The organism is Halalkalibaculum roseum (genome assembly GCF_011059145.1).
GTDB classification, from domain to species: Bacteria; Bacteroidota; Rhodothermia; order Balneolales; family Balneolaceae; genus Halalkalibaculum; species Halalkalibaculum roseum.
On the sequence record NZ_JAALLT010000003.1, the window covers coordinates 1 to 57,671 of the forward strand.

Genomic DNA, 57,671 nt, shown 5'->3' on the forward strand with positions numbered 1-57,671 from the left:
CAAATACTATATCAGAGTACTGATGTGAATTATCAATGATTTTGGAAATCGTTCCTGCTTTAGGAATCACATAATAAACACCAGAAAACCCTTTTTCTATTGGTTTAAAGTTTTCTAAATTAAATTCTCCTAATGCAACTTTGACTACAGCTTTTACAAAATCCACGCCAGTTGCTAATGGCACCATGTGTGAACCTATTAACTCACCTCCCATTCGTCCTGCAATTTCTACGACCTTTACTTCACCATCTTTTGTCAATAACACTTCAGAATGACTTGCACCATTCACTAGGTTTAAGCATTTAAGGCTTTTCTGAACTTCTGCAATTATTTTTTCTTTGATTTGATCTGATATAGCAGCAGGCTGGTGATGTTCAATTTCAACAAAATAAGGGGCACCCGTTGTAACTTTATCAGTAATAGCTAAAAATTCATGCTCCCCTTTAAATGAAATAAATTCCACGGAGAATTCACGCCCCTCAATAAACTCTTCGACTATAGCTCGCCCATTAATAGAGTTTTTTAATGCTTTAGATATTGCTTCATTAACGTTTTCAGGATTTTGAACTTTTGTAACACCTCGGGAACCTGATCTATCTGTAGGTTTTACTATGACCGGGAATTTGTAATACTCTTTTTCATTAAAAGTCGGCTCAGTGTAAAGCTTAAATTTAGGACAAGATACCCCACAATTTATTAAGGCTTTTCTCATTTCAAATTTATCAGTAGAAATAGTCGTAGCAGCAATACTATTACCAACTAAATTTAATTTTTCTGCAATATAATTTACTGTTGGCATCGCAATATCTGATGCAATAGAAGTAATTCCATCAATATCAATTTCCTTACATTTAGCTAGAATTTCTTCTTTTTCTAAAATACTGATTGGATAATAGTAGTCTGAGATATCATCTACTTCATTACCTTCTCGCCATGCAAAGACGTGTGTTTCTAAACCCATCTCTTTGGCTTTCTCTACTAAAGGTCTTTGTAAATAACTGGCTCCAATTATTGCTAATTTTTTTTTCATTCTCACTTAAACAGATTTTTTAAATATTCACCATATCCATTTTTTTTCAATTCAGTAGCCTTCTCTAATACTAAATCAGTGTCAATCCAATTGTTTCTCCAGGCAATTTCTTCAAGGCAAGCTATTTTCAATCCCTGTCGTCTCTCTATGATCTCTACAAACTGTGAAGCTTCTAACATCGCCTCATGCGTTCCGGTGTCCAGCCATGCGAATCCTCTTCTAAGAACTTTTACATTTAGCGCGTCAATATCCAAATAAGCTTTATTAACAGAAGTAATTTCCAGTTCTCCGCGATCAGATGGTTTAACATTTTTAGCAATTTCTACTACCTGGTTGTCATAAAAATAAAGCCCGGTTACCGCCAAGTTACTTTTAGGCTTTGTCGGTTTTTCTTCAATGCTTAATGCTTTTTGGTTCTCATCAATCTCAACAACGCCAAATCGCTCCGGTTCACTTACCTGATATCCAAAGACAGTTGCACCATTTAAGTTCTGGACTGTTTCTTTCAGTTTTGGTCGTAGTCCGTGACCGTAGAAAATATTATCTCCCAAGATCAAACATACATTATCATCTCCAATAAACTCTTCACCAATAATAAAGGCCTGTGCCAGTCCGTCGGGGCTGGGCTGCACAGCATAGGAAAGCTGAATGCCCCATTCTGAGCCGTCGCCCAACAATCGTTTAAAGCTCTTGTTATCTTCGGGCGTAGTAATGATCAAGATTTCCCGAATGCCTGCAAGCATGAGCACCGAAAGCGGGTAGTAGATCATCGGTTTGTCATACACCGGCATCAGCTGTTTGCTAATAGCTTTGGTTATGGGGTATAACCGTGTTCCTGAGCCGCCTGCGAGTATTATTCCTTTCATTAAATTAATTGTCACTTAGTGTTATACTTCCTGTAGTTCAACCATTCGTCTGAATGATACACTATTATTTACGAGTTCATCATATGTCCCAACTCGCTCAATCTTACCATCTTCCATAATGACTACTCTATCTGCATTCTTGATGGTACTTAATCGGTGAGCGATGATTAAAATAGTATGTTCTCCCTGTAGTTTTTCGATATTTTTTTGAATTACCAGTTCCGTTTCAGAATCAAGGGCTGATGTCGCCTCATCCATCATCAATATATTCACGTTTTTATATAACTCTCTCGCGATTGAAATTCTCTGTCTTTGGCCTCCACTTAGACTAATACCATTATTCCCCAAACGCGATTCTTCTTTATGATCCAGTTGTTGAACAAAATCAAAAATTCCAGCTTTTTTCAAGGCCTTATTAAACCTGGCAATATTCTTCTCGCTCTTTTCGCCCCAAAATGTAACATTATTAAAAACCGTGTCATCAAAAATAACCGGTTCTTGGGTGATGTACCCTATGCTTTTCCTGTACTGGTTCATATCAATGTCATCCAATCCAGAAGAACCAATTTTGACAGTACCTTTTGATGGTTTAAGCAACCCTGCAATTACATTTACCAATGTAGTCTTTCCCGCACCACTCTCCCCAACAAACGCAACTGTTTCATTCTCTTCAATAGATAAATTTATATCTTTAAGGATATAATCCTGATTACCATTATAGCTGAAATAAAGATTCTGAATTTCAATTTCAAAGTTTTCTACTGTATTTACATGTGTCCTCTCATTTTCTTTGTTAGAGATAAGTTCATTCGTAAATGTTTTCATGTTTTGTAGTGAACCAATCGTACTTAAATAGGAATTATATGAGTCTAACAGCGACATTAAAGTTGATAAACCACGATAGAAAAATAGCAATGCAAGTATAATGGCTCCGAGTTCTCCCCCTAAATACTCTACCTGAATCAAAATAATCATCACTACCAACAGAATCATAATGGGCTCTCTACTACCCTGCATAATAGCTCTTAAAATGCCCACTCTGCGATTCTGATCCTCAAGATCATAAACCTTGTTTTTTAAATATTTAGAGAATTCTTTAACAAGCCCTGTTGCTTTCAGATATTTAAAAAAATTGACTTCTTGAATAAGCAAGCCTTGAAATGCATGATTACTTTTGACCAAATCAATACCAAGCTGCTCAGTCTTTTTATATAACTTATAAAAAATCAGGTGGCTGATAAGTCCTCCTATTATGACCAACACTGAGAACTGTGGGTTTGCTAAAAAGGCCAATCCAATGTAAGTCAAAAGGATTAGTCCCGTCCTGACCATATAAACAAACATTTGAAAGTTTTTGGCAACTTTTTGCACCTCTCCACTCATGGAGTTCTGAATATTACCGGCGTCAGCCTTCACAAATGATGTAAAGCTATAGTTTGACAAGGCATCAATATTTTGAACTCGAATAGATCGAATAAAAAGTTCAGAATAAACCGCATAAAGGTAGTTTGAGACATATACTGCAATACCTTTGAACACAAAAAAGAAAATCATAGTAACCAAAACAGAATACAGTGATATTCCAAGACCTAAAAATTCAATCGAGTCTATGATAAATTTAAGATTCCCCATTGACTCACCAGAGCTTGGCTCTCCATCGGCTGCCATTTCAAGGAGAGGAACAAACATGGCTAGCCCAAACCCATCAAGCAGGCCTACAAATAGACCAATACCCAGCAAAGGAAAAATTCGCCAACCGAGATACTCATAATAGTATCTTACATTTTCTTTAAATCTCTTTAAAATGTCTACTTTCATTTATCTTTTTACTTGACTAAACATTGGTTCAATTTATAGTGTAAAGTTATTCTCCATCACAGTTTCACACCAATCATTATTATCCAGGTACCACTGAATGGTTTTTTTGATTCCACTTTCAAAGGTTTCTTCGGGTGTCCATCCTAATTCTCTTTCAATTTTGGAGGCATCAATAGCGTAGCGGAAATCGTGTCCGGGTCGGTCGGTGACAAATGAAATTTGCCTTCTGTAACTTTCTCCTGAATCTTTTGGTACCAATTCATCCAGTATGGAGCAGATAGTGTGAACTACCTCAATGTTTTGCTTTTCGTTGTGACCACCGATATTGTAAGTCTCACCGGGTAGGCCTTCTTGTACTACCTTTAGTAATGCCCGGACGTGATCATCTACATAGAGCCAATCACGTACATTTTCGCCGGTTCCATAAACAGGAATTTCATTTCTCTGCAGGGCTTTTAAAATTACAACAGGAATTAGTTTTTCAGGAAATTGGTAGGGGCCGTAGTTGTTGGAACAGTTGGTGATCATGGTTGGTAAACCATAAGTATGATACCATGCTCTTACCAAATGGTCGGAAGAAGCTTTACTCGATGAGTAGGGTGAACGAGGATCATAAGGCGTTTCTTCGGTGAAAAAACCCTCTTTTCCCAATTCACCATATACCTCATCCGTAGAAACATGAAGGAATCGAAAGTTGTCTTTTCGCTCATCCTCTAAATCCTGCCAGTAATTCTTGACTTCCTCTAATAGCGCATGCGTCCCATTAATATTGGTTTTAATGAATTCAGCAGAACCATCAATAGAGCGATCTACATGAGATTCTGCTGCAAGATGCATAATGGCATCCGGCTGATAGTCATTGACTATCCGATTAATGATTTCACCATCACAAATATCAACCTGCTCAAATTGGTAGCGGTCAGAATCAGCGACAGATTCCAAGGATTCTAAATGTCCGGCATAAGTAAGCTTGTCAACATTCAAAACTTTATGATTCGTTTCATTGATGATCATCCGGACTAAAGCCGAACCGATAAATCCTGCCCCGCCTGTTACAATGATTTTTTGTATTTGTCCCATTTTTAGTACCTTTTCTACGCTCTACCACTTTAAATATGAATATTAATTTTTTAATTATTAGGACTAAATTTATTTTTTAAAAATAAAATAAATTTTCCTTCATGTTCCATCGCCATCCCACTAAACTGCAAGCTTGAATTTAACAAAACCGAATAGGTTCCTCTTAAATGGTTTCCCATTCTTTTATCAGGTATGACTTTTTGCAGTGGATGTATACCTTTATTTCCCTACTTCAGAAGCCTGTTCCCCATCCACTGAGAAAGTTGGATCGACGTGTTCTTTTATGAGCTTTCTCAAGGAATCTATGGTTTCCCATTCTGAATTTTCGCCGGAGTTATAGCAAAATCCGGGTTCAACCTTTTCGGCACCAAAGTGTTCAATAAAATCTTCCATTTTAAAACGGGGCGAATGAGGCAGAATTACATAATAATCACCCAGATCGTAGGTATTATAGGAATCGGAAGTTGTAATCATTTCTTCATGAATCTTTTCACCGGGCCTGATGCCAACAACCGGCTTTTCACATTTTGGACCAATGGCTTCCGCCACATCGGTAATTTTATAAGAAGAAATCTTCGGTACGAATAATTCCCCCCCCCAGGCATGTTCAAGAGCATACAAAACCATATCTACCCCACCCTGTAACGTGATATTGAATCTCGTCATTTCCGGGTCGGTAATGGGTAGCACTCCTTTTTCTCTTTTCTTTAAAAAGAAAGGTATAACCGAACCGTTTGATCCCATTACGTTTCCGTATCGCACTACTGAGAATGTAATGGGATTCCAACCTTTAATATTATTGGCAGCTATAAACAGCTTGTCTGAGGTCAACTTTGTAGCACCATATAAATTGATTGGAGCAGCTGCCTTATCCGTTGAAAGCGCGACCACTTTCTCTACGTCGGTTTCCAGGCAGGCATTAATCAGGTTTTCTGCACCAAGTACGTTGGTCTTGACACATTCCATAGGATTATATTCGGCAATCGGTACATGTTTTAAGGCCGCCGCATGAATCACATAATCAATTCCTTTCAAGGCTCTCTTCAAACGATCCGCGTCACGAACATCCCCAATAAAAAATCTGGTTTGTGGAAATTCTTCTTTGGGAAATTCCTGAGCCATTTGAAATTGTTTCTGTTCATCCCTGGAAAAAATGACGAGTCGTCTTACCGTGGGTGTAAGACTAAGAATGTGCTTGGTAAGGGCTTTACCCAGCGATCCGGTGCCTCCCGTAATTAATAAAGATTTATCTTCAAGATTCATAATGACTGTTAAGTTTAAAAAATATTTTGATGGATATGAGCTGATTAATTTTATTTAATAAAAGTATTTCTTTCAGCTTCAACCTAGGGACAAGCTGATATTTAAATGCTGTAGTTCTATTTCAATAAATTTCACTATCCTAAATCGGTCATTATAAGTGTTATAATTAATGTAGTTATTTATTAAACCCTTCATTAGATTCAACCAGATTTTTTATCGGCAACTTTATTATCTCCTTCAGAATATGTTCCAGTAATTTTAGATGTTTGACGGGTATACCAAGCGATTCAAGATCATTTTTGTGTCTGTAGTAAGCTTCAATTGATTTTCCCGAAAGAATATTTCTGGCAAATTGAACATAAAAGATGTTTATCCTTTCAGGAATTCTCTTTTCCATTTCTTCTTCAGTTAGAAAGTACGGCGCATAGTCAAGATGGGTTTTTAAATATCCGAGCATAAATCTCGAATATTTTTTTGCTTTTGTTTCTGTTACCGAATCTTTATGCCGGCGCGTATATGATAAAACCTGATGAACAAAACCAAAATCAGATTCTTTCAAGATATCCAGACAAGCAGAAACATCCCCTTGGAGTATTGTTTCATCATATACTTTTTCTCTCTTTATAATCAAATCGGACCGTATCAATAATGTGGAGGGTGCACCAAAATAGTACTCCTCATGTAACAAAAATCTTCTGCAAATTTCTTTGCCTGATATTTTATGACTAGGATAAGGTAATCCACTGGGCCCAACTATATCGTTGACCAATCGGTAAGAACTAACCAACCCCACACTCGGATATTCTTCCGAAAGTGCTACCATACGTGACACACACTCGGGGAAAAGCAGGTCATCCGCATGAATAACTTTACAATATTTACTTTCCGGCGAGATCTGTCGAAATGCATGGTTGAGATTTTTTAATACTTCCAGGTGCTGTTTATTATTATGAATCCTAATTCTATCATCCCTTTCGGCATACTTCTCTGCAATTTCAAGCGATCGGTCAGTACTGCAATTGTTTACAATTACATATTCCCAATTCTGATACGTTTGTTCAAGCACACTTTCAATGCACTGAGTAAGATATTTTTCACCATTATAAACAGGTGTCACAATACTTACAAAGGGCTCGTTTTCATTCTTTTTAGTATTCTTAAACTTCAAAATTAATTGCCGCCTGCTTTTTTTAAATTTCTAAAATCAAGAACAAATTTTATTTAGACATCTTTGATGATTAATCTGGGTTAACATAATACTAATCACATGATCAATTTTCTGCAGTAAAATGCTTCAGCATAATTTGTTTTAGATGCACATTGTACCCCTCTTAATCTTGGTAAAGACCATAACAATGAATCGTCAAACCACTGCTTTTTGAGCTGGCTTTTAAAACAGGTAACCAAAATTTCTTTTTTTTTCTCTATATACTCTTCTTTAAGAGGAACAAATAGATTGGGGTTACCAATGTCACCATCATATTTAGGGATCTCATATTCAAGTATCAGGTGATTGCGAAAGGTATTCCAGGTAAATTTATTAATAAGCTTATGATCCTGATGGAGGTCACTTCTATAATGGGTAAATATAATATCGGGGTCAAAGGAATCCTTAATACTTTCAAAAACATCCTTTACTGTATCCCATTCTGAAGGTAAATAACCGTCTTTGAAATCAAGTATTTGTGTTTCAACTTTATTTACAGCACCCATAAATTGACCCACACTGGAAAGGGCCTCCTTCTTTCGTGTTTTATTGGAAGTAAATACAACCCAATTTACTAGGTCTATCTCATATTCTTCTATAAATTTTAAAAGAGTTCCCCCACACCCAATTTCTATATCATCACAATGAGCTCCTAAACAAAGGATTTTCAGTCCCTCATTCTTAGCATCCAAAAATGTAAGACTCTGCATATATTAATCCCCGTTATCTTTCCACACTTTCCAGGGAGTTTTTCCTTCTGCATATAAATCGTCAATCAGCTGTTTATCTTTGAAAGTATCAAGAGCTGTCCAAAATCCATCATATTTGTAGCCATGTAACTGATTGGCTTTAATCAACCTTTGAAAAGGTTCGACAACTAATTCTTCCCCTTTTTTCATATAGTCAAAAATTTCTTTTTTGAAAATAAAATATCCGGTATTTACTCTTAGACCGGAATCTCCAATAGGACTGATACTGTTGACTTTCCCATCATCTCCCAAGTTAACCACATGAAAACTTTGAGTTGGTTGGTATGCCATAAAACTTCCAATTTTGTCCACATTATGAAATTCCTTTATCATTTTATTAAGTGGCAAATCTGTCAAACCATCCGTGTAATTTGCTAAAAAAACATCATCTCCATCCAGGTATGAACGCACTTTCATTAAGCGCTCACCTATGTTTGAGGTCATACCCGTATCTACAAAGGTAATATTCCAATCATCAAGGTCGCTATTGAGTAACTTGATTTTCCTGCCCCCATCATTTAATATAAAATTATTTGAGGTGTACTCATCATATTCCACGAAATAACGTTTTATATAATCTCCTTTATAACCCAAACACAGAATAAAATCCTTATGACCAAAGTGGGCGTAATACTTCATTACATTCCAAAGCAAAGGCCTATACCCCACCTTTACCATAGGTTTTGGCACTTTTTCAGAATAATCACGCATCCTAGTTCCCAGTCCGCCACAAAACAAAACTACCTTCATTAGGGTAAATATCTTGGATTTATTGATTTAGTTTGAAATAAGATTCTGAACACTACTTGAATTGACATACTCTTCCAACCAGTCTTCGTTTCTAAAATGTTTATATTGCTCGGCTCGTAATGTATCAGCTATTCGATTTTCCGGAAGTTCAACATCATCATAGGTTAAAACCTGGTCTTTCGAGATATCATTTTTCAAAATACACCCTTCCACCAGGCCTTCAGGCAGATAGCGTTGCCTGCTCATTTCATCTGTATTCACGGCTTCACCATAGGTCATATACATTCCATAATCATCCAAAGTCTCACCTTTTTTCAGATCTCTCTTAGCAACAGCACATACTTCAACCACAGGCCCTCCCAAAGGTTTTGCAATGGAATCACGAAAGATGGACACCCTGGCAATAGAATTAGGAACTTCAAAATGTACCAAATGATAGGGAACAAAAAATGGATATAAAGGACCATCACCTATTTTATACAATTTAAGATAATGCTGTTGCTTAGGATCGGTATGCTCCGCCAGGCAAAATACTTTTGTATGTGGGGTACCTACCACATAATCAATAATTCCACCTGCTTCCCTTAATTGGTCAATATCATAAATAGAACCGATATCCATGATGTCACCCTCATATTTTTTACCTCGAGACATGCCTCTTGAAGAAGTAACGAAACCGGTAGCATTTGCAACAATTGACTGTTCAAAACTTATCTTAGATCCATCGGCAAAACTGGTTACCATTGCAGGATTCTGACCCCACCTCTCAGCCCATTCCTGTTGCGTTGTAGGGTTTCTATATGGATCTTGAAGTCCTTTTATATTTCCTACTACACGTGGAGTGAGTCCCAATCCCTCCACCCATCTTACTAAATTCATCTGAACACCCGGTTCATCCCCGTCACAGGCCGATAAAATTACGTTATGCTTTTCAGCATAAACCTGTAAAATAGGGCCGATAGTCGCATCCAGTTCTGCATTCATCAATACGACATCTTTCCCATTCTTAAATGCCTCAAGAGTGACTTTTGCACCGAATTCTACAGACCCTGTTACATCCAACAGAACATCAATATATTCTGATTGTGCCAGTACAAAAGCGTCTTCGGTAACTACCGGCTTATCATTTCTAATAGCATCATTTACTTCATTGACAGTACTTGCTTCAATTATCCGGTCTCGCCCTGCATATTCATACGCTCCATAAGCTTTTTTAATATGGCGGTTAAAAATGCCTGACAATTTCATTCCGGGAACACTATTGATGATCTGGTTACTTATTCCCTGGCCCATAAAACCCGCACCTATCAGACCTACTCGTATAGGATTTCCTTCAGCTTCTCTTCGTTTCAGGGCATTATCAACTAATATCATATAGAACCAATTATTATATATTTATATATTTTTATAAAAAGCATTAAATACTCATTCTTTGAATTAACTCATCTTTGATCTTATCAAATGTTTCCCATTGGCTATCTTTCTCCGATAGCTCGGTAACCTCAATAGGCCATGAAAGATTGAATTGAGGATCGTCAAATGGAAGCCCACCTTCGGTGCTTGGGGTATAAAATTCACCTACCTGATAACTGGTTTCTGTATTATCCTCCAGAACCTGATATCCATGCGCATAACGCTCTGGTACATAAAGAGCCCGGTAGTTATCTTCCGAAAGTTCAACTGAGAAATGATCCAAGAAGGTATTGCTTTCCGGCCTTAGGTCTATGATGATATCGAGAATTTTGCCTCTGGTGCATCTTACCAGCTTAGTCTCTGCTGCGGGAGGATACTGGAAGTGCATACCTCTCATTGTTCCCTTTTTTTTGCTAAAGGCAATATTACCTTGCACTATGGTAGGACTTAATCCATGCTTTTTAAATTCATTTTGACAGAAAGCTCTTGCAAAAAAGCCTCTGTTATCTCCTTTTTTTTCAATATCGATTACATAGGAGCCTTTTAAATTTGTCTCAGTAAATTTCATAACTTCTCTTTTCTATTTTAAAAAATATCTGAACTATTCATTTCATTGTCTAGATGATCTCATAGTAACAATACCAAGCTGCTTATGAACTTAAAATATCAAGCCCAATACAAATCTTTATCCAACTGATTCGACTCTAAAAGAAATTTCAACTGTTTTAGGCGAGTGTAAGGACGTCCATTAAATGAATTTGCACTCATATTTATTTTTTCAAATATGGAATAAAGCTCTTCGGCTCCTTTTTGTGCCGTATATTCGCAGGAGAAGCCGGGCAACCGGCTGTTTATTTTATCAAATGAAACACGATAGCTTCTGTTGTCTCCCCCTTTGCTTCCAAATGTTAATCTGCAACCGGGAAATGCTTCTCCAACGATTTCAGCAATCTCCTTTACTCTAAAATTCTGATCGGTATCACCGACATTAAATATCTGGTTATGAATAATGTCTCGAGGTGATTCCAATACACATCTAATTGCTTTACTTATATCCTTGATGTGAACAAGCGGTCTCCATGGCATTCCGTCACTGGTCATTTCAATTACCCCTTTTGTCCAAGCCAGCCCGGCCAGATTGTTCAATACAATATCAAATCTCATTCTGGGAGATGCACCATAAGCCGTAGCATTTCTTAGAAAGGTGGGAGAGAAGTTATCATCAGCTAATTCTGATACATCATTTTCCACTTTAGTTTTACACTCTGCATAAGCTGTTTGAGGGTTTAAAGTTGAATCTTCCGTTTTATAATCCTCAGTCCCAACGCCATAAACACTACAAGACGAAGCATAAATAAATCTTTTTATACCTGCCTGTTTACAAAGTTTGGCAATTCGTACACTTCCTTTGTGATTTATTTTGAATGTAATTTCCGGATTAAGCTTACCTAGCGGATCATTGGAAAGTTCTGCAAGGTGTACCACTGCTTCAAATCCCTGTAAATCACTTAATTCAATATCTCTTAGATCTTTGTTGATATAAGCAGGATAGGTTCTCTCACCATTGTTGAACAACCAGCCCGATCTGTAAAATCCCGTATCGAATCCGGTTACTGCATATCCATTTTTAATGAGGTAAGGCCCCAATATAGATCCAATATAGCCGTCTGTCCCCGTAACCAAAACTTTCATCTTATACACTCTCTATTTCATTTTTTATTGTTCTTGAAATAATAATGGAAATAATGTTCTTGCTGTAATTAAAAATATTTAATTACTCCAGTAAAACCTGAATTATAGTCCACTATTGGTGTTTCAAGTGATAGATAATCTTGGAAGTTTATAATGAATCTTGTCTAAATAATTAATCTATTTTCGTTAAATTAACTTTTAATCAAATGAACTACCTGTTCCCATTGTTCCTCTATTAAAGTACTATAGCGTTGTTTCTGATACTCTAAATTTTCCTTCACATAAGTAATATTCTCGAGAGTTGCATTGAACTTCATGTACAATTCTTCTGCTGTGAATTTATTGATGTCTACATAACTGTTTTCAAAACCAACATCGTTTAATAACTCTTTTGACTTTCTGTGATAACAAATACCTAGAACAGGTTTACACATATTAAGTGGGAGAACTATTGAATGGAAACGTGTAGCAACAATTACATCCGCCGATGAGATAGTGTTAATCAAATCTTCTACCTTTTCATTACGAAAAACATAAACCTTTTCCATATCTATACTTTCAGTATTCTTAAGTCGCGCTAACATGTCATCAATTACAAGTAAGTCGGATGTATGATTGTTATATAAATAAACTCTAAATCCTTGTTCGATTACTTTATCTATAAACTTAGCTATTTGGTCAAGATAGTTTCCATATTTCTCTGGATTGCTAATAGGATAGTAGCGGCTATCATATACCGGCATTAGATTGATTGCCACTGTTTTCTGTTTATCTGAACGCAAAGTATCATCCGGCTTTGTTTTTAGCCCATGAGCAAGATCCGGATAAACCGGCCCTTCTGGGCCATTTATATATTCTTCTATTAATTTCTTGGAACCGACATCTCGATAGGATAAATAATTAGCACGAATAAGAGCTTTTTTTAACATCCAGAAACTTAAAGTATGCAAAATAGGCCCCCCACCTATACTCATAATAAGAACTTTAGCATCTGTTGATTTAGCTAGAAATATCCATTTAAATAATGTGTATGGATGCCCCCAAGGACCTCCCCGCGTATCTACACACTGGTGAGAACCACAAATGATGAGTGCATCCAAGTTTTTTAACTGCTCTCTCGCATTTCTAAGAAAGCGAATTTCAGATCCGATATTTCCTAATAAATATAAAAATCCAAATATAACCGGAGATTTTTTAATATTTTCAGGTAGAATATTTTTTATTAGACTTCGTAAATTGGAAAATATATTTGAATTATTTGGTGATTTAGGTTTTACATTTCCCGATTTTTCGGATTTAAAATAATTACTGCTATCAAATCGAATGGGAAATGATTGTATATTATGCCGATCCTGGGTGTTACAGGGTTTCAGAGAGAAACCTACTACTTCAATTTTACAGAAGCGTTCCCTAATATTTTGAATTACCGACGTAATAATAGCTTCATCACCCAAATTATTATTACCGTAATGACCGAATACTCCAACCCGGTAAGTCTTCTCTTCTTTATCCATACTATCTCCTTAGAATTAAGATTCTACTCAATTAGTGAAATTTAAGTCTGGAGATGATACTAGAAGCCAACCATTATAATGATCCTTCCCTCTGACCCTATTCTAGTTTTATGTCTAAAAAATATATCTTTGGGAGTTCAATTTTATTCAATCAAATGCTTATCTAGACTTTACTTAATATAAGTTTCAGAAACAATGGGAAAGATTACACAAAGGATAAATATTGGATCATAGTTGATATGACAGTGAAAAGCAGAAATCACACGGAAATTTTATAACCACATGACCTAATGAAAATAAATTTCAAGGGGTGTAATTCCTTTTGTAACTGTATTTATTCTTTTAATTAAAGAGGAAAAATCAAAATAAAGAGCTGTAACAATGATAATCACTTCCTGATTTCGTTGTTCATTCTGAAGTTTAAATTTGACAAGATTAGTAAATAAATAGTATGAAATGTTATTCTCTAACTTTTGGGATGATATATCACATATGCTTTCTAGTCAGTAATCCGTTTTTTATTTATTACCCATGTTGAAATAGGCCAGCTTTTCACATTTTTAGTCGCGAGCCAATGTGCAGGATGCCATTGTGAATTAGGTATAGGTTCAAAACGCAAACCTAAAAATATGAATAGCCATACGTATGGGTTTCCCCATCCGCCAACATCTAATACTTCTCCATGGTGTTTTGTTAAATGCTTTAAGCCCTCAGGGGTAAATCTCCAGAAATCTTTAGGGGCTCCATGAACTGGATTAATTAAACAGGTAGCCTGAACTGAAATACCATTAGGTTTTAAAACTCTAAACATTTCATCAATAGCTAGCTGCGGATTACCTTCCACGTGTTCCAGTACCTGGTCAGATACAACAGCATCAAACTCTGCGTCATTAAAAGGCAGATCCAGAATATTTATTTCCGGATAAGAGGCATCAGTGATTTGTTCGTCTTTAAATCCTATTATTCTCGCTAAATTTTCGGAATGACTTATTGATAATACCTTTTGATCAGCAGGTCTGGATTCTGAGAATTTTACTAAATATTTATACATATAGAAACGTGTGACATGAGGCCCCTTGTTTAATCCTGTTATAGATAAGTGGTAAAGTTTTTTTATCCCCTTATAAAGAATATTCTTTAACATTTGTGTAATATCTTATTTTATTAGCATAAAAAAGCAATAAAGCTTTTTGTTCTTTTTTAGTAGTGTGACAAAATTTAAATTTGATTCACTGTCACAAAATTTTGGTTTAATAAAAAATATAAAGTCTATCATATATTCTAAGGCTTTAAATAGTGACTTGCAGTTAGGGAAATTTAATTTGAGTAAAATCATTAATTAGCGAATCATAAGTCATCTCTATCCTCAATAAGCAAAGGTCAAGAGTTGGAGCCATTTGCCAGGAGCTTGGGAACAGCAGCGCCACCTTTTATAACTGGAAAGCAAGTATGGCCGCCTTTGTGGAAATGAGCTAGCCAGAATTAAGGAAACAGAAGCCAAAAACGCTCGTCTGAATCGCATTTATACTGACCACTTTCTAGTGCACACCGCCATGATTTATGTTGTTAAAAAAGCTCTAAGCTGTATTGTCAGGCGGGAATTTGTTACCTATATGCAACAGCGTCACAGGGTAAGCATTCGTCAGAGCTGCAAAGCCGTTGGTATTCTCCCCGCAGCGCCTATAGCTACAAGCGAAAACCAAAGTATGATCAGCCGATGATAGATGCCCTTCTTATGTTAACCAATTAATATCCGGCCATTGGTTTTGTAAATATTACTACCTCCTGCGCGTAATAGAACCACCGTTATAATCACATGAGGGTGTTATTGGGTCTATACGGCCTTAAGATTAAATATCAGACGGAAACAAAGAAGCTTCTGCTGGCCCATAACTGTTCCAATCGGAGGTGCACAATAAGGTGTAGAGACTGGATTTTATACACGAAAACCTATGAAATGGGCTTAATTTTCGCATGCTGAACTTAATCAACGATTATAACCAACAGGTGCTCTAGATTGAAACAGACATCTCACTTCCAACATTGTGGGTAATCCGTGTGCTGGATAATCCCAAATACTCTCGCGGGTTGCCTAATATTATTAGAGTAGACAACGGACCGAAGATTATCTTCCGAAAATTAGATAACTCGTGCAAGTATAACGTAACCCTAGCTTTTATCCAGCCGGTTAAGCCAACTCATAACACCTATGTAGAACGGCTGAATGACTGCATCCGAACGGAGCTGCTGAAGCCTAAGCGTCTTTAAATAAGGGCGAAATGCGAGTGAAAATAATCCATACAAATACGATTATAAACAAAATCGAACCTACTACAAATTACTTAAATAAAAAAACCAATAGAAGTGTTAATAGAATCAAAACACTCTACTTTAGAATGTTCCAAAATATAGGGAAGCTTACACATTACTTATACTAAGAACATAGAAGTTCATATTTTATCTAATGATTTGGTCATAAATAAAATAACTCGTTGTAATGGTGCCTAAAATGGGGCCGATTATACCTAAATAGTCCAGAAAACTTGGCTTCCTTTCAACTTCAACAGTTATAATTTCTTCATTGGATAAATTATACGTACGAAATTCTTTGGGTACTCTTTCTGAATAGCGGAAACTAAAGTATTTTGCCACCTCTCTTCGATTTTCGCTATCATATTTTGATAAGGTCACTTTAATTCTGGATTTAGCAAATGCTGCTCCCGCTCCACGTTGAGCACCTGTTAAACTATTAGGACCTCCTGCATAAGATATTAACTGGGCAATGGTCATATCCCTAGGTACTAAATAACGACCTGATCTTCCAATATCGCCCCAAACATTAACCGTATCTGCCAACTGACCGGGCTCAACGAGACGTATTAAAACTTCATTAATGTTATCATCTTCACCAAATTGGGCATACAAAGGTGAACTCAGAAATAGTAAAAGAAAAAGTATGAATAGTGATCGAATTGTTAATTTCAGACCCATTTTAATGGCAAATTAGATATTTAAATTTAAATTATATCTCTTATACTTTTTCATATTCATAGTATTGACTATATCTATAAGTGTGAAGACCCTTGGTTTCGTACGAATCATAACTTTTATCAGGTTTATAAGCTGTTAATACAAGACTTAAATTCGTTTCTTCATTATTATCAAGGTCATCTAAGGTATGAGAAAGTACATTAATCTTGGTTTCTCCAAACTTAGCAGCAACAATTACAGAATCTGTTAGGTTAAGTAACGATGCTACATCTGAAACCAAACCATGGGGCGGCGTATCAAATAATATAATGTCATAATTTGGGCAAACAACTTTAATCATTTCCTTAAATTTATCACTTGCAAGCAAATTAGCCGGCGACATCGGTTTTCCACCGGTAGGTAACAGGCTTAGGCCCTCTATTCCCGACTCCTTTATAGCACCCGATAACTTACTACCTTCAAAAAGTACTTCATTAATACCATCCGAGTTATCAATTGAGAAAAGTTTATGGACAGCAGGTCTTCTAAAGTCACAATCAATAATCAGGACCTTTTTGTCAATTTCAGCAAAAGCGGCTCCAAGATTTGCCGTTAATGTAGTTTTACCCTCTCCTTTACCGCTACTGGTTATTAGTATAGATTTGGGAATAGAATCTGGATTGGTATAAAGCAACTGGCTTACAATTTTACGGTAAGATTCCGCTACAGGCGTATCAATATAATGATAAAAAACTACACTCTTGGAAATACCGGTTCCTTTAACATCACTATCATTACTTGAGAACCAGCTATTTGTCTTAATTAGTGAGTGATCATAGATAACAGATAGCAATGGGTATGGAAAGTATTTCAACTGTTCTGAACTATTAATAATGGTGCTAAATCCATTTTTCAATATCAATAATCCAATTGGAAGAATAATTCCAACCATGGCTGCAAAACCAAGCCAAAGAATTTTATTTGGTTTTACCGGGCTGTACCTAGGGTTGGCACGGTCTACAATTGTACCACTGCTGTTTTGGGTTTGTTGCCATAGAGCGATTTCAGATTCCTGCGAAATCAGATTACTCAGATATTGTTTATGCCGTTCAACTTCGGCTTCAAGCCTTGCCAACTTCACTTGTTTGTCGGGATAAGAGTCTAAAAATGATTCTGCGTCTTTAATGCGTTCATTTAATACCTCAATTTGAGATTCGTATTGATTCTTGTTCAACCGTAACCCAATTAAATTTTGGCGTATGTTAGATAGTTCTTCAGCCAGGTTACCGTCACCTGTATCGGTGAACCCTTGAGTATCATTAAGTAACCCCTCACTTAATTTTTGTATCTCTTCTTCAACCTCTTTTATCTGTTGGTTTAATCTTCTAAGCTCCGGCTCAGAGTCTGGATTTTCTTTAAGCTGGGGATTTTGAGAAAGAATAACAAAACGGCGGGTTTTCAAATCAGCCAGCCTATCCTGAAAGCGTGAAATCGTTGGGCCTATGGCATTTGTAAACTGGTCTTTCAGTCCGGGCTTAATAGCTTCAACCTGTTGTTCATAATTATTAATAGAAGTGTTAATCGACTCAAGCTCAATTTCCAAAGTCTGCTTTTCAGCTTGTAGCTCTGAAAGTGAATTAACTGAATTACTGGCTTGTTCATCGATGGCAACTAATTGATTTTCATCTTTAAAATTTACGAGCCTTTCTTCTGCATCATCTAATTGAGCATTAGCCTCCAACTTTTTTTCTTGTAAAAAAGAAAGTGCACGACTAGCAGATTTTTGTTTTTGCTCAAGTGACTTTTCCTGAAATGTTTCGAGTGCCAGATTAACAACTTTTGCTGCTTCCTTAGGAGAATAACTCTGGTAACTGATTTCCAAAAGGTTCGGTTCAAAGCGTTGACCGGTAGGCTCAACTGTTTTAACAGATAACCCATTTCTTATTCTACTCGAAGCCCTGTCTAAAGAAATGATTGTAGAATCTTCAGGATATTTTAGCCATAAGGTTGTATAACCTTGGTAATTGGTTGAGTCGAATGAAGCTATTAAATCTTTTGCAACCTGATCAGATAAATCTTGTGCCCGAAATAAATAAATAGCATTTTGAACAGGATTTCCAAAGTTAGAAGTAAAGGATCGTGAAACTATATCTCCAACACCGCTTCCTACTCCTCCACGAGCCCCACCTGAACCGGGTAAGGTATTTTCATTAGTTGTAATAATAAGTGTTCCCTTACTTTGGTATACCGGTAACAAATAATTATTTACGGTATAGTAAGTCACCAGTACGCTTAATATTGTAAAAATTAAAATACTCCAGACATGTCGCTGAACCAGTGGAACTATTTTTTTTGGATCAAAAAGATCCTGACTAAATGTGGATTTCGTAGCTTTCATGTATTTATCGTCTCAACCAAGACTATCATCATTTTAATTATAACTAAAATGCGAATACTTCATATAAATTCTTAATGTGTATTCTACCCTCGCTCCGTTAATATAAAGTAAATGTACAAAATTGAATTGAAAAGAAACGCTTTCAAGATCCTTATTTGAGTTAAGATAAATTAATATGAACTAAGAAAATATGATTAATTAGCTTCAGAATATAATTATGCCTTCAATAGCTTAACGTTCTTCAATAAGACTTGTAGTTAAAAATTAAAACAGAATTCTAAATTTATTGGTAATTATTACTTTGTAAATAGATCTTAAGAGCTTAGGAATCCATCTCAAAATGTCCTGAAACTTAAATGGTGTTATCCATATTTATATTAAGAAAAGTTCAAGAATCTGTCTGTAATGTTAGTTAGATTATTTTTCTCTATTTACTCAGTGATATAGCTCAAAGCATGTCTAGTATATTGAAGCTGCTACAAAAAATTTAGAATTTAAGTTAAGCCAAACTTTTAAACAGTTTTTGTTATCAACTTACGTAATTGGTAACTAAAGTTTCAGTATTTTTCTATGTAGTCCTTTGGAGTTCATGGAATTACTGTCATAAAAAATGCACTAAGTGTTTGAGTCAAAAACTTTGAGTGCTGGGAATCGGCCAATAATGCTGTTGAACATGTACGGCTTGGTAGTATACCGAGCTAACCTTCTGAAATATGAGTCGAATCATCGGACAGTTTTAAGCCTAGCTGGTCGAATATTTTTTGCCTAGGAGTTCCAGTCTATCGACTACGTTTTATTACGACGCTCAGCCAAAAGACGAATCGCCTAAGGTACCGTTTGCTTCATATGTGTCTGTACCAACACCGTCTGGCGGGTGACAAGGTACTCTTGGCCATAGTCGAAATGGATGAGACCCTGTTCGGGGGCCGGCGTTCGGGACAACGACCGTGGGGCGCAGCGGGTTAGAGCTTGGTCTTAGTCATTTACAAACGAAAAGTGCAGTTTTGACCTTCTCGGTGAGTTCTTGGGGCACAAGAAATTGCTTTCATTGAATGGCGAGTACATCCTGGCCGGCAGCTTGTATTACACCGATAAATGGCATGCTTACGCCTCACTGACACTTTGGGAGATTAACGCTTTTGTCAGTAAGCAAAAAAGGTCGAAACCATATCAAGGGTATTTAAGGCCTTTTGAGCTAAGCATTGGCTGTTTATGTACTGAAGCGTTCAGCAAAAATTTTTTTATATATTTAAAAGAAGTCGAATGGCGGTTCAATTATAGCTACGATAATCTAATATCACTACTTAGACACCAACTAAAAAAACCATACCTGACAAACAGTTATTGAAACTCTGTGTTTGAATTACCTTAATTAAATAATCTTGCATTTTCGACGATACGCGGAAGTCACGTTTAGATAAGTCCCGAGTTGATTACTAACTCATCGACCAGCTCACGAATATCTTCTAGCTGATAACATTTCTGGATTACGTACAATTGAAATTCTTTGCTGTAGCTTCGTTTTAAATGGTCACCCATAATAGAATGTGATTAAAATTTGCAACCGACAATCTATAGCTTAACAATAAGTCTAAAATAATGGCAAATTCATTTTACTCATTGTGATATATATGAGTTTATATTTACTTTAATTAGTATTGAATTAATCATTAATTAAAATAATGGCCTATAGCTTTTTGTTGTACAATTTTAACACTTCGTTTACAATATTGTCTAAATCATGAATTTTATTTACGAAATATCTACCTTTTGAAGCAATTTTTTTTAAGTCTACTTTATTTTCAACCAAATCTTTTAACACATTATATATATTATTAGGATTGGCATCTATAATAGGTATGATATCTCCATAATCTATGTATTTGTAAAATTCTTTATTGATATGGCAAACAACCGGCCTTCCTAAAGCCATTGCTTCGATGGAAGCAGTTCCGTACCAACCGGATAATATTTGGTCTACAAATATATCACACTCTTTATACATCTCTTTTAAACGGTTATGACTCACATTTTCAACAAGCATAATTTCAATGTCATAACCTTCATCTTTGAGTTGATTAATCGCATCTATGATATATTTTGTTCCTTTATTCCCACGGTGTGTTGGTGCATGCATTATTTTAACTTTATTGTTTTGCTCCGACTTTGGGGAATAGGTAAATTCGTCTAAATCTATTCCGAGAGGAAGAACTGTAGAACTTGGAACAAACGGAGAGTAAAGGGGTGCACAAACGATTTGTAAGTCAGCATATTTTTTGTGCCATCTTAATCTTTCACTTACATAATAGTCATGCTCCTCAGCCCTTTCTTCACTAATCCTATAAACTATATTCGTGTATTTAAAATTTTCAACCGAATATTTGTATTTTTGTACGTCGAGCCCAAGATATTCAAATACTACCTTTTTGCCGAATAATCTATAAAATGGCAGTTCCCATTGCGATTTTGTAAGTGTTTTCCCCGCATAGAAATGGAATATATCATAGTAAAAGAAGCAGTGAAATAGATATAGTTTGTTCCAAACATAATTATAAAGTTTCTCTATTAAATTAGTACCACTGTGTTTTAAGGTGAGATCAGTAACACGTTCAAAAGGATCATAACTAGTTACTGAAAAAGCTTTGATACCTCTTTCCCTGAGACCACGTGCCAAAAATCCCGATTGAGTACCATAATTTACCAATCCAAAAAATACCTTCATTTGATGAATATCCATTAGAAAAATTGTTTAATCTCTCTTATAACTTCATCAGCCTGTTCCTCACTCATCCCAGGCCAAATCGGTATGCTTAGTACTTCATTTGCAAGTTGCTCTGCCACAGGAAAAGCACCTTTTTTATAATTAAGCTCTGAATAAGCTCTCTGTAGATGCGGAGGAATCGGGTAGTGAATTAGTGTCCCTATATCATGTTTTTTTAAATATTTTTGCAAACCTTCGCGTTGTCCAGTCCTAATTACATATAGATGGTACACATGAGTTGAATTAGGATGTTCTTGAGGAAGAATTAAATCACCTATTCCATTTAGTTCATCATTATACCAACCTGCAATTACCTGGCGCTGTGCGGTCCATTTTTTTAAATATTTCATTTTTATATTTAAAAATGCAGCCTGCAGCTCATCTAATCGTTTATTATAGCCAATCTCTTTATTGATGTATTTCTCTGAGGAACCATAATTTCTTAATATTCTTATTTTTTGTGCAAGCTTATTATCATCGGTAGTAACTGCACCGGCATCGCCTAATGCTCCGAGATTTTTCGTCGGGTAAAAACTTGTGGCATTCACTACTCCCCAGCTGCCGGTAGGCTTTGACAGAAATTTTGCACCATGCGCCTGTGCATTATCTTCAATTACATAAAGGTCATGATTATTTGCTACGGCCACTATGCTATCCATCTCACAGGCTTGCCCATACAGATGAACTGGTATTACAGCTCTAGTTTTCGGTGTAATAGCATTTTCTAAATTATTTGGATCCAAATTATAAGTTGCGGTATCAGGTTCAGCAAAAACTGGCTTTGCCCCAGTATAGCTTACTGCAAGGACAGTCGCTATATAGGTATTGGAAGGTACGATGACTTCATCTCCCTTTCCGATTCCCAGGCTTTTTAAAGATAAAAAGAGTGCATCCAGTCCATTACTGACACCAATAGCCTGATCAGTACTACTGAGAGTGGCATAATTACGTTCAAATTGGTTTAGATGTTCACCCAAAATAAGGGAGTTGCTATCGTATATCTCTTTAAATGTTTCTACCATCTCATCACGAATCGGAGAATGAAAAGCTTCAAAATTTAAAAATTCAATGCCCATTTACGTATTGAATATTTGTTCAATCAATGAATAATTTTTTGTTTCTACCGAATAGTGTCTTTGAACAAATCCTCTTGCTCCAAAGCCCTCTTTCCAGAAGAGCAAGCCTTCATTAAGATTCCATTCAGATTCTTCATTTACTGCCCCAAAATCAAAGTATTTCTTCTTTTTAAATACTTCATCAATCAAATATATGAAGAGATAGTCCAAAGCACCCAGATTTCTTCCCTTAACAGTAGAAGAAATATATTGAGTATGTGCAGTTGTTTGTGTTTCAAATATAGTCGTACCGCCGATAATTTCATCTTTTTGGTAAACATTAAACTGACGAATGCGACCTTCATTTTTATCATGCAGGTATTGAATTTCATCGAGGGTATGAACGGGTTTAACCCCATGTCTTTTCATAAGGTTTGGAGTTAATACATTCGTCCAGAATTCTTCAAATCTTGATGTTTCCTGAATATATACCTCATTGTTACGTGCTTTTTCTGCTCCTTTTATCCTGCTTTTTTGCCTCGGAATTTCAATATTTGATCTCAAATTAACCACACAAGTTAAATCCATTTTTTCAATCTTCCCTTTTGCCAATTTCAACCCGTATTCAATATCTTGCCTGATATTCTTGTGATAAAAGTCGGGTACCAGTTTAATGTCTAATATTTGAACTCCTTCCTGATAAAAGAACTTTAGTATCGCAGCTAAATGTCTCATGGTATCCTTCGAACATGTGCCGAACTCAACTATCAGCCCTCCATAAGTAAGGCCGGCATGGGATATTACTTTTCCCGAACTTTCATAATTTGCCGGAAATATTCCTACACATTCCCCATCCTCATAAACAAGGACAGAGGCATCTTTGAATCTATCTCTATGATAATCCATGAAGTTCCTCGAGTGTAGAAATGTACCATTTACCGCACAGGATAAAAGATTTTCCCAAGCCACTTTTCTAGATTCATCATACTTTTCGATACGTATCATTATTAAGAAGTTCGCCATTTTAGATAGCTGTCATAATCTCTTATGTAGTCACCCTCATCAAATAAGTGAGATACCAAAGCCAGACAAACGCTGCCAGAAGAAAAATTCATTTCCAAAGCCCAAATCCCTGGTGGGATATGTAATCCGTAGTAAGGCCTGTTTAACATTATCTTTTTTTCGTTCGAACCATCATCAAGTAAAACTTCGAAAGCTCCGCTCACAGCTGTTAAGAATTGATGACACGTTTTATGTGCATGTGCTCCTCGTGATACTCCTCCCGGTATATCGTAAATATAAAAGACCCTCTTAATTGCAAATGGTACTTCAATATTATTGTTAATATGAGTTATATGACCTTTCCTGTTACCCAATTGAGGCAGATCTAAGACAGAACAATCGTTTATTGAATTAATATTAGACATTATTAATCATTCCCTTATACTCCTTGAAATCCCAAATGTAATCATCTCTTGTAAATTCCATACTGGAGATATGCAATGCCATTGAATTGGTTGAAAAGTTTTCCATATGCCTCCAGGTCTTTGCAGGAAGGTATAATCCGAAATAACTACGATTTAACGAGTACTTTTGTTCGGTTCCTGAAATATCTGTTACTATGATATCCAAACTACCACTTAAAGCAATTATGATCTCCTGCTGCGTATAGTAAGCGTGTCCTCCCCTGACTTCACCCCCTGGCACATCATAGGTCCAGAATACCCGGGCAATTTCGAAAGGAATCCGATCAAAATTCTGAAGGAAAGTCAGATTGCCTCTCGGATCTTTAATTTTTGGTAATTCTAGTAACCTAACCTGTTCCATTTTGGAATATAAAATTTACCAAACATATTCATGGCTACCACCTCTTATCTATGTCCGGATAATATTTTTGTAGCAATCTAATATCTTCTTCTAAAATATCCCTCAACCAGATTAAATCCTCTTTTGATACATTACCCACCTTGTTTTTAGCAGCGAGATATAACAGTCTGAAATCAAGAACTCCCCTTCTTATCGCCTTGGCGCAAAAAGATCTTAGTCTCCCTTTCCTATCGTCGATTTTTGAAGTTGTGTTTGCTTTGATATCAACAGTAATGGTTATAGGTTTTAAGCCCAAATATTCAAAACAACCGTGCAAAGCCTTATTGGCATCATTTATTAACTCTTTCGATGTAATAACGTAAATATTTTTCCTGCCAAACTCGTTTATAAGATATTGAAGTTTCTCTCCATAAAGTGACTCTTCATAATAGGACTTAAAATGACCTCCCCAACCTGGTTTTCTAAAGTCAACCGGTGTTCTAATGTTATATTCTACTGCATTTCTAAAGCTTCTAAATTCTTCAAACAGGCTAACTTGCCAAAGATAATGGCTAACTGCCCTCATCACTGGATCGCGAAGTATAACAATGAACTTGACACCACCTAGTTCTTTTTTAATTCTTTTTAGTGCTACCCTATCTACAAAGTAGGCTGTACTGGATTCACCCCAATACCTTGCTTTTTTATTATTAAATAAATTATCGTAAAAAGTCAGTCCCTCAGCATAACGCTTGTTGAGAGTAAAATAATACGGTTCTTTTTCCCTTGACATTTCTATATCCGGATGAAGATTCAGGTACTCATGCAAGCTCGATGTGCCACTCTTCGCCGCTCCTGGAATTATTAAATTCGGTTTCATATAGATAATAGTCTACTCTATGATAGTAGTATTATTTAATTGGCATGATTGTAAACAATCTATAAGAATAGATTAAATTAATTATGTTAAATATGTAACTGGCAAAGTAATTAAGATAATTTAATTTATCTGTATTATGGTTTTGAGCTTTATAAATTAGCATGTTTATTTACACAATGAATTCAATCCATGAAAATTATTTAACAGTCCTCTACAAGCAGGTTATATAATGTCTAAAAAGATTAACGGTAAAGTAATACTGCTCTCTTGTATTTTCATTTTATCTATTCTCAATACACAAATTAAAACGGCATACGCACAAGACATTGGCATTGGTTTAAAAACCGGCCTGGATTTCAGTACTTTGCTCAATAATTTTCATTTTCAATCAGGAGATTTAAATTTAGATTTAAGTCCTAACATTACAACGGGTTATAATATTGGGTTGATTTACCGCAATCGCATTCATTCAAACTTTAGATTACAAGCTGAACCTTCCTTTTTAGAAATCGGAGCTCAATTTGATGAAGCTTTCACATTGAGAGGATTTGAATTTCAAACAAAGAGCGAAACAAAACTATCTTACCTACATCTACCTATAGTTTTAGAATTGACGACGACACCTCCGGATCTGCAAGAGTTTCCCAAACCCTGGGAAGAGACAACTTACCATGCCACAATAGGATTCTACGGCAGCTATTTACTAGAAGCCAACTTTTCTGGAACGAATACCGGGACTCCACTAGGTGTTGATTTTGAAGAGAGTTTCTCTAACGATATCACTTCACAATTTAATGAAGTTGATACCGGAATTATATTTGGAGGGGGGCTCGAATATGGCTATCAAAATAAGATTGGAATAGAAACCCGGTTGATGCTAGGTCTCATAAATTCGAATAATTCTGCTAATACAGAATTTAAACCGAATAATCTCTCAGTTTCAGTTGCTATATATTATTTGTTTTAAAAAGATACTTAAATAAGGCTATACCACAGAGGTGCGCAGAGATATTTTATAGTTCCAAAGAGTTTAAAACACTACTATTAAATCCCTTACTCCAATCTCTTTCCTTCCGTTATCCTTGCCTCAATAAAACCCTTTATTAATAAAAATTAATTATTTATTGGATTTGATAACTATTAAAATTGACTAATAGTTGGTCTAAATCAATTCTAAAATTACAGGGAGTTAAAATTATGAAAAAGAATGGAGTGTTAGCATTTGCATCTTTATTTGTTGGTTTGTTGTTCGCATTCATATCTTGTGATCAAAGTACAAGTGATGAGTTTCAGGAGTCGTTTCAAAAAGTAAAACAAGTTACACCAATTCCAGGAGCTCAAAATGAACGCATTAACCTACAACCCGGGGATAGTCAAGATAGTTTCTTTACAGTCACATTAGATGACGGAACTGTTAAGGAAGGCTGGTGTATTGAATGGAATGAAAGCTATGTTCAAGGAGAGCAAAATGGAGTAAAAATGTTCTCTACGAAAGGACAAGAAGCATGGAAAGAATTGAATTATTTTATGCACATTAAAGATAAGTTGAGAGCTCAAGATCCCGATCTTACTTTTCGTGAAATACAAGTTGTAATTTGGTCCTTAGTTGATAATCCAGAATTTGATGTTGATAATATTTCCGAATACAGTCACATTAATCCAAGAATTTATAATAATGGTGAAGTACTTTTTGATATTCAAAAAGTTAAAGATATAGTCAATCAGGTTGAAGCTCACTTTGTTAATTCAGCTAGTAAATTAGAAGCTGAATATTCCGGTACTACTATCATTGAAAATGATGGTCAGACTATTATGATGGCTGGTGAAACAGCTTTTGCTTACAACCCCAATTATTCAACTTGTTTTGATGAAGAGATAATTGCGAATACTACTTTCCCAAATTGGGGCTGGACGAATGGACCAATATCTGATGGTTTCGAAGACACTTTTGACATCTGGGCAGGGGCAGGCCAATGCGATCTGTCTAAAGGTACATTAGTTGGAGAATTGTTCGTTAGCTATTCTGGAGGTACTCTGACAGCTACGTATAATATGACAGTGACATCACCTTATACTAATAAATTATATACAATGACTACGGCTCATTTATATGCGGGAGGTGATGCATATCCTACAAATGGTGGAGAATATACAGTAGCTCCCGGGCAGTATACTGAGGTTCATGATCCTTTAAGCAACCTGACTACATATACTATTGAAATCAGTGGTTTAAGTGGTGCCATTTACTTCATTGCCCATGCCGATGTAGAAGGATTCGATCCTGATGCCTAGCATTTGCTCATAACAAACTATTAAATATAAAAAAGGGATTCAAAGGCAACTTTGAATCCCTTTTTTTATGGAACACGGATTTTACGGACAATATTGATTGAAGTCGTATAAATATACCTTACACAAATAACCTTCAGCGTAAATCCGCAGTACCCGCGGCTTCCGCGTTCTATTAATCTTCCAGGCTTTGCATAGCGCTTTTGGCAGCGCGCTGTTCGGCTTCTTTTTTGCTCTTTCCTTTGCCCTGCCCCATCTCTTGGTTGTCGACGAGTACTTTTACTTCGAAGGTTTTATCATGACCCGGACCGTATTCCTTGATGACTTCATATCGAGGTATGGCCATCTGGTTAGCCTGGGCATATTCGAGGAGCAGGCTTTTATAGTTGTCGAGCGTTTCAGATAGGCTATCTATGTCTACATGTTTTTTGATGAGCTTTTTGACAAATCGGGAGGCTGACTCGTAGCCGGAATCCAGGTAAATCGCACCGATGAGGGCCTCGAATACATCGGCCAGTACACTCTTGGAAAATTCAATGCCCTGCCCCCTGGCGCGGTCTCCGAGAACCAAGATTTCACTGAGCTTCAGGTGTCTGGCATAGTCCGCCAATGCATCCCCTTTCACGAGCTTGGCTCGTAGCTTGGTTAGGAAGCCTTCGTTTTCATCGGGATATTCATAATAGATGATCTCGGTAACAATTAGATCCAATACCGCATCACCAAGGAACTCCAAACGTTCATAGGAGTCAGTGGAAGAGAAACTGTCATCGGCCAAGATAGAACGGTGTCGAAGGGCTTTTATAAATAAAAAAGGATCATCGATTGGAGTATCGATCATCCTTTCAATTTGTTCTATCCGTTTTTGATGTTTGGAAGGAAGCTCAGAATGTTTGTTAAAATATGCCCTGAGTTTATCAAACATCAATCGGATTATGCTTCAAATTTCTTCATGATCAGGGCGGTATTGTGTCCTCCAAAGCCAAAAGCATTGTTCATGGCATAGTCGATATCACGAACTTCCGCTTCGTTTGGAGTATAGTTGAGATCACAATCGGGATCGGGATTCTCAAGATTGATCGTTGGAGGAACCATGCCGTGATAGATGGCAAGCAGTGTTGCCAACGATTCTATCGCTCCGGCTGCCCCGAGGGTGTGACCCGTCATCGACTTGGTGGAATTACAATTGATGTCATAGGCATAATCACCGAATACCTTCTTTATAGTATTGGTTTCAGCAATATCACCCAATGGTGTGGAAGTTCCATGCATATTGATGTGATCAATGTCTTCCGGCTTAATTCCCGCTGATTCAAATGCACGGTTCATTGCTAGGATCACTCCTTTTCCGTCCGGATCGGGAGCGGTAATATGGTGGGCATCAGCGGAGAAACCGTATCCGGAAATCTCACCGTATATTTGTGCACCACGATTTTTGGCATGTTCCAGTTCCTCAAGGAAGAAGATACCGGCACCCTCCCCTAATACAAATCCATCGCGTGTTTTATCAAAGGGACGCGAGGCCGTTTCGGGCGAATCGTTTCGGGTGGACATTGCTTTCATAGAGTTAAATCCAGCCAAACCTATTTCTGAGACCGGAGCTTCAGATCCTCCTGTGATAGCCATATCACACTGCCCTTGTTGAATAGAGTCATAGGCCAAGCCTATGTTGTGTGAACCTGTTGCACAGGCAGATACCGCACAAAAATTTGGGCCTTTAAATCCCCATTTAATAGAAATTTGTCCGGCCACCATATCGGGTATCATCTTTGGTATAAAGAACGGTGATACCCCGCGCGGTCCATCTTTATAAAGGGCTACAGACTGATCGTAAAAGGTAAGCATGCCACCGATTCCGGTTCCGACTATAACTCCTACACGGTCTTTATCAACCTTGTCCAAATTGATGCCGCTATCATTTAATGTTTCTTCGGCAGCAATCAGGGCATATTGACAAACTTTATCCAGGCGACGAGCTTCCTTACGGTCAAAGTAATTCAGCTCATCGTAGTCTTCGATCTGGGCGGCAAATTTGGTCGGGTAGTCTGTGGTGTCGAAATGTTCTATAGGTTGGGCACCACTTTTACCTGAGACCAATCCGTTCCAGAAATCAGGTGCCGTTTTACCCACTGGGGTAATGGCACCTATCCCGGTTACTACTACTCTACGTTTTGACATGCTTGATTAATACTATGCTATCAAATGACGAATTTAGGAAACCTTTCCTTTCAGATAATCTACGGCATTACCTACTGTGGCAATGTTTTCGGCGTCTTCATCAGGGATACTGAGGTCGAATTCTTTTTCGAATTCCATGATCAGCTCAACGGTATCCAGTGAATCTGCACCGAGGTCGTTGGTGAAATTAGCTTCGTGAGTTACTTCAGATTCGTCAACTCCTAATTTGTCAACGATAATTGATTTTACTTTTGCTTCAACGTCTTGTGACATAATATTGTGTTATCTTCGTTTTAGGTTAATTAATTAAGAAAAATGTTTTCCCTTGCTATAAATCAACATGGGCTGAAAATACAATATCTATTCGTAAAAATACACTTATTAAAGTTCGAAATCCGAATGCTCAAAATTCGAAACTATGTTAACTAAATCTACATAAATGATCGGGAGTGTTGCTGCCCCACAGCCGGCTCAGCAACTAACTAACAGCTGCTTTAGGATTTCGATCATTCGAGCATTGAAATTCATCTCTACATCGCCATACCGCCATCGACTCTTAGAACTTCACCGGTAATATAACTGCTAGAATCTGAAGCTAGAAATACAACTGCCTCTGCCACTTCATCTGCTTCACCAGCTCTTCCAAGTGGGGTTTCTTCTCTTATTCCTTCGAGCACTTTCTCATCCAATTCCCCGGTCATCTCTGTTAATATATAACCAGGTGCTACTACGTTGGATCTAATATTTCTAGAGGCCAATTCTTTAGCATAGGATTTTGTAAATCCAATAATACCGGCTTTAGATGCTGCATAGTTGCTTTGTCCTGCATTACCGCTGATGCCAACCACGGAACTGATATTGATAATTGATCCGCCCCGATTCCGCATCATCGGTTTGGCAACAGCTTTGCTATAATTAAAAATGCTTTTGAGATTCGTTTCAATAACCTCATCCCACTGCTCTTCGCTCATGCGCAGTATCAGGTTGTCTCTTGTTATTCCTGCATTATTTACCAGAATATCCAGTTTTCCCCAGTCTTCAGTGATCTCTTTAATGACATCTTCAGCTTTATCGAAATTAACTGCATCAGCCTGGAGCGCCTTGGCTTTACGCCCCATTCCTTCAATTTCCGACTTTACTTCTTCGGCAGCATCAACTGAACGAGCATAGGTGATGGCTACATCGGCACCATTTTCGGCAAGTTTGAGAGCAATGGCTTTACCAATCCCCCGACTTCCGCCGGTAACTAAAGCTGTTTTATTTTCTAAGGATATCATATTGTAAACTTTATGACTAGCCACTGACCTTCACAGATGATTCCATAAATCTGTGTACATCTGTGGCAAAATTATTCGTAACCTTCGGTTTCAACGTCTTTGAGTGTTCGTTTTACGAGACCTTGTAATACTTTTCCCGGGCCTACCTCAACAAAATGATCTGCCCCGTCGTCACTCATTTTTTGTAGGGTCTGTGTCCATCGCACCGGATTTAACAGTTGGTTCAACAGATTAGATCTGATCTCCTCCGGATCTGTTGTCGCCTCTGCCGTGTAGTTACTGTATATCGGACAATCAGGTTTTGTTATAACAAGATTATCAAGCTCTTCCTTTAGTCCGTCATAAGCAGGTTGCATCAGAGATGAGTGGAAAGCACCACTTACAGGAAGGAGACGTGCCAAACGACAACCGTTTTCTTTCGCAATTTCCACCGCTTTTTCAACTGCTTCTACATTCCCTGAGATAACAAGCTGACCGGGGCAGTTATAATTGGCAGCAATCACTTCCTTACCGGTTTCTTCAGAAGCCTGTTTGCAGAATTTTTCGACTTCTGCATCCTCCATCCCAATAATGGCAGCCATGGTACCGGGATTTTGAACACCGGCCTTTTGCATGAGTTCACCGCGACGTCGTACAATTTTGAGAGCAACCGGAAAATCCACAGCGCCACAAGCTACGAGTGCGGAAAACTCGCCTAAACTATGACCCGCAACCATATCCGGATCAGCATCAAGAGTGTTATATAAAGCAACCGAATGAAGAAAAATAGCAGGCTGAGTAAATTCTGTTTCTTTTAGGACTTCTTCCGGTCCTTCAAACATAATTTCTTTTAAATCGATGCCCAGGATATCGTCAGCTTGATCAACATATTCTTTAAATATGTCTGATTCCTGGTAATGAGACTTACCCATTCCTACCGATTGTGATCCTTGTCCTGGAAAAAGATACGCTTTAGCCATTATTCAATCCCCATTTTACATATGTCGCGCCCCAGGTGTAGCCTCCGCCAAATGCAGCCAATACCAGGTTATCCCCGTGGCTTAATTGATCTTGCCATTCATATAAACAGAGCGGAATCGTTGCAGCGGTCGTATTGCCGTATTTATCAATATTTATCATCACCTTGTCACGGCTGACCCCCATCCGGTTGGCGGTCGCATCAATAATGCGCAAATTGGCCTGATGCGGAACCAGCCAGGCAACATCATCTGCTGAAAGATTATTGCGTTCCATAATTTCCAGAGAGACATCGGCCATACCTACTGCTGCTTTCTTAAAAACCGTTCGACCGTCTTGAGTAACTACGTGTTGCTTATTCTTAACAGTCTCCTCACTTGCAGGATTCAAGCTTCCGCCCGCATGCTGATAGAGCGCGTTTTGCGTATCACCTTCGGTGTAGTTGATATAGTCAATGATACCGGTTTCATCATCCGATTCCTCCAGCAAAACTGCACCGGCAGCATCACCAAACAGAATGCAGGTGGTGCGATCGGTATAATCAACAATGGAGCTCATCTTATCGGATCCAATTACCAGTACTTTTTCTGCATTTCCGGCTTCTATAAAGTTAGCACCGGTAGTCAGAGCAAATAAAAAGCCGGAACAAGCAGCCGAAAGGTCAAATCCATATGCATTGGTGGCACCGATTTTCTCCTGAATCAAACAGGCTGTCGCCGGGAACATATAATCGGGTGTAACGGTGGCAACGATGATGAGATCAATTTCTTCTGCCGTGATGCCTCGTTGTTCCAGCGCTTCTTTTGCAGCTTCTGCCCCCATAAAAGACGTAGCTTTATCCTTGTCTTTAAGTATCCGGCGTTCGCTAATTCCTGTTCTTGTTCTGATCCACTCATCGTTGGTTTCCACCATTTGCTCGAGATCTTCATTGGTCAAACGATGTTCGGGCAAATAGTGTCCAACTGCAGTTATCTTTGCACGCTTTTGTTCCGCCATGTAATAATGTTACTTATTTTAGAGAAGCAATAATTTTGTCGTTGACATTGTGTTCAACGCATTTAACGGCATTCAAGACCATGTTTTTCATTGCCTTCGGTGAGCTGCCACCATGTCCCACCAAACTTACGCCATTAACGCCGAGAAAAGGTACGCCGCCAACATTCTCATAGTTGAATTGAGACAGTGATACCTTAAGGACTTTAACAACTTTTTCCGCTTCTTCTGAGCTTAATTCTAAGGTCTTAATGCCTTTGGCAATAAATTGTACCATATTTTCCGGAATGGATTCACCCAGCTTAAGAAGCAGATTCCCAACCAATCCATCACAAACAAATACATCTGCTTTTGCAGGAAGGATATCGCGTCCTTCTAAGTTGCCAACAAAATTGTCAAGATCACTTAAGAGATCGAAAGCCTCCTTTAGGTCATCCGTACCTTTTTCATCTTCTTCGCCCACGTTTAATAGGCCTACTTTTGGATTTTCAATTCCCATAACATGCTCTACGTATATAGACCCCATTTGAGCAAACTGGTAATACATTTCGGGGCGTACTTCCAGATTAGCACCGGCATCCATAAGCAATCGAAAACCTTTTACGGTGGGATAGGTAGCGGCAATGGCCGGACGTAAAACTCCTTCCAATTTGCCTAATAAAAAAGTAGATGCCGCAAGTAGAGCCCCGGTGTTCCCGGCACTGACAAACCCTTCGCATTTGCCGGCTTTCAACATCCCGAGTCCGACTACAATAGAAGAGTCTCGTTTTGTCTTGACAGCCTGGGCAGGCTGCTCATCCATTTCAATAACCTGGGGAGCATGCTTTACATGAATGCGCTGAGAATCATGTTCGTATTTATCCAGCTCCCTTTTTACGGTTTCTTCCGGTCCAAGCAATATAATATTCAGATCCCTATGTTCTTTGGAAGCTTCAATTGCTCCTTTTACAGGGCTTTCCGGATAAAAATCACCCCCAACGGCATCAACTGCAATAATCATGGAAAAAGAATTTGGCTAGAGTTATTTACTAACGCTTACTACCTGTCGGCCACGATAGTAACCGCACTCTGTACACACATGGTGATATCGGTGCAGGGCACCACAATTTGAACATTCTGCTAATGTTGGCTCTTCTAGACCATGATTAGCTCGGCGTTTATTTTTACGCGATTTAGATGTTTTACGTTTTGGATGTGCCATTTAAATAATTCGTAAATATTTCAGTTAATCCTTCAGTTTCTTCAATTCTTCCCAGCGAGGATCAATATTTTCTCCTTCGCCTTCTTCTTTTATCGATCCAAATGTCTTTGACTCAAAATCTTTTGGATTCCCTTTTTCATCCAGGAATTTAGGATGAAGCTTTTTAATGGGTATCTGTAACATAATGGTATCGCGGACTTCCTCTTCAATACTTATGGTATTGGTAGAAAAATTAAACCTGCGTACCGCTCCATTTTCATCCTCGGTTTCTTCTTGAACATCAACCTTGAACACAACCTCATAGTCCGCTTCAACCGGTTTGTCGAAATACTCCAGCGAACGATCGCACTGTATTTCAACTATGGCATGTACGTCAAAGTTGACCCGGATAAAATGGAGAGTCCGATAAAAATCTATTTCCATTTCCCCACCCTTGAAGGTATACGGAGAAAGGTCAAGATCTTCCCGATCCAGCGACAAATCCCGCCGGCTCTGACCCTCAGGTATCTCAACTATGTGAAATTCGAGTTTTGACATATCCTCAATAGCTTGCAAAGTTATGAATATTTGGATTGACCTGCAATCAATTAAACAGTCCAAACATCCGTTGCTCTATCAGTTCAATAACGCGTCCAAGGTCTTCCTGATTATTCACAAAATCGAGATCATCCGTATCGATTATCAGCTTGTCATGCTTATATCGGCCGATCCAGTCTTCATACAGACGGTTCAGGCGCTCCAGGTACTCAATGCGGATAGTATTTTCATAATCCCTTCCCCGCTGCTGAATTTGCTTAACGAGCGTCGGAACCTGAGCCCTGAGGTAGATAAGCAAGTCAGGCGGCTGCAAATATTGGGTCATTTCCTCAAACAGGGCCTCATAATTGCTGAAATCCCGGTCACTCATCAGTCCCATCTCATGCAGGTTCTTCGCAAAAATCTCCACATCTTCATAGATGGTCCGGTCCTGAATAATACTCCCCTCCTTCTCAAGCATGTTTTTCTGGTGACGAAAACGGCTGGATAGAAAATAAATCTGTAAATTAAAACTCCAGCGTCTCATATCATCATAAAAATCCGCTAGGTAAGGATTGTCATCCACCGATTCATAAAAAGCTTCCCAATTGAAGTGCTTGGCCAACAATCCGGTTAATGATGACTTTCCGGCTCCTATGTTACCGGCAATGGCAACAAACTTATCCTCTCCTTTTAGATCCTGTAAATCCTTTTGCTCCTTCTGATCACTCATTATATCCTTTCATTTCTATCATTTGGACTCTAAATACACCGAAGCCTAAACAATTCATTTATTCCTTCCCCAGCAGCTGGTACATTGCTTTTTTGTAAGCTTCCACACCAGGCTGATTAAAAGGATTCACTTCCAGACAGTATACATAGATGGCAGTAAAGAGTTCGAAAAAGTAAATCAACGATCCGACGTGCTGTGCATTCAGCTTTTCGATACTCAAAGTTACCACCGGTACCCCACCATCAATATGTGCCTCCTTGGTTCCAAGGTATGCTTTGACATTAATCTCATGAAATGTTTTCCCGGAAAGGTAGTTCAGGTTGTCTACGTTCTTTTCGCTGGATTCCACTTTAAACCCTGAGGTAGCCTCATTCACATTAATGAAGGTTTCCATCATGTTGCGGTTCCCGTTTTGAATCATCTGTCCTAGACTGTGCAAGTCTGTCGAGTAAGAGGTTGTTGCTGGAAACATCCCTTTTCCATCTTTTCCTTCGCTTTCTCCAAGCAGCTGTTGTACCCAGTTGCCAAAAGAATGCAGCTCAGGTTTAAATGAACCGATAACGTCTATGGCCTTTCCCTTTTGATGAAGGGCGTAACGGGTAGTTGCGTACTGAATGACATGATCGGGCGTCTCCTCCAATGCCTGGTATTCATTGACAGCACCGTAAAATAGCGTTTGTATATCGATACCCGCTACAGCAATAGGCAGTAAACCTACCGGTGTAAGAACAGAGAACCTTCCCCCGATATCGTCCGGTATAACAAACTTGCGGTATCCGAACTCATCGATTAATTCATTTAGAGCACCCCCCTCTTTACTTGTGGTACAAATGATACGATTGGCAGATTCCTCCCCGTAGGTATCTATCATCCATTTACGCAAGGAGCGGAAAGAGAGCGCTGTTTCTAGAGTTGTCCCTGATTTTGAAACCACATTTAGATATACACTTTTGGGAGAACCGTCCTCTTTTTTCTGACTTATATACTGAAGCAGTTGATCCATATACCTACCGCTCATATGGTGACCGGCATAAATGATTTCCAAGTCCTGCTTTATGGGGAAAAAGCTTCCAAGAGCTTCAATGACTGCTTTGGCTCCCAAATATGATCCTCCAATACCGCACAAAATAAAGACATCCGCATCCTCACGGATAGCCTGTGCGAGCGAGGATATCTGCTCGAGTATCGCATCGTTGGGACTCTCCAGCAAGGTTCTCCAACCCAGCCATTCTGCTCCCTCACCGCTTCCGTGCTTAACCTGTTCAAATGCTTTTAACGCTTGCTGACGGGCTTTATCTTGTTCAACTTCCGATAAAAAAGGAAGCGCACCCGATACATCAACATCTACCATAACTTGTAACCGACCTGAATTTTTCAAATAATATTCCAGTATTACTGCGAGCTAGAAAGTACTGCAAATGAATGGAGTATAAAACCTGAATAATTATTAAATTTCAACTTTTATTTGACAGGCAAAAACTGAATCATTAGCAGGCGGTAAATGATTGACACCCAGCTGGAAAAAGCAACCGATTTTAAGAGGAAGCAGAGAAAAACGCTGAAAGAGATAACCGATCCGGTATCTCCGCATCTTTCCGATTTCAGAAGTTTCTATAAGGATGCTCTTCGGACCGATGTCTTTGTACTTGATAAAATCGTTCAGTACCTGCTTAAGCAAAAGGGAAAAGAGATTCGTCCCACCCTGGTATTCATGTCTGCACGTCTTTTCGGTGATGTCACCAAACGTAGCTATGTCGCTGCCACGATGATTGAGCTGCTTCATACCGCTACTCTGATTCATGATGATGTAGTCGATGAAGCAAATATTCGCCGTGGTTTTCTGAGCATAAACAAGGTTTGGAAAAACAAAGCCAGCGTTTTGCTCGGTGATTTTTTGCTTTCCAACGGTTTATTGATTGCTCTTGATCACGACGAGTTTAAGTTACTGAAAGTTCTCTCGAGGGCAGTGAAGAGCATGAGTGAAGGCGAGCTGCGACAATTTAAAGCTGCCCGCCTCTTTAATATGACCGAAGAATACTACTTTAAGGTCATCTCCGAAAAGACAGCCAGTCTGATAGCGGCCTGCTGTGAGTGTGGCGCCATTTCTACTACTGATGACCCTGAGATGCATCAGAAAATGTATGATATCGGTATGTGGGTGGGTATTGCATTTCAAATAAGAGATGACTTATTTGATTACGGCGTTGATGATGTTGGGAAGCCACGACGCAACGATATACAGGAACGTAAAGTTACCCTCCCATTGATTAAAGCCCTGGATAATGTCGGTATGCTTGAAAAAACCCGTATCCGTTACCTGATGCGTAAGCGGAACAAGAAAAATGCGGAGATTGAAGAAATAGTTGAATTTGTTCATGAAAACGGGGGTATTGACTACGCCAGAACAGTTATGAATGAATATGCCGAAAAAGCGATAAAGAGTCTTTCAACTTTACCGGAAACAGAAGAACGAAAATCTTTTAAAGATTTAATTCAATTCATTATTAAGAGAAAAAAGTAAGCCATATTTCCGCCCTTATCTATGTCTGGTCAACACACCAAAACCGGGAAAAAACTTTTTGTATCAGACGCCCATCTTGGCGGCTTTGATAAGACATTAAACAGAAAAATTGAATTGGAGCTTATCCATCTCATCGACTTCTGTGAGAATAATGATTTCGATATGTACATCCTGGGTGATCTGTTCGACTATTGGATGGAATACCCCAATCACAGGCCCGAGCTGGGAGAAGAGTTACTGGAGCGATTCGAAAAATACAATCGGAATACGGGTTCAACACTTTATATTACCGGAAATCATGATAACTGGACCAACGGATATTTTAAAACCGTTGGATTCAAGATTGAGAAAAACCACCATTTTGTAAACTTGGATGGTAAAAAAGCTATGTTATTGCACGGTGATGGTTTGGATGATCCCTCTTTTAATCTGCCCAGACCACTCTTTCACCGGATTTTACGGAACCCAAACTTCGTAAAACTGTATCAATCAGTGCTGTCACCCGATACAGGATTAGATATCATGATGAAGTTTTCCAGACTGGCACGTTCCCGTGAGGTTACAGAAGCCGAAAAAAATCTGAACAATTGGGCGAGAAAACAGTTAGAATCGTCGGACACTGATTTTATTCTTTGTGGGCACGATCACAGTCCGCGACGATTGAATTTTGACTTCGGAACCTTTATTAATTTGGGTACATTCTACCAGCATAAATCCGTTGCAGTGTACAATAACAGCGAATTAACGCTCGTTAGTTGGAATGATGAAGCAAGGCAATTAACCCCTACACCAAATACATGAGTGACTCCTCTCAAAATGACGACATGGATCGCTATTTCAACGATCCGGAATACCGTCGAAAAATGAAAGAAAAGCGGAATGGAAATTCCGGCTCCGGTTCGCAAAAACCAAAGAATTCAGGCAGTCGTTTTCAGAATCTATGGGAAAGTGATTTATATAAATACGGTGCCATTACTATCGGGGCCTTTCTGGTTCTAGCCCTTGGCTTCCTAATATACTTGTCAACTGGCCTGCCATCGATTGAAGAACTGGAAAATCCACAAACAGCTATTGCTTCAACGGTTAACAGCCGAGACGGGGTAGTGTTGGATAAGTATTTCAAGGAAAACCGTAAAAATGTAAACATTGAGAACATCTCTCCTCACGTCATCGATGCTCTCATAGCTACCGAAGACCACCGTTTTTACCAGCATTGGGGTATTGACATGGTAAGAACACTTGCCATCCCCTATCACCTAGCTAAAGCAGCAGTTGGACTCGGAGATATTCAGGGAGGATCCACCTTGACCCAACAGCTGGCGCGAAACCTTTACAAAAAAATTGGTCGGGACTTTTCTGTCATTCGTAAGCTACGGGAGATGATTACCGCCATTCAGATTGAGCAGAATTATACCAAGCGGGAAATCATCGAGATGTATCTGAACACGGTTGAATTTCCCAACAGCGCCTTTGGTATTGAAACGGCAGCTCAGACCCACTATGGCAAATCAGCTGCTGAACTTACCATCTCGGAAGCTGCTACACTTGTCGGCTCAGTAAATGCCGTATATGCATACAATCCTAGACTTTTTCCGGAACGCTCCCAACAGCGTAGGGATATCGTGTTACGCCTGATGAATGTTCGCGGACTTATAAGCGATGAAGTTTATCAAAAGTTGATATCTGAGCCTATCAAGCTTGACTATCATCCGCCTTCGAACTCCGGTCGTGAGAGCCGGTATTTCGGTGAATATATCCGAAAAAAAGTAATGGAGTGGACCAAGGAGAATGGGTACGACATTTACACTGACGGTCTGTCCATTTACACCACCATTGATTCTCACATGCAAAAATATGCGGAGCAGGCAGTAAAGACGAAGCTGGACTCCCTGCAAAGCATTTATGAGGACGAGTGGACATCTCCCGGCGGCGAGTATATGGATCGCTTCTGGGAAAAATATCCCGGCTTTTTAAGAGATTTCATCCGTGAAACCGACCGGTATAAAAATGCCTTCTCCAAATACAATACCGATCAGGAGTCAGTTGTGTTTGATACCTTAATGGCCGACAGTGCGTATGTAGATTCGGTTAAACGGGCAAGAACCAGACTGGAAGCCAGCTTTGTAGCTATTGATCCCAGTAACGGTAACATCCGTGCCTGGGTGGGAGGATCGAATTACGGCAGTGTTCAGTATGACCACGTGTACCAGTCCAAGCGACAAGCGGGTTCCACTTTTAAACCATTTGTTTATTCTGTTGCTATCGATAATGGGTACAAGCCTTACCACAAATTTTCCAAATACCCGACCAAGTACTATGATCGCGCCGGCAATGTATGGGATCCCAAAGACCCTCAAGTTCCGGAAGGTCCGACTATGGTTCCCTTGCGTCAGGCGCTTGCCCGCAGTTTGAACAATGTTACAGTCCGTCTGCTACCTGAGATTGCAGGAAATCCGGGTACTACGAAACTGGAAGAACTTGAACCTGCTGCACGTAAAATCAAGCAGATGGCTTCCAATCTAGGGATTGATATGACGAATACTCCGCCCTACCCTTCTATTGCACTGGGTACGGCCGAGGTATCTCTTTTGGAACTGGTCAGCGCCTACACCACATTTGCTAACCAGGGCGTACACATAGAACCCATTGCTATCACCCGTATCGAAGACAAAGAAGGAAACGTAATCAAGGAATATAACCCGGAGTACCGCGAGGAGGTTATAAGTCCTGAAACCGCATACATGATGGTAGACATGATGCGGGGCGTAATACGCGGTGGTGAAGGATTTCACGGTACCGGTGTCAGACTACGAAATGTTTATAACGTTCAGCAGGATGTTGCAGGTAAAACGGGTACCACTCAGAATAGTGCCGATAACTGGTTTGTGGCCATGATGCCCCATGTCGTTATGGGATCCTGGGTGGGCGGTGAAGACCGAAGAATACGCTTTCCAACTGATATCTCTTACAGTATCGGGCAGGGTGCACGTTCTGCACTACCGATTGTGGGTAAGTTTATCAATCTCTCAACATCGGATCCGGAAACTCCATGGAGCTATGACTCCTTTACCCCTCCTCCGGGATTTGTCATGCCGATTGATCCGGATAGTGCTGCTACGGATAACCCTATGAAGGACAAGAATAAGGGACGTGTCGGCTGGTAATATAGAACACGGATAAAACGTGATATGACAGATTTTCGCTGAAGGGAATTTTTTATACTTATCTGTGCAAAACAGTGGCTCAAAATAAAAAAGGCGATGATTGTTCATCGCCTTTTTCTTATTCGTAAATTCTAAGAGCTACTATTGCGTGCTCACGGAAAACTTCATAGAGAGTTTGATCCTGTTTTCTGCCCGCTTAAGGGCCTTGCGAGCACGTTTTTTGTCAACGTCTTTGTCTTCCGCATCAAGTCGCTCCTTGGCACGTTGCTTCGCCTCTTTGGCTCGTTCTACATCGATCTCTTCTACAGGTTCGGCAGCTTCTGCCAGCAAGGTCAGCTTGTTGTCATGTACCTCAACAAATCCGCCACTTACTGAATAGTACTGGTTACTGCCATCCGCGTTGCGAACGAGTATTAGTCCTATATCTAAAGTGGAGATAATATCTGCATGCAAGGTCTTGACTTCAAAACTGCCTAAGACCCCGGGAACCTGTACGCCTTTTACATCTCCGTCAAACAGAGATCCTTCTGGCGTGAGAATTTGCGCTTGAAAGCTATTCATGATCAGTTATTATTCAGCTGCTTCGTTTTCCTGTTCCAGTAGTTCTTGGCCCTGTTCTTCAGCCTCTTCAATACTTCCAACCATGTAGAAGGCATTTTCAGGAAGATGATCCAGTTCGCCATCAAGAATTTTCTTGAAGCCCTTTACGGTATCTTCAACCTTGATGTACTGTCCGGGCTGTCCGGTAAACTGCTCAGCCACGAAGAACGGCTGGCTAAGGAATCGCTGAACACGTCGTGCACGAGCAACCGTAGTTTTGTCTTCGTCAGAAAGTTCATCCATACCCAGAATAGCAATAATATCCTGCAGGTCTTTGTACTTCTGCAAAATCTCAATTACGCGCTGTGCAGTCTGGTAGTGCTCTTTACCAACCACATGCGGGTCAAGAATTCTTGAAGAGGAATCCAATGGATCAACAGCCGGATAGATACCGATCTGTGTCAATTCACGACTCAATACTGTCGTTGCATCCAGGTGAGCAAAAGTTGTTGCAGGAGCAGGGTCAGTAAGGTCATCGGCAGGTACATATACCGCCTGTACCGATGTAATAGATCCTTTCTTGGTAGAAGTAATACGCTCCTGAAGGTCACCCATCTCGGTAGCCAGTGTAGGCTGGTATCCTACCGCAGAAGGCATACGTCCTAGCAGTGCTGATACCTCTGAACCCGCCTGGGTGAAACGGAAAATATTATCAATAAAGAGAAGAATATCGCGGGAAACTTCATCACGGAAATATTCAGCAACCGTCAATCCGGAAAGCGCAACACGTGCACGGGCTCCAGGCGGTTCGTTCATTTGACCGAATACCAATGTTGCTTGTGATTCTTTTAATTTGTCTTTGTCAACCTTGGAGAGGTCCCACTTGCCTTCTTCCATGGCTTCTTTAAATTCGTCGCCATACTGAATTACTCCGGACTCGATCATTTCACGAAGTAAGTCATTACCTTCACGGGTACGTTCACCGACACCGGCGAATACCGAAAGTCCACCGTGACCTTTGGCAATATTGTTAATAAGTTCCTGTATCAATACCGTTTTACCTACCCCTGCACCACCGAATAGGCCGATCTTACCACCTTTTGCATAGGGGCAAAGCAGGTCAATAACTTTAATACCGGTCTCAAGCATTTCCGTAGAAGTTGCCAGCTCTTCAAAACTCGGAGCTGGTCGGTGGATGGGATAACGCTCTTCACCTTTTGGCGGTTCGATACCATCAATAGATTCACCGACCACATTAAACAGTCTGCCACGAATGTCTTCGCCAACCGGCATTGAAATAGGAGCACCGGAGTCAACGACTTCCGTATTTCTGACCAGACCGTCGGTTGAGTCCATAGCAATAGTACGAACTCTGTTTTCACCAAGATGCTGGGCAACTTCTAGATATAGTATGTTATTATCTTCTTGTTCTATGTATAAGGCATTCAGTACCGGTGGGATCTCGCCTTTGTTGAAGTCGACGTCCACAACCGGACCGATAACTTGTGCAACGGTTCCTTTATTCATTATCTATGATCGATTGAAAAAATTAATTTTTACTTGAGATCTGCAGTCAAAACAGAATATCAGAACATATTATTGATGCAGATTTTCTATCACTTTCAAGGCGGCAAAAGTTAGCTTTTTTTCGAAGCAATGGCAAAAGGGTTTGAATAATTAATTCTTTGAATTTTGCAAGATCCTGAACATGGAATAACAGATGTCAAGACACTTCTAATTAGCAAAGTTGTAAATTTTAAAAATTGAAAAATCAAAACCATCCTCAATTATTATTCAAAGAAATTTGTATGATATGCTAAGATCTTACTTTTTATAAACTTATTAGAATCTATACTCTAAATTGTATTCCAAATTCATCAGATACTACCTAACACTTAAAACTGAAGATCATGAATAATGCCAAAAATAGTTGCTCAAAATTACTGATTCCGCTATTACTGTTTTTTCTTACCTTTACAACATTGGAAGTAAAGGCACAAGATCTTGATGTACCCTATGTGCCCACCCCTCAAAAAGTAGTTGAACGAATGCTTGATCTGGCAGATGTTAATTCAAGCGACTACGTAATCGATCTGGGTTCCGGTGATGGCAGAATTGTAATAACCGCCGCCAAAAGAGGCGCAACAGGTCACGGCATCGATCTTGATCCTCAGCGCATTTCGGAAGCCAGAACTAATGCAGTGAATGCAAATGTAGCCGACCGGGTCATGTTTATGGAGGCTAATATTTTTAATACCGACTTCAGCAATGCCTCTGTTATAACAATGTACCTCCTCCCTACCGTGAACGAGAAACTCCGTCCCGAGCTATTGGACAAGCTGGAGCCAGGGACCCGTGTGGTCTCTCACAGTTTCGATATGGATGAATGGGAAGCTGATAAAGAAGTCATTGTGAATGACAACCAAGGGTCGGGTACTCATGATATTTACTTCTGGGTGATACCGGCCAAAGTGGAAGGCAGCTGGAGCTGGCAGACGGATGATAAGAATTTTACCATGAATGTCACCCAGCGATTCCAGGAAATCAGTGCAAATCTATCAGACTCTCAAGGCAATAGCTACCGCGTCGAAGCAGCCGATCTCAGAGGCAAACGAATAAATATTCGCGCAGTTAACGGAGATGTAAGATATATACTGAGCGGACGGGTTGAAGGAGATGAAATTATAGGGGTTCAGCAGCAGCATACTCAGGAGAACAAAAGTTTTACAAACTGGCGGGCCGGCAAACAATAAAAAATACATCTAAATTGTTTAACCGGACTAACATTGCATGGATAAAAAAACGGCTGGGCACCCCTTAAAAACCTTCAATAACCTGAGTGTCATTGCTGTTATTGTCGGCATTGTAATAGGTATAGGTATATTCCGCCTTCCTCCCCTCGTAGCCCAACAGGCAACGAGTGATTTACAGTTTATCAGTTATTGGATCGCGGGAGGTTTTATCTCGCTGCTTGGAGCCTTATGCTATGCCGAACTGGCTGCTCTCAAACCCGATACGGGTGGTGAATACTTCTTCCTTAATGAGGCCTACGGTTCTTTCCCTGCCTTTATTTTTTCATGGGGACGGATGACGGTTATTCAGACCGGTTCAATCGCTCTTGCTGCATTTATCCTTGGAGACTACGCTACCCTGTTAATCGATCTCGGACCCTACAGTTCTTCCATCTATGCCGCTGTAGGTATTATCTTGATTACCGGACTGAACCTCTACGGTACTGCTGAGTCACGTGGCGTTCAAAATATCCTGGCATCGGCCATTGTTATTCTGCTTATTGGTCTTGGGATATTCAGTTTCTTTTCAAATGTCCCGGAGGAACCGGCAGCCGCCGCAAATCAGGTATGGAGTTTTCCCTCTGTTGGTGCAGCGGGATCAGCAATGATTTTTGTACTGTTGACCTATGGGGGTTGGAATGAAGCCGCCTACTTATCGGCAGAAATCAAGGGCGTCAAGAAAAATATGGCCACGGTTCTCACAGCGGGTATCATACTCATCACAGGGATCTATGTGCTTGTAAATAGTGCCTATCTACATGTATTAGGGCTTGAAGCCTTGCAAAATGCCGATACTGTAGGATCCAATTTAACCGAAAAGGTATTAGGACCCGGCGGTGCAATATTTGTTACGGTTATTGTAATTTTAGCATCTCTTTCAACAACAAATGCAACAGTGATAACCGGAGCCCGGACCAATTACGCTTTGGGCAGAGATTTTAAAGTACTACGGTTTCTTGATGGTTGGCATAAAAAAAGAAATACACCCTTTAATGCATTACTGGTTCAGGGCGGCATTGCTCTGTTGCTGGTTGTATTGGGCACCTTTACAGAAGAAGCGGTAGCAACTATGGTAGATTATACGGCTCCGGTGTTTTGGCTTTTCCTCTTACTGTCAACAATGTCCATTTTCGTATTTCGCAATCAACACGATATAAGCGAACTTCCCTACAAGGTCCCGCTCTATCCGGTCACTCCCATTCTTTTTTTATTGGCCTGTGGGTATATGCTCTACTCCAGTCTTGCATTTACCGGTCCGGGTGCCCTCTTTGGTGTCGGGATCTTATGCCTTGGTATACCTGTGGTGATGGTAGAATACTATAGAGAGAAAATTTAATTTCTTACCACATAGATCCACAAGTTCCAATTAGTTCATACTAGAAGTCCAAAATAGGACGTTTCGATTATACTTTTTGGCTTAGTGGTAACAAATCGGCTATTTCATCTTTTGCCCGAATAGATTTATAATCATTCATCTGATCAATAAAATTATTTATCATGTCTTTACTCACAATTGTTTTAAGTCTGTTTTTGAACCTCAACGCCTTTCATCAGCTCCCCCAACCCTCCAATGCAACTACGGTCCCTTCCTCAATCGAGCGTGCTACCGTTTATCTACAGGGTGCTCAGATTACACGTAAGGCAACGGTCCAGTTAAATTCAGGCAGCAACAGCATCATTTTCAATAATCTATCCAATATGCTCAATGAGCAGTCGATACAAATATCTTCGGATGTACCGGTTACCCTTCTTTCTGTTAGAAAAAGCGAGGCGGGAAATGATTACAGGAGTGAAAAGCTTGATTCTCTGGAATCCGAAAAAAAAGAACTTGAATCACAAATTGCGCTGAAACAAGCTGAACAATCCGTACTTGACCGTGAATTGAATATCCTACTTTCAAATCAAACACTTCGCGGTGAAAATGAAAAAATATCTGCCTTGGAAATTAAACAGGCAATGGAGTATTTCCGGGAAAAGCTGACAGAAATTGAGACTTCCCGAATTGATGTAAAAAAATCGTTACAGGAGGCACAGCAACAACTTAATGATATCAATAGCAGCATTAATGAATTACGCAGAAAATTGAGGCAACAATCAGGTCAACTGATTGCTGAAATTGAATCTAACGGAAATAGGACTGTAAATTTTACCATCTCTTATTTTATTAGCAGCGCCGGTTGGTATCCCAGTTATGACGTTAGGGTTGAAAATATTGACCAACCGCTAGAGCTGACTTACAAAGCTAATATCTATCAGAATAGTGGAATAGATTGGAACAATGTACAGTTGTCGGTATCATCAGCTCAGCCACTTAGCTCAACCAATATCCCATCTATAGAACCTATCTATTTGCGATTCCTAGAAGCAGAAGCCAGACAACGCATGGAGGATGCTTCTAAAATGGCACCACAGGCACTGGGTGAAGTTGTGGTAACGGGATATGGAAGTGAACTATCCGGAAGACCGGCTGTTTCTGTCAATCAGAACCACACAAGTTTTAGTTTTGATATTGAAACACCCTATACGGTATCAGGTGATGGCGATACCAGGACGGTTAGTGTTCAGAATCATTCACTCCCTGCCACCTACCGTTATTTTGCCATACCAAAAAACCAGGAAACTGCTTATTTAACAGCGCTACTAACTGATTGGGAAGATCTTAACCTCTTAAACGGGGAAGCCAACCTCTATTTTGAAAAAACCTTTGTTGGTCAGGCACAAATCGAATCAAATGCCGTCAGTGATACCCTTCGGTTTTCTTTAGGGAAAGATGAAGGCATTGCAATTGAACGCAATCGCCTGACAGAATTTTCTGAGAAAAATTTCTTTGGGAACCGGGTTCGGGAAACACGGGCCTGGGAACTGGTCATTCGAAACTCAAAAAATAAAGCTATTGAACTAACTCTGGTTGACCAAATACCTGTTTCCACAAACGAGGATATAGAAATAGACCTGCAGGAGCGTAGCGGGGCTTCTTTGAATGAAGATACCGGTGAGCTAACCTGGACCCTTTCTATCCCGGCCGGCAGCTCGGTCTCCAGGCAGTTCCGATACCGGGTGGAGTACCCTACCGGTAAGCAAATTCGAGAAAAGTAAGCACTTTGAAATTCAGATGATCTATTAATTAAAACTATCTGCTTAGCCATCGCTCTGCGGTGGTGCAATCATATCCCCGCTCTGCGGTCATAGGTGACAGGTCTCATTGTATGTTAATTGCAATTATCTATTTCAGCCATACCGTATTGGACGCAGAGTGTCCGTTGCCGCGTCATCCGCTGAGCAATTGACGAGAAAGAATGAAATTGACATTATAGATAAGCAATGAAGTTATTATCAAGAATATTGCCTTTAGAAGATCACTGCCTTCGCAGGGAGGGCCTATGAGGTCAAAAGACTTGATAGGATCTGCCCGCATTCGTTACGGGATCTTCTAAAGTTAAAATGAACAGAATGGAAAGTTCTAATAAAGAAGCTATACCTTCCGTTCTGATTTAAAAACACCTCCCGCAAACAAAGACGCAAAAAGTTTCCAAATTTACCCGAATATTCATTAGCAACTCCCTCGCCAAAACTGTATTTTTGCATCGCCGGAAAATGCTATTTGAGTGACCTACTTTAGTTCAGCCACGCAGTTTTGAACTAATTAGTCAGCATTAGTTTTTTATTAAGTAAATCATCAACAAAAACAGATATTACATTGGAAACTGAAGCAACTGCTCGTTCTGTCAGCGTAGAAATATTAATAGAATTTGATGAAAACGGAATTCTGGACTATTCCACAGCCAATGAACTGGATACACGCGATCGGGCCGAAGTAAGGGAGTATGTACAGAACATACTACGGAAGCGCTCCTACCTTGATTTTTTGATTGATAATTTTTCCAATGTCAATATTGAAGAGATGAAGCCCAGTCTCAAGAACATACTACGCCTGGGTATTTACGACATGATATACATGGACAGCACTCCTGATTATGCTGCCATCAACGAATCGGTAGAAATTGCCAAGCTGATGCTCGGGCACCGTACCGGAGATCTTGTCAATGCCATTATGCGAAATCTACAGCGTGACGGTGATCAACTGCCCAAACCGAAATTCAAAGATCGGACCAAGTTAGTTGCCACTACCTTCTCGCATCCCGAATGGCTAGTAAAACGCTGGAGCAAGCGCTTCGGAGAGCGGGAAGCTTTTCAACTGATGCAGGCGAATAATAAACGTCCGACCTATTACGTACGAGCCAACAACCTGCGCACAAAAACGGAAAACTTTAAACTGCGTATGACCAAAAACGGCATTCAGTTTGAAGAAAGTGACTGGCTGCCGGGTTATTTCCGGGTGGATAGTGTGGCACCTTTTATCTCAAAAGGATGGCTCAGTAAAGGTTTCTGCCAGATCCAGGATATAGCGGCAGGCTTTGCCCCTACCCTTCTGGATCCGGAACCCGGTGAAACGATTTACGATCTATGTGCAGCTCCGGGTACCAAGAGCATTATGATGTCAGATATGATGAATGCCGATGGAGACATCCTTGCAGTTGATATCTCTTCGGAGCGCCTGGATAAGCTTGCAGAAAGTGCTCTTGAGTATCATGCTGAAAACATCAAAGTGCGCAGGGCTGACGTAACCGAACTTGAACTGGATGAAGCGGATGGCGTTCTGCTAGATGCACCTTGTACCGGCACCGGTGTATTAAGCAAGCGCGCCGATCTGAGATGGCGCCGTGATGAAGAAGGTCTTGAAAGAGCCGTTGCTCAGCAGGAACAACTGTTAGACTCCGCAGCCAAGATGGTGAAAAAAGGTGGTCGACTGGTATACAGCACCTGTTCCCTGGAAGAGGAAGAAAACATGCAACAGGTTGCCAAGTTTCTTAAGAAACACAAAAATTTTGAACTGGAACCGGTTGGCGGATACCTGCCAGATGAGGTCATCACTGAAGAGGGAAAAGCTTACCAAACCTTCCCCCACAAGCATAATTGTGACGGACACTTCGGGGTGAGGTTAAAACGAGTAAAATAGAACACGGATAACGCATATCATAAGGATTTGCACAGTACAAATATTTACTAATTAAACAGTGCAAATACTTATGGTTCGCGCACCCCGCGTTCCATGCTTACACCCTTCTCTCCTTTTTATTATCTTAATTTTTAGAAAATTTTTGATCACCAGATAAAGCATATTTACCAATTTTGAATAACACAACAACCCGGCAGGAAATACCAAAGCAATACGAACCCAATGCTGTCGAGGAGAAGTGGTACAGCTTTTGGGAGGTTAATGGATTTTTTCACTCTGAGCCTGATGAGCGTGAGTCCTACTCAATGGTCATACCTCCCCCCAATGTAACAGGCGTATTGCATATGGGACATATGCTCAATAATACCATTCAGGACGTATTGGTTCGCAGGGCGCGTATGCTTGGCAAAAATGCCTGTTGGGTTCCTGGAACAGATCACGCTTCTATTGCTACCGAAGCCAAGGTTGTCCAGAAATTGCGCAAGCAAGGTATTACCAAAGCGGATCTGAGCCGGGAAGAATTTCTCGAACACGCGTGGAACTGGACGGAGGAACACGGCGGTATTATCCTTCAGCAGCTTAAAAAACTGGGTGCATCCTGCGACTGGCAACGCACACGCTTCACGCTGGAGGATGACCTGTATGATGCTGTGATAGACTGCTTTATTGAACTTTATGATCGCGGTTATATTTACCGCGGAAAACGCATGATCAACTGGGACCCTGAAGCCCAAACAGCCCTTTCCGATGAGGAGGTTATTCACCGTGAAGTGCAATCCAAGCTTTATCATGTTCGCTATAAGATTAAAGGCGGGGATAACTGGGTTACCATTGCTACTACCCGTCCGGAAACCATACTTGCCGATACCGCAGTATGCGTGAACCCGAAGGATGAACGCTATCAGGATCTGGTGGGTAAAACAGCCATAGTACCTGTGGTCGAACGAGAAGTTCCTATCATAGCAGATGAATATGTTGATATGGAATTCGGTACCGGATGCCTGAAAATTACCCCGGCGCATGACCAGAATGACTATGAAATCGGTCAGAAGCATGGCCTGGAAATCATTGACATGCTGAATCCTGACGGTACCCTAAGCGAGGCTGCAGAGCATTACGTCGGGGAAGACCGATTTGAAGCCCGTAAATCCATAATCAAGGCATTAAAAGATCGGGACCAGCTGGTAGAGACGGAAGAGATCAGCAACAAGGTCGGTTATTCGGAAAGAACCGATGCCGTAATAGAACCTCGCTTGTCGCTACAGTGGTTTTGTAAGATGGATGAGCTGGCCAAACCGGCCCTTGACAATGTGATGAACGACAATATTCAATTTCACCCGGCTAAATTTAAAAACTCCTACAGTCACTGGATGGAGAACATCCGGGATTGGTGTATATCACGTCAACTTTGGTGGGGACAGCGAATTCCCGCCTGGTACTATGGTGACGGTGCGGAAGAGTATGTAATAGCCAAGACCAAGGAAGAGGCTCTGAAAAAGGCTCGTAAAAAATCAGGCAATGATTTAGGCGAGAATGATATACGGCAGGATGAAGATGTGCTCGACACCTGGTTCTCTTCCTGGTTATGGCCCATTACCGTATTTGACGGTTTCAAAAATCCCGATAATGAAGAGATCAATTATTACTATCCCACTGATGATCTGGTTACAGCACCTGAAATTATGTTCTTCTGGGTGGCACGAATGATCATTGCAGGCTACGAGTTCCGTGACGAAAAACCATTCAGCAACGTATACTACACCGGTATTGTTCGTGATAGCCAGCGCCGTAAGATGTCTAAATCTTTGGGCAACTCCCCGGATCCCCTGAAACTGATTGAGCAATATGGAGCGGACGGAGTTAGGGTAGGCATGCTGTTCTCCTCTCCTGCAGGTAATGACCTGCTCTTTGAGGAGAATCTTTGTGAGCAAGGCAGAAATTTTGCCAACAAGATTTGGAATGCTTTTCGATTTCTGATGATGAACCGGGAGGAAGGAAAAGAGTACTCCTCACCACTTAAAATCGATGAGGATAACCTTGCTGACCGGTGGATGCTTTCCAGGCTCCATGAGACCGTCAAAGCTATCAACAGCGACATGGAGTCATTTCGCATCAACGAAGCCCTGCGAAAAGTGTATTCCCTGGTTTGGGATGATTTTTGTGACTGGTACATTGAGCTCATCAAGGCTGACGAACCCGGGGCAAAGATTCCTGAAGACAAACTGAATCGCGGGTTCCGTATCTTCGAGGAACTTATGAAGTTGCTGCACCCTTTCATGCCTTTCATTACCGAGGAGATCTGGCAGCGTATCGGAGATCGTGACACTAAAAATGCCATGATTGTTGCGCAATGGCCAGAACTGGATGAAAATGCTATATCAGAGACCGATTCCGATCTATTTTCTGCCATCCAAAGTACAATTTCCGCTATCAGGAATATCCGGGCAGAATTTAATGTCGGACCAAAAGCAGAGATCGATCTTAAGATCAAGGCAAAAAATGCAGACATTGCATCTGCTCTTCAAGACAATGAATGGATCTTTAGGAAGTTACAGAATATTGGCACTTTTGAGGTTTCAACAGAACTGAAAAAACCTTCTACGTCTGCTTCTGCTGTGGTAGAAGGATCCGAAATTTTTGTCCCCCTGGAAGGTCTTATAGACCTCGAGAAGGAACGTAAACGCATTGAAGATGAAATCGACCGTCTTAAAGGTTTTCTTAAATCCGTTAATAAAAAACTGGACAATGAACAGTTTGTAGAAAATGCTCCGGAAGAAGTAGTCCAGCGTGAACGAGACAAGAAAGACGACACTGAAACCAGCCTTAAAAAGCTGAACGAAATTTTACACGAATTGGAATAATTGAACACGTATGAAGCGAATTCGGCAGATTTTCGCCGATTTAATATTGTACATCAAGAACGCTTTCAGCAGCTTACATCGTGTTTCTTAGTATTTAGAGAAAAGACTTAGATGGCTAAAAAACCGTCATTTTTAAACGACCTTAATGAACGTCAGCAAAAGGCCGCTACCCATACTGACGGACCGCTCCTTATTGTGGCCGGCGCAGGCAGCGGCAAGACCCGTGTACTCACCTATCGTATCGCCTATCTCATTGAGCAGGGCAAAGCACATCCCGGCGAAATACTGGCACTGACCTTTACCAACAAGGCGGCCCGTGAGATGAAGGAGCGCATTCAGAAACTGATCGGCGATGAAGCCAAGAAGCTATGGATGGGTACCTTTCACTCGGTATTTTCAAAGATCCTACGTTTTGAGGCCGAAAAAATCGGTTTCACTTCCAATTATTCGATTTATGATACAGACGATTCCCAGAATGCGATCAAACAGATTTTGCGGGAGAACAATTACGATCCCAAGGAGATCCAGCCAAGAACTATCCATCGCCGTATCAGTGATGCCAAAAACCAGCTGATTCTGCCCGGTCAGTATAAAGAACGGTTCGTTCATAGTACCCTGGATGATATAACAGCTCGAATCTATGGCATGTATGTGGAACGATTGAAGCATAACAATGCCATGGATTTTGATGACCTGCTCATAAAACCTATACAGTTATTCAGCGAGCATGAGGATGTACTTGAAAAATACCAGGATCGTTATAAATATATCCTCATTGACGAGTACCAGGATACCAATCATGCCCAGTATAAAGTGACTAATATGCTGGCCAAAAAATATAAGAACCTGTGTGTGGTCGGTGACGATGCCCAAAGTATTTACTCATTTCGCGGGGCTGATATCACCAACATCCTTAATTTCAAGGAGGATTATGAAAATGCCGTTGAGATTCCTCTCGAACAAAATTACCGTTCTACCAAAGCCATTTTAAAAGCGGCCGATTCTATAATTAAACAAAATACCGGGCAGCTTGAGAAAACCTTGTGGACTGATAACGATACAGGTGAAACCATAACCGTCCTTGATAACTATGACGAGCGAGACGAAGCCAACCGGGTAGCCAATTATATCAACGAACTGAAGATGCGCAAAGGCTACCAGTTCAATGATTTTGCCATTTTATACCGTACCAACTACCAGAGCAGGGTTTTTGAAGAGACACTTCGCAGAAAAGGCATTACCTACCAACTGGTAGGCGGGCTCTCTTTTTATCAGCGAAAGGAAATTAAGGATGTTCTTGCATATCTGACGCTACTGTCAAACCCCGATGACGACACCAACCTACTTCGAATCATAAACGAACCGTCACGGGGTATCGGTAACAAATCACTCCATGACCTGACTTCGACTGCAAGGCAAACCGGCCAGTCCTTATGGAGGATTCTGAAAAATGTTGAAGATGCCAATCTCTACAAACCGGCCGAAAACAGCGTCAAAGAGTTTGTCGACATGATCCAGGAGTTGAAAGCGGATCTTAAAAATAATGTCTCCCTGACCGATGTAACTAAAAAGTTGCTGAAGAAATCAGGCTACATGAAGTCGCTGGTTGAGGAAAACTCTCCTAAATCCATGACACGTAGGGAGAACATCATCGAACTTCAGAATGCCATCTCCTACTTCGAAAAGAATACCAAGAATCCAAAGCTTAGCTCATTTCTGCAGGAGATAAGCCTTATTACCGATACCGATAAATATGATGAAGACAAGCCGGCGGTTACCCTCATGACTGTTCATGCTGCTAAAGGATTGGAGTTTCCGGTTGTATTTGTAGTCGGACTTGAAGAGGAGCTGTTCCCTGTAGGCAGCCGTAATTATGAGGACGTAAATATCGAGGAAGAACGTCGGCTATTTTATGTAGCTATCACGCGTGCGGAAGACCAACTCTTTTTCAGTCACTGCAGGTCTCGCTACAAATATGGGGAAGAAAAGCCCATGATGCGCTCGCGTTTCCTGGATGAGGTAAGTTCTGATGTGGTAAGAACGGAAACCGGATCCACCATCAACCAGAATAAATCACGCTTTTCAAATGGCAGTTCGGATTCGGAATACGACGGCAATACCAAAGTGGAATACGACTGGAAAAAGCCACTTTACAACAAAAATAATCGCAATTCCAACCAAGGTACTACCATTCACTATGATAATCCCGATGAAGATCCCTTTCAGGTGGGTGCCAAGGTTGAACACAGCGTATTCGGTCCGGGTAAAATCATAAACAGAACAGGCCATGGCGAAAGGACCAAAGTTGTTGTATTTTTCAAAGACCGAGGTCGAAAAACATTGATGCTCAGGGTGGCAAAATTAAGTGTGATCGGCTAAACGCTCTCATTTCCGATTAATAATCAATTAATGAACAATCATTTTTACAGCAGGCTATTAGGTTGCTTTATAGCAGTACTAATTTTTGGGGGTGGAAATCTCATGGCTCAGCCTGTGCTTAATGCCCGTAATATTGCTTTGGGCGGAGGCGGAACTGCCTATCTAAACGGAATTGAGGCTAATTTTTATAACCCGGCTAACCTCTCGGTATATGATCGTGAGGGGTCAATCCATTTTTCTTTAGGAACTCTGGGCACCTTCTTTGAACCGGTATTATCCTCCGGAAACCCCAAAAGCCAATTCCAGCGATATACCGATACATTCCTCCCCTATGAGCCCGGCGAACAGGGTATAACAACAACCCAGAGAACCACCATCCTGGATGAAAATTACTCCGGCAATAATTTGACTTCAGAACACTTGTCCAGAGCTGATATCATTTGGGGTGGCCTGCAATGGATAGGTGATAAGAAGTCCTACTCAATAGCCTTGAGAACCCGCCTCGGATCAAGAATTGAGGTTGGCAAAGGATGGTATTCTGTGGAAGATTATGCTCAGAACGGGACATCCGTTCGCGATATGACGCTTATCAAACAAACACAGGCGTTACACGAAATTTCTTTTGGGTTTGCTCAGGAGTTTCAATTCTTAAACGGGCTTATTCCCAGAATCAATAAACTTTATCTAGGTATAGCCCCAAAATTTTTACTAGGCGGTACCTATGAAAATTCCGTCTACAACGGCAAATACATTACTGATGATCAGAATAATACAACTTATCAGAGGGACTTCACTTTTTATTCTACAGGTATCTATTCTGACATGATCAGCAGCTATTTGCTTTCCGGTTCCGCTGAAAATGCCATTGACAGGGAACTCAATAACCGATTCCTGTTAAAACCGACCGGTTACGGTGCCGGAGTCGATTTTGGACTCACCTATCTTATCCCATTGGGTTCGGATGTCAGTATTCTTGATAGCGGTGAGAGCAGAAAGCCAATCGAAAAGTCCCTGCGCATAGGGCTATCAATCACTGATATAGGTGTGGTTCACTATTCTTCACAGCCTCTTCAGCTGTCTCTGTCACAAACAAATACGCAGATAAATGCTCAGGACCCTGTCGATAATCAATTTATTGGCTCAGCAGGACAGTTGCCGGTTTTCTTTGATGAAGCTACAGAGCTACCAAATCCCTTTTTTGAAGCAAACAGCCAGTCAGATGGTAATTTTACGGTGTCTCTTCCCACATCATTTAATGCCGGCATCGTTCTCGATATCAACCGGGTAAAACTGATGAGTGACTTGACATTGGGACTCAGTAATACAGCATTTACCAATAAAAAGCTGGTTGCCCATTTTGGCGTTGAATCGCGTCCCCTGCCCTATCTACCGCTTCGTTTCGGTACCACTTTGGCTGCCGGAAAACCACTACGTTTTGGTGCAGGTACCGGTTTTGAATCCCGTTATTGGGATTTTTCCATCTCTACACAAGTACTTGTAAAATCAAGCACTCTTACATCGGATGTTGTAGGTGGAGCAATCGCAGCTTTGCGGTTTCATCTGTAGGCAAGTTTAACCTGCCAACCTGTCAAGTGGACCTTATATTATTCGGTAGGATTGTTATTTTGCCAGTAACTCTGACTAATTGGTAGGAGCATTTTACTTGGTGTCTTATTTGCATCACTTTACAGAAAATAAACAAAGTATATAAATACAATATTTGATTACATGAGCAATATGTTTAAAAACCTGTCAGACTTTGAAGACATGGAAAATGAGCTTGATGATTTTGAACAAGCTATTCCATTGATGTCTGAAGAAGAAGAGAAAGAACTTTCTCAGTCTGAAATACCGGATAATCTACCCATTTTACCGTTGAAGAATACGGTTCTATTCCCCGGTGTAGTCGTTCCTATTACGGTTGGTCGTGATCGTTCTCTAGCAATGGTCAAAGAAGCATACGAAAATGACAAGACCATTGGCGTTGTAACTCAGAAAGACGAGGATAATGAAGATCCCGATCCGGAAGATTTGTACAAAGTAGGTACCGTTGCCCAAATCTTGAAACTGATCAAGATGCCGGATGGCAGCAAAAGTATTGTCATTCAGGGTAAAACCATTTTCAAAGTTGACCAATTCACCCAGAAAGACCCTTATTTCCGTGCCGATGTAGAACCATATAGGCAGGAAATGAATATCTCGGGTGTTGAGTTGGATGCATCCATACGTTCTGTTAAAGAGACGGCCAGTAAGATAGTAAACCTGTCCCCTAACATTCCTTCTGAGGCATCTATAGCTATAAATAATATCAGCAGCCCGACATTTCTGCTGAATTTTATCTCCTCTAATCTCAATGTCTCTGTTTCTGACAAACAGGAAGTGCTTGAGATACAGCAATTTTCCAAGCGTCTGGAAAAAGTGATGGAGTTTCTGAACAAAGAGCTCCAGGTATTGAACCTGAGTGAAGAGATCCGAACCAAAGTAAAGTCAGATATAGACGAACAGCAGCGTGATTTTTACCTGCGTCAGCAAATGAAAGCTATTCAGGAAGCTCTCGGTGAGGACAGCGAGCAACAGGAAGTTGAAAAGCTCAGAAAACGACTCAAGGAGAAGAGTCTGCCTGACGAAGCCAGAGATACAGCAGAAAAAGAACTTGACAGGCTGGAAAGAACCCCAAATTCCTCACCTAACTATGGAATCATTCACAGCTATATTGAATGGATCCTGGATCTGCCTTGGGACGAGTATTCGGAAGATAATCTCGATCTTGAAAACGCACAAAAAGTACTCAATGAAGATCACTACGGTTTGGATAAAGTCAAGAAACGAATTATTGAGTATCTGGCCGTGCTAAAATTGAAGAGCGATATGAAAGCTCCAATTCTCTGCTTCTACGGCCCTCCCGGAGTCGGTAAGACTTCACTTGGTAAATCCATCGCTCGTGCGTTGAATAGAGAGTTTGAGCGATTCAGCCTGGGCGGAATTCATGACGAAGCCGAAATAC

Annotated in this window: 48 protein-coding genes (1 of these 48 running past the window's edge); 13 read left to right on the top strand and 35 right to left on the bottom strand. The window is 40.1% G+C overall.

Going from position 1 to position 57,671, the window contains the following annotated elements:
* From G3570_RS08575 to G3570_RS08680, 22 genes are all read right to left on the bottom strand, one after another.
* Positions 1-1,030, bottom strand: a 1,030-nt coding sequence (locus G3570_RS08575) for an ATP-grasp domain-containing protein (RefSeq protein WP_165141329.1), incomplete at its 3' end; no start/stop codon positions are given.
* 2 nt (positions 1,031-1,032) lie between these two features.
* Entirely contained in the window at positions 1,033-1,896 is an 864-nt protein-coding gene (rfbA, locus tag G3570_RS08580; RefSeq protein WP_165141331.1) for a glucose-1-phosphate thymidylyltransferase RfbA, read from the bottom strand.
* Between the two features lie 21 nt (positions 1,897-1,917).
* Complete coding sequence (locus G3570_RS08585) at positions 1,918-3,714, bottom strand: ABC transporter ATP-binding protein (protein WP_165141333.1); 1,797 nt, start codon at positions 3,712-3,714, stop codon at positions 1,918-1,920.
* Positions 3,715-3,747: 33 nt separating this feature from the next.
* Entirely contained in the window at positions 3,748-4,794 is a 1,047-nt protein-coding gene (gene rfbB / locus G3570_RS08590; RefSeq protein WP_165141335.1) for a dTDP-glucose 4,6-dehydratase, read from the bottom strand.
* Between the two features lie 219 nt (positions 4,795-5,013).
* Complete coding sequence (gene pseB / locus G3570_RS08595) at positions 5,014-6,057, bottom strand: UDP-N-acetylglucosamine 4,6-dehydratase (inverting) (protein ID WP_165141337.1); 1,044 nt, start codon at positions 6,055-6,057, stop codon at positions 5,014-5,016.
* A gap of 175 nt (positions 6,058-6,232) precedes the next feature.
* Positions 6,233-7,225, bottom strand: a complete 993-nt coding sequence (locus tag G3570_RS08600; protein ID WP_165141339.1) for a glycosyltransferase family 2 protein — start codon at positions 7,223-7,225, stop codon at positions 6,233-6,235.
* Positions 7,226-7,320: 95 nt separating this feature from the next.
* A complete protein-coding gene (locus G3570_RS08605; protein WP_165141341.1) occupies positions 7,321-7,974 on the bottom strand; it encodes a PIG-L deacetylase family protein in 654 nt (217 codons plus the stop codon).
* Positions 7,975-7,977: 3 nt separating this feature from the next.
* Positions 7,978-8,763, bottom strand: coding sequence for a sugar phosphate nucleotidyltransferase (locus tag G3570_RS08610; protein ID WP_165141343.1), 786 nt, complete (start codon positions 8,761-8,763; stop codon positions 7,978-7,980).
* 27 nt (positions 8,764-8,790) lie between these two features.
* Positions 8,791-10,137, bottom strand: a complete 1,347-nt coding sequence (locus G3570_RS08615) for an NAD(P)H-dependent oxidoreductase (RefSeq protein WP_165141345.1) — start codon at positions 10,135-10,137, stop codon at positions 8,791-8,793.
* A 43-nt stretch (positions 10,138-10,180) separates the two neighbouring features.
* Positions 10,181-10,744 carry a dTDP-4-dehydrorhamnose 3,5-epimerase gene (rfbC, locus tag G3570_RS08620; protein ID WP_165141347.1) on the bottom strand — a complete coding sequence of 188 codons (564 nt, stop codon included), beginning with the start codon at positions 10,742-10,744 and terminating at the stop codon, positions 10,181-10,183.
* 98 nt (positions 10,745-10,842) lie between these two features.
* A complete protein-coding gene (locus G3570_RS08625) occupies positions 10,843-11,868 on the bottom strand; it encodes an NAD-dependent epimerase/dehydratase family protein (RefSeq protein ID WP_165141349.1) in 1,026 nt (341 codons plus the stop codon).
* 191 nt (positions 11,869-12,059) lie between these two features.
* Complete coding sequence (locus G3570_RS08630; RefSeq protein WP_165141351.1) at positions 12,060-13,382, bottom strand: polysaccharide pyruvyl transferase family protein; 1,323 nt, start codon at positions 13,380-13,382, stop codon at positions 12,060-12,062.
* 499 nt (positions 13,383-13,881) lie between these two features.
* Entirely contained in the window at positions 13,882-14,526 is a 645-nt protein-coding gene (locus tag G3570_RS08635; RefSeq protein ID WP_165141353.1) for a class I SAM-dependent methyltransferase, read from the bottom strand.
* Between the two features lie 1,313 nt (positions 14,527-15,839).
* Complete coding sequence (locus G3570_RS08645) at positions 15,840-16,307, bottom strand: polysaccharide biosynthesis/export family protein (RefSeq protein ID WP_249066899.1); 468 nt, start codon at positions 16,305-16,307, stop codon at positions 15,840-15,842.
* Positions 16,308-16,413: 106 nt separating this feature from the next.
* Positions 16,414-18,750: a GumC family protein gene (locus tag G3570_RS08650; protein WP_165141359.1), complete on the bottom strand. Its 2,337-nt coding sequence runs from the start codon at positions 18,748-18,750 to the stop codon at positions 16,414-16,416.
* 1,413 nt (positions 18,751-20,163) lie between these two features.
* Complete coding sequence (locus G3570_RS16490) at positions 20,164-20,289, bottom strand: hypothetical protein (RefSeq protein WP_282958233.1); 126 nt, start codon at positions 20,287-20,289, stop codon at positions 20,164-20,166.
* Positions 20,290-20,437: 148 nt separating this feature from the next.
* A complete protein-coding gene (locus G3570_RS08655) occupies positions 20,438-21,487 on the bottom strand; it encodes a glycosyltransferase (RefSeq protein WP_165141361.1) in 1,050 nt (349 codons plus the stop codon).
* Positions 21,487-22,587 carry a DegT/DnrJ/EryC1/StrS family aminotransferase gene (locus G3570_RS08660; protein WP_165141363.1) on the bottom strand — a complete coding sequence of 367 codons (1,101 nt, stop codon included), beginning with the start codon at positions 22,585-22,587 and terminating at the stop codon, positions 21,487-21,489. The genes G3570_RS08655 and G3570_RS08660 overlap by 1 nt, the downstream gene beginning before the upstream one ends.
* Positions 22,588-23,571 carry a GNAT family N-acetyltransferase gene (locus G3570_RS08665; RefSeq protein ID WP_165141365.1) on the bottom strand — a complete coding sequence of 328 codons (984 nt, stop codon included), beginning with the start codon at positions 23,569-23,571 and terminating at the stop codon, positions 22,588-22,590.
* A gap of 2 nt (positions 23,572-23,573) precedes the next feature.
* On the bottom strand, positions 23,574-23,993 hold the full coding sequence (locus tag G3570_RS08670) for a sugar 3,4-ketoisomerase (protein WP_165141367.1): 420 nt from the start codon (positions 23,991-23,993) through the stop codon (positions 23,574-23,576).
* Positions 23,986-24,393, bottom strand: coding sequence for a sugar 3,4-ketoisomerase (locus G3570_RS08675; protein ID WP_165141369.1), 408 nt, complete (start codon positions 24,391-24,393; stop codon positions 23,986-23,988). The genes G3570_RS08670 and G3570_RS08675 overlap by 8 nt, the downstream gene beginning before the upstream one ends.
* A gap of 34 nt (positions 24,394-24,427) precedes the next feature.
* Complete coding sequence (locus G3570_RS08680) at positions 24,428-25,252, bottom strand: sulfotransferase domain-containing protein (protein WP_165141371.1); 825 nt, start codon at positions 25,250-25,252, stop codon at positions 24,428-24,430.
* A gap of 229 nt (positions 25,253-25,481) precedes the next feature.
* Between G3570_RS08680 and G3570_RS08685 the strand changes: the two genes are divergently transcribed.
* Both G3570_RS08685 and G3570_RS08690 read left to right on the top strand, forming a co-directional pair.
* Positions 25,482-26,219 (top strand): porin family protein, encoded by a 738-nt coding sequence (locus G3570_RS08685; RefSeq protein ID WP_165141373.1) that lies wholly within the window; start codon positions 25,482-25,484, stop codon positions 26,217-26,219.
* Positions 26,220-26,449: 230 nt separating this feature from the next.
* Positions 26,450-27,544 carry a hypothetical protein gene (locus tag G3570_RS08690; RefSeq protein WP_165141375.1) on the top strand — a complete coding sequence of 365 codons (1,095 nt, stop codon included), beginning with the start codon at positions 26,450-26,452 and terminating at the stop codon, positions 27,542-27,544.
* 172 nt (positions 27,545-27,716) lie between these two features.
* On the opposite strand, the gene rnc is transcribed toward G3570_RS08690, so the two are convergent.
* From rnc to G3570_RS08745, 11 genes are all read right to left on the bottom strand, one after another.
* Complete coding sequence (gene rnc / locus G3570_RS08695; protein ID WP_165141377.1) at positions 27,717-28,463, bottom strand: ribonuclease III; 747 nt, start codon at positions 28,461-28,463, stop codon at positions 27,717-27,719.
* 8 nt (positions 28,464-28,471) lie between these two features.
* Positions 28,472-29,716 carry a beta-ketoacyl-ACP synthase II gene (fabF, locus tag G3570_RS08700; protein ID WP_165141379.1) on the bottom strand — a complete coding sequence of 415 codons (1,245 nt, stop codon included), beginning with the start codon at positions 29,714-29,716 and terminating at the stop codon, positions 28,472-28,474.
* 33 nt (positions 29,717-29,749) lie between these two features.
* Positions 29,750-29,989, bottom strand: a complete 240-nt coding sequence (locus G3570_RS08705) for an acyl carrier protein (protein ID WP_165141381.1) — start codon at positions 29,987-29,989, stop codon at positions 29,750-29,752.
* A gap of 257 nt (positions 29,990-30,246) precedes the next feature.
* Complete coding sequence (gene fabG, locus G3570_RS08710; protein ID WP_165141383.1) at positions 30,247-30,993, bottom strand: 3-oxoacyl-[acyl-carrier-protein] reductase; 747 nt, start codon at positions 30,991-30,993, stop codon at positions 30,247-30,249.
* Between the two features lie 71 nt (positions 30,994-31,064).
* The gene (gene fabD, locus G3570_RS08715; RefSeq protein ID WP_165141385.1) at positions 31,065-31,952 is read right to left on the bottom strand and encodes an ACP S-malonyltransferase; all 888 of its coding nucleotides are present in this window, start codon (positions 31,950-31,952) and stop codon (positions 31,065-31,067) included.
* Entirely contained in the window at positions 31,945-32,946 is a 1,002-nt protein-coding gene (locus G3570_RS08720; protein WP_165141387.1) for a beta-ketoacyl-ACP synthase III, read from the bottom strand. Before G3570_RS08720 ends, fabD begins: the two co-directional genes overlap by 8 nt.
* A gap of 13 nt (positions 32,947-32,959) precedes the next feature.
* Positions 32,960-33,943, bottom strand: coding sequence for a phosphate acyltransferase PlsX (plsX, locus tag G3570_RS08725; protein WP_165141389.1), 984 nt, complete (start codon positions 33,941-33,943; stop codon positions 32,960-32,962).
* Positions 33,944-33,964: 21 nt separating this feature from the next.
* Positions 33,965-34,144 carry a 50S ribosomal protein L32 gene (gene rpmF, locus G3570_RS08730; RefSeq protein WP_165141391.1) on the bottom strand — a complete coding sequence of 60 codons (180 nt, stop codon included), beginning with the start codon at positions 34,142-34,144 and terminating at the stop codon, positions 33,965-33,967.
* A gap of 24 nt (positions 34,145-34,168) precedes the next feature.
* A complete protein-coding gene (locus tag G3570_RS08735) occupies positions 34,169-34,681 on the bottom strand; it encodes a YceD family protein (RefSeq protein ID WP_165141393.1) in 513 nt (170 codons plus the stop codon).
* 46 nt (positions 34,682-34,727) lie between these two features.
* Positions 34,728-35,393 (bottom strand): deoxynucleoside kinase, encoded by a 666-nt coding sequence (locus tag G3570_RS08740; RefSeq protein ID WP_165141395.1) that lies wholly within the window; start codon positions 35,391-35,393, stop codon positions 34,728-34,730.
* Positions 35,394-35,451: 58 nt separating this feature from the next.
* On the bottom strand, positions 35,452-36,744 hold the full coding sequence (locus G3570_RS08745; protein ID WP_165141397.1) for a glucose-6-phosphate isomerase: 1,293 nt from the start codon (positions 36,742-36,744) through the stop codon (positions 35,452-35,454).
* Between the two features lie 150 nt (positions 36,745-36,894).
* Between G3570_RS08745 and G3570_RS08750 the strand changes: the two genes are divergently transcribed.
* From G3570_RS08750 to G3570_RS08760, 3 genes are read left to right on the top strand one after another with little or no spacing between them, the layout of a single operon-like run.
* Complete coding sequence (locus G3570_RS08750) at positions 36,895-37,914, top strand: polyprenyl synthetase family protein (protein WP_165141399.1); 1,020 nt, start codon at positions 36,895-36,897, stop codon at positions 37,912-37,914.
* 21 nt (positions 37,915-37,935) lie between these two features.
* Positions 37,936-38,715, top strand: coding sequence for a UDP-2,3-diacylglucosamine diphosphatase (locus tag G3570_RS08755; RefSeq protein ID WP_165141401.1), 780 nt, complete (start codon positions 37,936-37,938; stop codon positions 38,713-38,715).
* A complete protein-coding gene (locus tag G3570_RS08760; protein WP_165141403.1) occupies positions 38,712-41,078 on the top strand; it encodes a penicillin-binding protein 1A in 2,367 nt (788 codons plus the stop codon). The genes G3570_RS08755 and G3570_RS08760 overlap by 4 nt, the downstream gene beginning before the upstream one ends.
* A gap of 141 nt (positions 41,079-41,219) precedes the next feature.
* Here G3570_RS08760 and G3570_RS08765 read toward each other — a convergent pair whose 3' ends face one another.
* Positions 41,220-41,639, bottom strand: coding sequence for a F0F1 ATP synthase subunit epsilon (locus tag G3570_RS08765; protein ID WP_165141405.1), 420 nt, complete (start codon positions 41,637-41,639; stop codon positions 41,220-41,222).
* A gap of 9 nt (positions 41,640-41,648) precedes the next feature.
* Entirely contained in the window at positions 41,649-43,145 is a 1,497-nt protein-coding gene (gene atpD / locus G3570_RS08770) for a F0F1 ATP synthase subunit beta (protein ID WP_165141407.1), read from the bottom strand.
* Positions 43,146-43,528: 383 nt separating this feature from the next.
* On the opposite strand from atpD, the gene G3570_RS08775 reads away from it, so the two are divergent.
* The 8 genes from G3570_RS08775 to lon all read left to right on the top strand — a co-directional run.
* On the top strand, positions 43,529-44,371 hold the full coding sequence (locus G3570_RS08775; RefSeq protein ID WP_165141409.1) for a class I SAM-dependent methyltransferase: 843 nt from the start codon (positions 43,529-43,531) through the stop codon (positions 44,369-44,371).
* 37 nt (positions 44,372-44,408) lie between these two features.
* Positions 44,409-45,746: an APC family permease gene (locus tag G3570_RS08780; RefSeq protein WP_165141411.1), complete on the top strand. Its 1,338-nt coding sequence runs from the start codon at positions 44,409-44,411 to the stop codon at positions 45,744-45,746.
* A gap of 161 nt (positions 45,747-45,907) precedes the next feature.
* Positions 45,908-47,506: a DUF4139 domain-containing protein gene (locus G3570_RS08785; protein ID WP_165141413.1), complete on the top strand. Its 1,599-nt coding sequence runs from the start codon at positions 45,908-45,910 to the stop codon at positions 47,504-47,506.
* A gap of 601 nt (positions 47,507-48,107) precedes the next feature.
* A complete protein-coding gene (gene rsmB, locus G3570_RS08790; RefSeq protein ID WP_165141415.1) occupies positions 48,108-49,427 on the top strand; it encodes a 16S rRNA (cytosine(967)-C(5))-methyltransferase RsmB in 1,320 nt (439 codons plus the stop codon).
* Positions 49,428-49,600: 173 nt separating this feature from the next.
* A complete protein-coding gene (locus G3570_RS08795; RefSeq protein ID WP_249066901.1) occupies positions 49,601-52,288 on the top strand; it encodes a valine--tRNA ligase in 2,688 nt (895 codons plus the stop codon).
* Positions 52,289-52,399: 111 nt separating this feature from the next.
* Entirely contained in the window at positions 52,400-54,667 is a 2,268-nt protein-coding gene (locus G3570_RS08800; protein WP_165141417.1) for an ATP-dependent helicase, read from the top strand.
* 30 nt (positions 54,668-54,697) lie between these two features.
* The gene (locus tag G3570_RS08805; protein WP_165141419.1) at positions 54,698-56,233 is read left to right on the top strand and encodes a DUF5723 family protein; all 1,536 of its coding nucleotides are present in this window, start codon (positions 54,698-54,700) and stop codon (positions 56,231-56,233) included.
* A gap of 162 nt (positions 56,234-56,395) precedes the next feature.
* Positions 56,396-57,671: the 5' portion of an endopeptidase La gene (gene lon, locus G3570_RS08810; protein WP_249066903.1), read on the top strand. Its footprint extends 1,265 nt past the window's final position; 1,276 of the gene's 2,541 nt are visible here — the first part of the coding sequence; the start codon lies at positions 56,396-56,398; its stop codon lies beyond the right edge, outside the window.

Coding starts and splice junctions, on each gene's coding strand:
- plsX (WP_165141389.1), bottom strand. CDS start 33,943: ATGATTATTGCAGTTGATGCCGTTGGGGGTGATTTTTATCCGGAAAGC.
- G3570_RS08780 (WP_165141411.1), top strand. CDS start 44,409: ATGGATAAAAAAACGGCTGGGCACCCCTTAAAAACCTTCAATAACCTG.
- G3570_RS08675 (WP_165141369.1), bottom strand. CDS start 24,393: ATGGAACAGGTTAGGTTACTAGAATTACCAAAAATTAAAGATCCGAGA.
- G3570_RS08785 (WP_165141413.1), top strand. CDS start 45,908: ATGTCTTTACTCACAATTGTTTTAAGTCTGTTTTTGAACCTCAACGCC.
- rnc (WP_165141377.1), bottom strand. CDS start 28,463: ATGTTTGATAAACTCAGGGCATATTTTAACAAACATTCTGAGCTTCCT.
- G3570_RS08615 (WP_165141345.1), bottom strand. CDS start 10,137: ATGATATTAGTTGATAATGCCCTGAAACGAAGAGAAGCTGAAGGAAAT.
- G3570_RS08660 (WP_165141363.1), bottom strand. CDS start 22,587: ATGGGCATTGAATTTTTAAATTTTGAAGCTTTTCATTCTCCGATTCGT.
- rfbA (WP_165141331.1), bottom strand. CDS start 1,896: ATGAAAGGAATAATACTCGCAGGCGGCTCAGGAACACGGTTATACCCC.
- G3570_RS08685 (WP_165141373.1), top strand. CDS start 25,482: ATGTCTAAAAAGATTAACGGTAAAGTAATACTGCTCTCTTGTATTTTC.
- G3570_RS08720 (WP_165141387.1), bottom strand. CDS start 32,946: ATGGCGGAACAAAAGCGTGCAAAGATAACTGCAGTTGGACACTATTTG.
- G3570_RS08765 (WP_165141405.1), bottom strand. CDS start 41,639: ATGAATAGCTTTCAAGCGCAAATTCTCACGCCAGAAGGATCTCTGTTT.
- G3570_RS08665 (WP_165141365.1), bottom strand. CDS start 23,571: ATGATACGTATCGAAAAGTATGATGAATCTAGAAAAGTGGCTTGGGAA.
- G3570_RS08740 (WP_165141395.1), bottom strand. CDS start 35,393: ATGAGTGATCAGAAGGAGCAAAAGGATTTACAGGATCTAAAAGGAGAG.
- G3570_RS16490 (WP_282958233.1), bottom strand. CDS start 20,289: ATGGGTGACCATTTAAAACGAAGCTACAGCAAAGAATTTCAATTGTAC.
- G3570_RS08760 (WP_165141403.1), top strand. CDS start 38,712: ATGAGTGACTCCTCTCAAAATGACGACATGGATCGCTATTTCAACGAT.
- G3570_RS08755 (WP_165141401.1), top strand. CDS start 37,936: ATGTCTGGTCAACACACCAAAACCGGGAAAAAACTTTTTGTATCAGAC.
- rfbB (WP_165141335.1), bottom strand. CDS start 4,794: ATGGGACAAATACAAAAAATCATTGTAACAGGCGGGGCAGGATTTATC.
- G3570_RS08655 (WP_165141361.1), bottom strand. CDS start 21,487: ATGGATATTCATCAAATGAAGGTATTTTTTGGATTGGTAAATTATGGT.
- atpD (WP_165141407.1), bottom strand. CDS start 43,145: ATGAATAAAGGAACCGTTGCACAAGTTATCGGTCCGGTTGTGGACGTC.
- fabG (WP_165141383.1), bottom strand. CDS start 30,993: ATGATATCCTTAGAAAATAAAACAGCTTTAGTTACCGGCGGAAGTCGG.
- G3570_RS08750 (WP_165141399.1), top strand. CDS start 36,895: ATGATTGACACCCAGCTGGAAAAAGCAACCGATTTTAAGAGGAAGCAG.
- G3570_RS08690 (WP_165141375.1), top strand. CDS start 26,450: ATGAAAAAGAATGGAGTGTTAGCATTTGCATCTTTATTTGTTGGTTTG.
- G3570_RS08670 (WP_165141367.1), bottom strand. CDS start 23,993: ATGTCTAATATTAATTCAATAAACGATTGTTCTGTCTTAGATCTGCCT.
- G3570_RS08585 (WP_165141333.1), bottom strand. CDS start 3,714: ATGAAAGTAGACATTTTAAAGAGATTTAAAGAAAATGTAAGATACTAT.
- G3570_RS08605 (WP_165141341.1), bottom strand. CDS start 7,974: ATGCAGAGTCTTACATTTTTGGATGCTAAGAATGAGGGACTGAAAATC.
- pseB (WP_165141337.1), bottom strand. CDS start 6,057: ATGAATCTTGAAGATAAATCTTTATTAATTACGGGAGGCACCGGATCG.
- G3570_RS08735 (WP_165141393.1), bottom strand. CDS start 34,681: ATGTCAAAACTCGAATTTCACATAGTTGAGATACCTGAGGGTCAGAGC.
- rfbC (WP_165141347.1), bottom strand. CDS start 10,744: ATGAAATTTACTGAGACAAATTTAAAAGGCTCCTATGTAATCGATATT.
- G3570_RS08635 (WP_165141353.1), bottom strand. CDS start 14,526: ATGTTAAAGAATATTCTTTATAAGGGGATAAAAAAACTTTACCACTTA.
- G3570_RS08800 (WP_165141417.1), top strand. CDS start 52,400: ATGGCTAAAAAACCGTCATTTTTAAACGACCTTAATGAACGTCAGCAA.
- G3570_RS08650 (WP_165141359.1), bottom strand. CDS start 18,750: ATGAAAGCTACGAAATCCACATTTAGTCAGGATCTTTTTGATCCAAAA.
- G3570_RS08775 (WP_165141409.1), top strand. CDS start 43,529: ATGAATAATGCCAAAAATAGTTGCTCAAAATTACTGATTCCGCTATTA.
- G3570_RS08610 (WP_165141343.1), bottom strand. CDS start 8,763: ATGAAGGTAGTTTTGTTTTGTGGCGGACTGGGAACTAGGATGCGTGAT.
- fabD (WP_165141385.1), bottom strand. CDS start 31,952: ATGGCTAAAGCGTATCTTTTTCCAGGACAAGGATCACAATCGGTAGGA.
- fabF (WP_165141379.1), bottom strand. CDS start 29,716: ATGTCAAAACGTAGAGTAGTAGTAACCGGGATAGGTGCCATTACCCCA.
- G3570_RS08625 (WP_165141349.1), bottom strand. CDS start 11,868: ATGAAAGTTTTGGTTACGGGGACAGACGGCTATATTGGATCTATATTG.
- G3570_RS08680 (WP_165141371.1), bottom strand. CDS start 25,252: ATGAAACCGAATTTAATAATTCCAGGAGCGGCGAAGAGTGGCACATCG.
- G3570_RS08805 (WP_165141419.1), top strand. CDS start 54,698: ATGAACAATCATTTTTACAGCAGGCTATTAGGTTGCTTTATAGCAGTA.
- G3570_RS08745 (WP_165141397.1), bottom strand. CDS start 36,744: ATGGTAGATGTTGATGTATCGGGTGCGCTTCCTTTTTTATCGGAAGTT.
- G3570_RS08630 (WP_165141351.1), bottom strand. CDS start 13,382: ATGGATAAAGAAGAGAAGACTTACCGGGTTGGAGTATTCGGTCATTAC.
- G3570_RS08705 (WP_165141381.1), bottom strand. CDS start 29,989: ATGTCACAAGACGTTGAAGCAAAAGTAAAATCAATTATCGTTGACAAA.
- rpmF (WP_165141391.1), bottom strand. CDS start 34,144: ATGGCACATCCAAAACGTAAAACATCTAAATCGCGTAAAAATAAACGC.